This is a genomic window from Flavobacterium panacis (genome assembly GCF_024649945.1).
Classification (GTDB): Bacteria; Bacteroidota; Bacteroidia; order Flavobacteriales; family Flavobacteriaceae; genus Flavobacterium; species Flavobacterium panacis.
On sequence record NZ_JANKMS010000011.1, the window covers coordinates 57,672 to 115,342 of the forward strand.

The 57,671-nt window shown below is 35.9% G+C and carries 56 protein-coding genes and 1 tRNA gene (2 of these 57 cut by a window edge); 19 read left to right on the forward strand and 38 right to left on the reverse strand.

Annotated features, from left to right (window positions below; genetic code table 11):
- The 11 genes from NQQ59_RS20595 to NQQ59_RS20645 form a co-directional block, all read left to right on the forward strand.
- Window positions 1–466: the 3' portion of a TraG family conjugative transposon ATPase gene (locus NQQ59_RS20595; RefSeq protein WP_257698427.1), read on the forward strand. 2,039 nt of this gene lie to the left of the window's left edge; the window shows 466 of its 2,505 coding nt (coding positions 2,040–2,505); its start codon lies beyond the left edge, outside the window; its stop codon occupies window positions 464–466.
- A gap of 28 nt (window positions 467–494) precedes the next feature.
- Entirely contained in the window at window positions 495–1,127 is a 633-nt protein-coding gene (locus NQQ59_RS20600; RefSeq protein ID WP_037438479.1) for a DUF4141 domain-containing protein, read from the forward strand.
- A gap of 2 nt (window positions 1,128–1,129) precedes the next feature.
- Window positions 1,130–2,125: a conjugative transposon protein TraJ gene (gene traJ, locus NQQ59_RS20605; protein ID WP_002978255.1), complete on the forward strand. Its 996-nt coding sequence runs from the start codon at window positions 1,130–1,132 to the stop codon at window positions 2,123–2,125.
- 19 nt (window positions 2,126–2,144) lie between these two features.
- The gene (traK, locus tag NQQ59_RS20610) at window positions 2,145–2,768 is read left to right on the forward strand and encodes a conjugative transposon protein TraK (protein WP_002978256.1); all 624 of its coding nucleotides are present in this window, start codon (window positions 2,145–2,147) and stop codon (window positions 2,766–2,768) included.
- A gap of 11 nt (window positions 2,769–2,779) precedes the next feature.
- The gene (locus tag NQQ59_RS20615) at window positions 2,780–3,208 is read left to right on the forward strand and encodes a hypothetical protein (protein ID WP_156309101.1); all 429 of its coding nucleotides are present in this window, start codon (window positions 2,780–2,782) and stop codon (window positions 3,206–3,208) included.
- 19 nt (window positions 3,209–3,227) lie between these two features.
- Entirely contained in the window at window positions 3,228–3,512 is a 285-nt protein-coding gene (locus NQQ59_RS20620; RefSeq protein WP_156309102.1) for a nitrogen regulatory IIA protein, read from the forward strand.
- Window positions 3,499–4,848: a conjugative transposon protein TraM gene (traM, locus tag NQQ59_RS20625; RefSeq protein ID WP_219071564.1), complete on the forward strand. Its 1,350-nt coding sequence runs from the start codon at window positions 3,499–3,501 to the stop codon at window positions 4,846–4,848. The genes NQQ59_RS20620 and traM overlap by 14 nt, the downstream gene beginning before the upstream one ends.
- 87 nt (window positions 4,849–4,935) lie before the next feature.
- Entirely contained in the window at window positions 4,936–5,829 is an 894-nt protein-coding gene (gene traN / locus NQQ59_RS20630; RefSeq protein WP_219071563.1) for a conjugative transposon protein TraN, read from the forward strand.
- Between the two features lie 20 nt (window positions 5,830–5,849).
- Entirely contained in the window at window positions 5,850–6,410 is a 561-nt protein-coding gene (locus NQQ59_RS20635) for a conjugal transfer protein TraO (RefSeq protein ID WP_219071562.1), read from the forward strand.
- A gap of 11 nt (window positions 6,411–6,421) precedes the next feature.
- Complete coding sequence (locus NQQ59_RS20640) at window positions 6,422–6,871, forward strand: DUF3872 domain-containing protein (RefSeq protein WP_219071561.1); 450 nt, start codon at window positions 6,422–6,424, stop codon at window positions 6,869–6,871.
- 101 nt (window positions 6,872–6,972) lie between these two features.
- Complete coding sequence (locus tag NQQ59_RS20645; RefSeq protein ID WP_219071560.1) at window positions 6,973–7,251, forward strand: molybdenum ABC transporter permease; 279 nt, start codon at window positions 6,973–6,975, stop codon at window positions 7,249–7,251.
- 85 nt (window positions 7,252–7,336) lie between these two features.
- Here the strand turns inward: NQQ59_RS20645 and NQQ59_RS20650 are convergent, their stop codons facing one another.
- Complete coding sequence (locus tag NQQ59_RS20650; protein ID WP_219071559.1) at window positions 7,337–9,373, reverse strand: ATP-binding protein; 2,037 nt, start codon at window positions 9,371–9,373, stop codon at window positions 7,337–7,339.
- A gap of 233 nt (window positions 9,374–9,606) precedes the next feature.
- On the opposite strand from NQQ59_RS20650, the gene NQQ59_RS20655 reads away from it, so the two are divergent.
- From NQQ59_RS20655 to NQQ59_RS20665, 3 genes are all read left to right on the forward strand, one after another.
- Window positions 9,607–9,918: a helix-turn-helix domain-containing protein gene (locus NQQ59_RS20655; RefSeq protein ID WP_135834316.1), complete on the forward strand. Its 312-nt coding sequence runs from the start codon at window positions 9,607–9,609 to the stop codon at window positions 9,916–9,918.
- The gene (locus NQQ59_RS20660) at window positions 9,899–10,198 is read left to right on the forward strand and encodes a helix-turn-helix domain-containing protein (RefSeq protein WP_049038341.1); all 300 of its coding nucleotides are present in this window, start codon (window positions 9,899–9,901) and stop codon (window positions 10,196–10,198) included. The genes NQQ59_RS20655 and NQQ59_RS20660 overlap by 20 nt, the downstream gene beginning before the upstream one ends.
- 272 nt (window positions 10,199–10,470) lie before the next feature.
- A complete protein-coding gene (locus tag NQQ59_RS20665; RefSeq protein ID WP_037438467.1) occupies window positions 10,471–10,860 on the forward strand; it encodes a response regulator transcription factor in 390 nt (129 codons plus the stop codon).
- Between the two features lie 11 nt (window positions 10,861–10,871).
- Here NQQ59_RS20665 and NQQ59_RS20670 read toward each other — a convergent pair whose 3' ends face one another.
- Both NQQ59_RS20670 and NQQ59_RS20675 read right to left on the reverse strand, forming a co-directional pair.
- Window positions 10,872–11,861: a hypothetical protein gene (locus NQQ59_RS20670; protein WP_219071558.1), complete on the reverse strand. Its 990-nt coding sequence runs from the start codon at window positions 11,859–11,861 to the stop codon at window positions 10,872–10,874.
- Window positions 11,862–11,956: 95 nt separating this feature from the next.
- On the reverse strand, window positions 11,957–12,424 hold the full coding sequence (locus NQQ59_RS20675) for a DUF1905 domain-containing protein (RefSeq protein WP_219071557.1): 468 nt from the start codon (window positions 12,422–12,424) through the stop codon (window positions 11,957–11,959).
- 397 nt (window positions 12,425–12,821) lie between these two features.
- Between NQQ59_RS20675 and NQQ59_RS20680 the strand changes: the two genes are divergently transcribed.
- Together NQQ59_RS20680 and nhaA are read left to right on the forward strand one after the other, a co-directional pair.
- On the forward strand, window positions 12,822–13,865 hold the full coding sequence (locus NQQ59_RS20680; protein ID WP_041461711.1) for an IS110 family RNA-guided transposase: 1,044 nt from the start codon (window positions 12,822–12,824) through the stop codon (window positions 13,863–13,865).
- A gap of 221 nt (window positions 13,866–14,086) precedes the next feature.
- Window positions 14,087–15,274, forward strand: coding sequence for a Na+/H+ antiporter NhaA (gene nhaA / locus NQQ59_RS20685; RefSeq protein WP_002978293.1), 1,188 nt, complete (start codon window positions 14,087–14,089; stop codon window positions 15,272–15,274).
- 2 nt (window positions 15,275–15,276) lie between these two features.
- On the opposite strand, the gene arsB is transcribed toward nhaA, so the two are convergent.
- The 21 genes from arsB to NQQ59_RS20790 form a co-directional block, all read right to left on the reverse strand.
- Window positions 15,277–16,317 carry an ACR3 family arsenite efflux transporter gene (gene arsB / locus NQQ59_RS20690; protein WP_002978295.1) on the reverse strand — a complete coding sequence of 347 codons (1,041 nt, stop codon included), beginning with the start codon at window positions 16,315–16,317 and terminating at the stop codon, window positions 15,277–15,279.
- A 2-nt stretch (window positions 16,318–16,319) separates the two neighbouring features.
- On the reverse strand, window positions 16,320–16,697 hold the full coding sequence (gene gcvH / locus NQQ59_RS20695) for a glycine cleavage system protein GcvH (protein ID WP_002978297.1): 378 nt from the start codon (window positions 16,695–16,697) through the stop codon (window positions 16,320–16,322).
- A gap of 16 nt (window positions 16,698–16,713) precedes the next feature.
- A complete protein-coding gene (locus NQQ59_RS20700; protein WP_002978299.1) occupies window positions 16,714–17,487 on the reverse strand; it encodes a metallophosphoesterase family protein in 774 nt (257 codons plus the stop codon).
- A 43-nt stretch (window positions 17,488–17,530) separates the two neighbouring features.
- A complete protein-coding gene (gene chrA, locus NQQ59_RS20705; RefSeq protein WP_002978301.1) occupies window positions 17,531–18,658 on the reverse strand; it encodes a chromate efflux transporter in 1,128 nt (375 codons plus the stop codon).
- A complete protein-coding gene (locus tag NQQ59_RS20710; protein WP_002978304.1) occupies window positions 18,648–19,079 on the reverse strand; it encodes a DoxX family protein in 432 nt (143 codons plus the stop codon). Before NQQ59_RS20710 ends, chrA begins: the two co-directional genes overlap by 11 nt.
- Window positions 19,080–19,091: 12 nt before the next feature.
- Window positions 19,092–19,565, reverse strand: a complete 474-nt coding sequence (locus NQQ59_RS20715) for a DUF6428 family protein (protein ID WP_002978305.1) — start codon at window positions 19,563–19,565, stop codon at window positions 19,092–19,094.
- 66 nt (window positions 19,566–19,631) lie between these two features.
- Entirely contained in the window at window positions 19,632–19,961 is a 330-nt protein-coding gene (locus NQQ59_RS20720) for an ArsR/SmtB family transcription factor (protein ID WP_002978307.1), read from the reverse strand.
- Window positions 19,962–20,072: 111 nt separating this feature from the next.
- On the reverse strand, window positions 20,073–21,608 hold the full coding sequence (locus NQQ59_RS20725; RefSeq protein ID WP_002978310.1) for a SulP family inorganic anion transporter: 1,536 nt from the start codon (window positions 21,606–21,608) through the stop codon (window positions 20,073–20,075).
- 474 nt (window positions 21,609–22,082) lie between these two features.
- Window positions 22,083–22,889 (reverse strand): PRTRC system ThiF family protein, encoded by an 807-nt coding sequence (locus NQQ59_RS20730; RefSeq protein WP_156309112.1) that lies wholly within the window; start codon window positions 22,887–22,889, stop codon window positions 22,083–22,085.
- Complete coding sequence (locus NQQ59_RS20735; RefSeq protein WP_156309113.1) at window positions 22,889–23,611, reverse strand: PRTRC system protein B; 723 nt, start codon at window positions 23,609–23,611, stop codon at window positions 22,889–22,891. The genes NQQ59_RS20730 and NQQ59_RS20735 overlap by 1 nt, the downstream gene beginning before the upstream one ends.
- Entirely contained in the window at window positions 23,608–24,771 is a 1,164-nt protein-coding gene (locus NQQ59_RS20740) for a hypothetical protein (protein ID WP_156309114.1), read from the reverse strand. Before NQQ59_RS20740 ends, NQQ59_RS20735 begins: the two co-directional genes overlap by 4 nt.
- A gap of 15 nt (window positions 24,772–24,786) precedes the next feature.
- Window positions 24,787–25,005 carry a PRTRC system protein C gene (locus tag NQQ59_RS20745; protein ID WP_037438461.1) on the reverse strand — a complete coding sequence of 73 codons (219 nt, stop codon included), beginning with the start codon at window positions 25,003–25,005 and terminating at the stop codon, window positions 24,787–24,789.
- Between the two features lie 18 nt (window positions 25,006–25,023).
- The gene (locus tag NQQ59_RS20750) at window positions 25,024–25,635 is read right to left on the reverse strand and encodes a PRTRC system protein E (RefSeq protein WP_156309115.1); all 612 of its coding nucleotides are present in this window, start codon (window positions 25,633–25,635) and stop codon (window positions 25,024–25,026) included.
- 12 nt (window positions 25,636–25,647) lie between these two features.
- Window positions 25,648–25,830 (reverse strand): 3-isopropylmalate dehydratase, encoded by a 183-nt coding sequence (locus NQQ59_RS20755; protein WP_156309116.1) that lies wholly within the window; start codon window positions 25,828–25,830, stop codon window positions 25,648–25,650.
- 18 nt (window positions 25,831–25,848) lie between these two features.
- Window positions 25,849–26,187, reverse strand: coding sequence for a molybdenum ABC transporter ATP-binding protein (locus NQQ59_RS20760; protein ID WP_156309117.1), 339 nt, complete (start codon window positions 26,185–26,187; stop codon window positions 25,849–25,851).
- 11 nt (window positions 26,188–26,198) lie between these two features.
- Window positions 26,199–26,681: a DUF1281 family ferredoxin-like fold protein gene (locus NQQ59_RS20765; RefSeq protein WP_037438458.1), complete on the reverse strand. Its 483-nt coding sequence runs from the start codon at window positions 26,679–26,681 to the stop codon at window positions 26,199–26,201.
- A gap of 52 nt (window positions 26,682–26,733) precedes the next feature.
- Entirely contained in the window at window positions 26,734–27,807 is a 1,074-nt protein-coding gene (locus NQQ59_RS20770) for a DUF932 domain-containing protein (RefSeq protein WP_156309118.1), read from the reverse strand.
- Between the two features lie 43 nt (window positions 27,808–27,850).
- Window positions 27,851–28,228 (reverse strand): single-stranded DNA-binding protein, encoded by a 378-nt coding sequence (locus NQQ59_RS20775; RefSeq protein WP_135834327.1) that lies wholly within the window; start codon window positions 28,226–28,228, stop codon window positions 27,851–27,853.
- 648 nt (window positions 28,229–28,876) lie between these two features.
- Complete coding sequence (locus NQQ59_RS20780; RefSeq protein WP_037438455.1) at window positions 28,877–30,127, reverse strand: site-specific integrase; 1,251 nt, start codon at window positions 30,125–30,127, stop codon at window positions 28,877–28,879.
- A 357-nt stretch (window positions 30,128–30,484) separates the two neighbouring features.
- On the reverse strand, window positions 30,485–32,749 hold the full coding sequence (locus NQQ59_RS20785) for an aconitate hydratase (protein ID WP_144215149.1): 2,265 nt from the start codon (window positions 32,747–32,749) through the stop codon (window positions 30,485–30,487).
- 118 nt (window positions 32,750–32,867) lie between these two features.
- Window positions 32,868–35,639, reverse strand: a complete 2,772-nt coding sequence (locus NQQ59_RS20790) for a bifunctional aconitate hydratase 2/2-methylisocitrate dehydratase (RefSeq protein ID WP_144215150.1) — start codon at window positions 35,637–35,639, stop codon at window positions 32,868–32,870.
- A gap of 425 nt (window positions 35,640–36,064) precedes the next feature.
- On the opposite strand from NQQ59_RS20790, the gene NQQ59_RS20795 reads away from it, so the two are divergent.
- Entirely contained in the window at window positions 36,065–38,566 is a 2,502-nt protein-coding gene (locus NQQ59_RS20795; protein WP_144215151.1) for an XrtN system VIT domain-containing protein, read from the forward strand.
- Window positions 38,563–39,804, forward strand: a complete 1,242-nt coding sequence (xrtN, locus tag NQQ59_RS20800; RefSeq protein WP_186296582.1) for an exosortase N — start codon at window positions 38,563–38,565, stop codon at window positions 39,802–39,804. The genes NQQ59_RS20795 and xrtN overlap by 4 nt, the downstream gene beginning before the upstream one ends.
- A gap of 49 nt (window positions 39,805–39,853) precedes the next feature.
- On the opposite strand, the gene NQQ59_RS20805 is transcribed toward xrtN, so the two are convergent.
- Window positions 39,854–40,807 (reverse strand): AAA family ATPase, encoded by a 954-nt coding sequence (locus NQQ59_RS20805; protein WP_144215153.1) that lies wholly within the window; start codon window positions 40,805–40,807, stop codon window positions 39,854–39,856.
- Window positions 40,808–40,881: 74 nt separating this feature from the next.
- On the reverse strand, window positions 40,882–42,315 hold the full coding sequence (locus tag NQQ59_RS20810; RefSeq protein ID WP_144219763.1) for a peptidylprolyl isomerase: 1,434 nt from the start codon (window positions 42,313–42,315) through the stop codon (window positions 40,882–40,884).
- Window positions 42,316–42,663: 348 nt separating this feature from the next.
- On the opposite strand from NQQ59_RS20810, the gene NQQ59_RS20815 reads away from it, so the two are divergent.
- Window positions 42,664–44,256 (forward strand): peptide chain release factor 3, encoded by a 1,593-nt coding sequence (locus tag NQQ59_RS20815; RefSeq protein ID WP_144215154.1) that lies wholly within the window; start codon window positions 42,664–42,666, stop codon window positions 44,254–44,256.
- 70 nt (window positions 44,257–44,326) lie between these two features.
- Here the strand turns inward: NQQ59_RS20815 and NQQ59_RS20820 are convergent, their stop codons facing one another.
- From NQQ59_RS20820 to tuf, 12 genes are all read right to left on the reverse strand, one after another.
- Entirely contained in the window at window positions 44,327–45,055 is a 729-nt protein-coding gene (locus NQQ59_RS20820; protein ID WP_144215155.1) for a hypothetical protein, read from the reverse strand.
- A gap of 354 nt (window positions 45,056–45,409) precedes the next feature.
- Window positions 45,410–45,721, reverse strand: coding sequence for a DUF3467 domain-containing protein (locus tag NQQ59_RS20825; protein WP_012024017.1), 312 nt, complete (start codon window positions 45,719–45,721; stop codon window positions 45,410–45,412).
- Between the two features lie 10 nt (window positions 45,722–45,731).
- Window positions 45,732–50,039, reverse strand: coding sequence for a DNA-directed RNA polymerase subunit beta' (gene rpoC / locus NQQ59_RS20830; protein ID WP_144215156.1), 4,308 nt, complete (start codon window positions 50,037–50,039; stop codon window positions 45,732–45,734).
- A 282-nt stretch (window positions 50,040–50,321) separates the two neighbouring features.
- Entirely contained in the window at window positions 50,322–54,134 is a 3,813-nt protein-coding gene (rpoB, locus tag NQQ59_RS20835) for a DNA-directed RNA polymerase subunit beta (RefSeq protein WP_144215157.1), read from the reverse strand.
- A gap of 266 nt (window positions 54,135–54,400) precedes the next feature.
- Window positions 54,401–54,772 carry a 50S ribosomal protein L7/L12 gene (gene rplL, locus NQQ59_RS20840; protein ID WP_144215158.1) on the reverse strand — a complete coding sequence of 124 codons (372 nt, stop codon included), beginning with the start codon at window positions 54,770–54,772 and terminating at the stop codon, window positions 54,401–54,403.
- A gap of 89 nt (window positions 54,773–54,861) precedes the next feature.
- On the reverse strand, window positions 54,862–55,362 hold the full coding sequence (gene rplJ / locus NQQ59_RS20845; protein WP_144215159.1) for a 50S ribosomal protein L10: 501 nt from the start codon (window positions 55,360–55,362) through the stop codon (window positions 54,862–54,864).
- 22 nt (window positions 55,363–55,384) lie between these two features.
- Entirely contained in the window at window positions 55,385–56,074 is a 690-nt protein-coding gene (gene rplA / locus NQQ59_RS20850; protein ID WP_008466920.1) for a 50S ribosomal protein L1, read from the reverse strand.
- A gap of 13 nt (window positions 56,075–56,087) precedes the next feature.
- Window positions 56,088–56,525 carry a 50S ribosomal protein L11 gene (rplK, locus tag NQQ59_RS20855; protein ID WP_008466923.1) on the reverse strand — a complete coding sequence of 146 codons (438 nt, stop codon included), beginning with the start codon at window positions 56,523–56,525 and terminating at the stop codon, window positions 56,088–56,090.
- A gap of 67 nt (window positions 56,526–56,592) precedes the next feature.
- The gene (gene nusG, locus NQQ59_RS20860; protein ID WP_008466925.1) at window positions 56,593–57,144 is read right to left on the reverse strand and encodes a transcription termination/antitermination protein NusG; all 552 of its coding nucleotides are present in this window, start codon (window positions 57,142–57,144) and stop codon (window positions 56,593–56,595) included.
- Window positions 57,145–57,155: 11 nt separating this feature from the next.
- Complete coding sequence (gene secE, locus NQQ59_RS20865; RefSeq protein WP_008466927.1) at window positions 57,156–57,353, reverse strand: preprotein translocase subunit SecE; 198 nt, start codon at window positions 57,351–57,353, stop codon at window positions 57,156–57,158.
- 18 nt (window positions 57,354–57,371) lie between these two features.
- A tRNA-Trp gene (locus NQQ59_RS20870) sits at window positions 57,372–57,442 on the reverse strand.
- A gap of 57 nt (window positions 57,443–57,499) precedes the next feature.
- Window positions 57,500–57,671: the final stretch of an elongation factor Tu gene (gene tuf, locus NQQ59_RS20875; RefSeq protein WP_115889623.1), read on the reverse strand. Its footprint extends 1,016 nt past the window's final position; the window shows 172 of its 1,188 coding nt (coding positions 1,017–1,188); its start codon lies off the right edge, out of view; the stop codon is at window positions 57,500–57,502.

Below are 57,671 nucleotides of genomic sequence, written 5' to 3' on the forward strand. Positions count from 1 at the left end.
AGGAATGGCAGAATACATCAAGTACCTCTTTAAGACTGTTCGCAAATTCTTCGGAGAAGCGATTGTCGTAACGCAAGAGGTCGATGATATTATCCAATCGCCCATCGTCAAAGAAAGTATCATCAATAACTCTGACTGTAAAATCCTCTTAGATCAACGCAAGTATATGAACAAGTTCGATGATATACAGGCGATGTTGGGGCTTACAGATAAGGAAAAAGGGCAGGTACTTTCTATCAATATGAACAACGATGCAAGCCGACTTTACAAAGAGGTTTGGATAGGCTTAGGTGGTACGCACTCGACAGTCTATGCCACCGAAGTTAGTTTGGAGGAATACCTTGCTTACACCACCGAAGAAACCGAAAAAATGGAAGTGATGCAGCTTGCTGCTGAACTGGACGGCAATGTAGAACTCGCCATCAAGCATATCGCAATGCAAAGGCGTGACAAAATAAATCAATAATCAATTAACATTTTAAAATTTAGAAGCAATGAAAAAAATCTTTTTTACAGTGTGTACGGCATTAATGCTCGCCGTAGCACCGTCAGCTAAAGCCCAATTTGTAGTAACTGACCCTGCAAATCTGGCATCAGGAATTATCAACAGTGCGAACGAAATCATACAGACTTCTTCCACCGTGAGCAATGTGGTAAAGAACTTCAACGAAGTGAAGAAAGTGTACGACCAGGGCAAGGAATATTACGATAAGCTGAAAGCTATCAACAACCTTGTGAAAGATGCCCGTAAAGTACAGCAAACCGTATTGTTGGTAGGCGATGTGTCCGAAATATATGTTCAGAACTTTGGAAAAATGATGAACGACCCCAATTTTACACCACAGGAATTGGTTGCAATCGGCAACGGTTATTCGGCACTGCTCAATGAAAGTACCGAACTGCTGAAAGAATTGAAGCAGATTATAACCTCGTCAAGTCTTTCCCTGAACGATAAAGAACGTATGGATGTAATTGACCGTGTGTACAAAGAAGTTAAGGATTACCACAGCCTTGTTCGCTACTACACGAATAAGAACATTTCTGTAAGCTATCTAAGAGCGAAAAAGAAAAACGACGCACAGAGAGTGCTTGAACTCTACGGAACTTCTAACCAAAAATACTGGTAAAAATGGAATGGGATAATCTTCACGAACTCCTTCGTTCACTTTACGATGATATGATGCCACTTGCTGGTGATATGGCGGCTGTGGCTAAAGGATTGGCTGGATTGGGTGCGTTGTTCTATGTAGCATTAAAGGTTTGGCAGGCTTTAAGCCGAGCCGAGCCTATCGATGTGTTTCCGTTACTGCGTCCATTCGCTCTGGGTCTTTGTATAATGTTCTTTCCAACCATCGTGTTGGGAACCATTAATGCAGTATTAAGCCCGGTAGTTACAGGAACTCACGCCATACTCGAAGACCAGGTGCTTGACCTCAACCAACTCCAGCAACAGAAAGACCAATTGGAATACGAAGCAATGGTACGAAATCCCGAAACCGCCTATATGGCATCAGACGAAGAGTTTGATAAAAAACTGGATGAATTAGGATGGTCGCCTTCCGATGTTGGTACAATGGCAGGAATGTATATGGACAGGCAAGCCTACAAGATAGAGAAAGCAATAAAGGATTGGTTTCGCAATTTATTGGAAATACTCTTTCAGGCGGCGGCTTTAGTTATTGATACCATACGAACATTTTTCCTGATAGTCCTTTCGATACTGGGGCCAATAGCTTTTGCTATTTCCGTTTGGGACGGATTTCAGTCAACGCTCACGCAATGGATCACGAGGTATGTAAGTGTTTACCTGTGGCTTCCTGTTTCCGATTTGTTCAGTTCGATGTTGGCAAGAATACAATCCCTCATTTTAGAACGGGATATAGCAATGCTTGCCGATCCAACTTACATACCCGATACGAGCAATACGGTGTACATCATCTTTATGATTATCGGTATCGTTGGCTACTTCACAATTCCAACAGTAACAGGTTGGGTAATCCAAGCCGGAGGTGCAGGAAACTTTACTCGTAATGTAAATCAAACAGCGATGAAGGCAGGAAACCTTGCAGGTGCTGGTGCAGGATCTACAGTAGGAAACATCGGCGGTAAACTGATGAATAAATAACAATAAATCATTAAAAAAAATGGAATTTAAAACGCTAAGAAATATCGAAAACAGCTTTAGGCAGATAAGACTATATGCCATTGTGTTTGCGGTTCTCTGCATTGGCGTGGTAGGATATGCCGTATGGCAGTCCTACCGCTTTGCAGAAGAACAACGCCAAAAAATCTATGTATTGGATAACGGCAAATCTTTGATGCTTGCCTTATCGCAGGATGCGAGCATCAACCGACCTGTGGAAGCAAGAGAACACGTTAGAAGGTTTCACGAACTGTTCTTTACACTTGCTCCCGACAAAAACGCTATAGAAAGCAATATGAGCAGGGCATTCAATCTTGCTGACAAAAGTGCCTTCGACTACTATAAAGACTTGTCGGAAAAAGGCTATTACAGTCGTATTATATCAGGAAATGTACAGCAACGCATCGAAGTAGATAGTGTGGTCTGCAATTTCGATACCCATCCTTATGCGGTACGAACCTATGCAAAACAATTCATCATTCGGTCAAGCAATGTAACCAGACGTAACTTGATTACTTCCTGCTACCTAGTCAACTCCGTTCGCTCTGACAACAACCCACAAGGCTTCAATATCGAAAAATTTGCAGTCGTGGAAAACAGGGATATAGAAGTCATCGAACGCTAAAAAATAATCTTATGGAAGTATTATCAGATTTAAACACGTTCGCAAAAATCCTTACAGAAAAAGGATATAACGGCTATTTCCATACGCAGGGTGCGTATGCCGGAAAGCTGAAAGAAAGCATCAGCGATTACCTTGAAAGTTACCAAAAAGGTACAGACAGTTTACCCAAACAGGATTTATTGTTGACAGGCTATCTGCAATGGTTGGGAGAAGACAAGCCCCGTGTAGAATGCAGTATGTGGGTAAAGTACCTGAACGGCAAATTCTCATTGAGCCGAATGGAAATAGCCAAGAAAGACAGCTTTGGGCAACTGCTTAAAAAATCGGAATTGACAAACCTTTCAATCATATCTGCACCCAAATTAACTGAAGCGATCGCACTGGTCAATGATGAACAGAAACAAAATCTGGGCTCAAGTTCAAAACGGTTCAAGCTCTAACATCAGAAATAATAAGAATATGAAAAAACTAAGAGCAAATATGGACACGTATTTTGACAAGCTTGATGAACGTTGGCAGACGTTACCAGTACGCAAACAGCACCAATATACCCTGTGCTTTTTTGTGGGATATCTACTGCTTACCGCAGGTGTAATTTTCAAAGTCTGGTACGATACAAAGTCTGGAAACGATATGATCATAGAGCATATCGAAAACCCTGTCCTCAAAAAAAATGGAAGTCCTGCAAGATTGCAGGATAGTGTATCAACAATTTTAAAAAATAAAATTTATGAAAGAAAATGAGAACAAAAAGTCAGTTGTTCGGGTAACAGAAGGTAATCCGTCTGCAACTGCTGATGTGTTACAAGACGGCACACAGAATAATAAGGAGAAGCTCAAAAAGCCCTTAATTTTCGGCTTAATGGCGATTGTTTTCGTGGGTTGTATGTACCTCATATTTAAACCATCCGAAGACAAAAAGACAATTGAAAATGTAGGGCTGAACGATGCGGTACCAGAGGCTACTGGAACTGGAATGCCTGCCGACAAAGGCAAGGCGTATGAACAGGAAATGCTCGAACGCAAAGAGCAGGAAAAACGCAATGCATTGGCTACACTTTCAGACTACTGGAATACAGAAGACAAAGAAGAGCCAACCGACGAACCGTTTAATGAAGAAGAGGAAAACAACAGCTTTGGCGGTAGTGGAAGAAATTCGGCAAGAAGCAGTAATCCTGCTTTGAACAGCTATCGAAATAGCCAAAGCGCATTGAGTTCCTTTTATCAAGATGATAACGCTGAAACAATGGAACTGCGTAAGCAGGTGGACGAATTGAAAGAAAAATTATCAGAAAAGGGTGTGCCACCTGTGGCCACAGTTGATGACCAATTGAAGCTAATGGAGAAATCTTATGAAATGGCAGCAAAATATCTTCCGAAGAATGAAAATTCCGAGAACGGTACTCCTGCCAATGGTACTGTTCCGGTTGCTGTTAGTGCTGCTGGTACTAACCAAAAAGAGCATTTTGTATCGTTTACGCCTACAAGAAAAAATGCCGTATCAGCCCTGTACCGTGAACCATCGGACAGTGCTTTTTTAGCAGATTGGAGCGAAACAAAGAACCGTGGGTTTTATACCGCTGGTTCTGTGGAACAAATGGCACAACCCAAACACAGTATCAAAGCCTGTGTACACGATGCCCAAACAGTAGTTGGCGAAACAGGTGTGCGTTTACGATTATTAGAGCCTGCAAAAACACCGAGCCGTACCATTCCAAAAGGAACGATTTTAACGGCTAATGCGAAATTTCAGGGAGGGCGTTTACAACTAAAAGTTACCTCGATAGAACTGGAGGGCAATATCATCCCAGTAGATATAACCATTTACGATTTGGACGGACAGCAAGGCTTGTACGTTCCTTATTCGCCCGAAATGAATGCCCTTACCGAAATGGCAGGCAATATGAGCCAGACAGGAGGAACAAGCGTAATGCTCACGCAAAATGCTGGACAGCAAGTTGCCGCAGACCTTAGTCGTGGTGTGGTACAGGGAATTTCGGGCTATTTTGCTAAAAAGGTAAGAACCCCAAAAGTTACGCTGAAAGCAGGACATCAGGTCTTCCTTGTATCTAAACAATAATGTTGAATTCAAATAAATAAAACAATGAAACCTGTTCCGTGCAGCGGAACACGCTTCATTACCATTAAAAATTAAATATTAAAGACAATGAAAAATCATTTAAAAACCTTTTGGGCAATTGCCCTGATACTCGGCTTTGCCGTACAATCTTTTGCACAAGACAGCATCAGAACTCCGCTTGCATTAGGCAAGATAGAACCGTATAAAATGGAAGTTACCTACGATAAAACTTCGCACTTGATTTTTCCGACCGCTATCCGTTATGTGGATTTGGGAAGCGAATATCTGATTGCAGGAAAAGCAGAAGATGCAGAAAACGTGTTGCGTGTAAAAGCAACGGTAAGGGATTTTGAACCAGAAACCAATTTTTCGGTCATTACCAATGACGGACGTTTTTACAGTTTCAATGTATATTACAGTTCCTATCCCGAGGCATTGAGTTATGACCTGCTCACAATGCAAAAGGCAGTAGACAAAGCCAATGGAAACGATGTGCTTCTTGAAGAGTTGGGCAATAATTCGCCTTCGCTGGCAGGATTGCTTTTGGAAACGATTTACAAAAATGATAAGCGTATTGTAAAGCATATTGGGGCAAAGAGTTTCGGTATTCAGTTTATCCTTAAAGGTATTTACATTCACAATGGCAAATATTATTTCCATACGGAATTGAGAAATAAAACCAATGTGCCTTTCCAGATTGATTTTATCAATTTCAAAGTAGTAGATAAAAAGGTAGCCAAACGTACAGTTGTACAGGAACGCCCGATGATACCATTACGCACTTACAAACCTTTGGACGAGATTGGCGGGAAACTAACCGAACAAAACGTGTTCCTGTTAGACCAATTTACCATTGCCGATGACAAGGTACTGTTGATTGAGATTTTCGAGAAGAACGGTGGCAGACATCAAACTTTGCAGGTAGAAAATTCGGATTTGATAAAAGCTCGTTTGATAAACGATATGCACCTAAAATTTTAATAACCTTTTAATGCAATAATATGAAAAAGTATATCTATACCGTGATGTTCATTTTGATGACCATCACGGTTACACAGGCACAAAGAATGCTCCCAAAACAGAAAGGACTGGAAGTAAGTACAGGTGTAGTATCCAACGATAAAATCGGTAACGATTATTATATCAATCTTGGTATGACCATAAACGGTAAAAACGGTAACTATCAGCTTTGGGCATTGGAATACACGCACCAATACCACGACTATAAAGACCTCCGCATACCGCAGGAAACTTATACTGCCGAAGGCGGTTACAGTTTCTTCCTTTTGGGCGATGCTCGTAAAAACATTACGCTGAACTTCGGAATAACAGGTGTAGTCGGTTACGAAAGCATCAATCGTGGCGAAGCGATGTTGTATGACGGAGCAAAGATTTTGAGCGAGGATAACTTCATCTACGGAGCTGGTGGACGGCTCACTCTTGAAACATATCTATCAGACCGTTTTGTGTTAATCCTACAAGGACGCACAAAGGTATTTTGGGGTACGGACTTAGAGCAATTCAGACCATCCGCAGGTGTGGGACTAAGGTTTAATTTTTAATACATAAAACAATGATAGCAATATTCAATAAATTCAGAATAGGATTAAGCTCAATATATGTACTCTTGGCAATCCTAACAGCTTCGGTTTCTTTGGTATCTTGTAGCACAGATGATGAGCTCGAAATACAGAACGATTTTCCTTTTGAGGTAAATGTGATGCCGGTTCCCAAAGATATAGCCAATGGGCAGACGGTAGAAATACGCATTGCCATACAGCGAACAGGCAATTACAGCAACACACAGTATTTTCTTCGCTATTTCCAATTTGACGGACAAGGCACGTTGCGGTATTACGATGAGCAACCATATTTACCGAACGATTTATACCCATTACCGACAGATCAGTTTCGATTGTACTATACTTCAACATCTGCCGTTTCGCAATCCTTTGATGTTTGGATTTCGGACAGCTTTGGAAATAAAAAACAGATAAGTTTTCAGTTTAATAGTGCTGATTAAAAACAATGAAATCCTGCCACAAAAAGCAGGATTTCTCTTTTTAAGGGATATTAAAACTGTTTTTTTTGTAAATTTAAAAGGTAAATTTTAAGTGTTTTGTTATGGTCGCATCATTAGTTATAGGAATAATATTTTTGGTTGCTGGTTTAGGGCTTAGATACTGGATTAACCGTAGAAAATTTTACAGGCGAAGCCCAATGGGAGCTGAGGGCTTTTCATCTTATGAAAGTTCGGTTTTCATTAAATTGATTGAAAAGTTTGGTAAATGGGTAGCTTATGCACTGATTATTTTTGGACTTTTGTCATTATGGGTTTATTCTCGTGAGAAAAAAGAAAAACAGCAGTCAGAAGTAAGAACTGAGCAACCTGCACAACGCTGATCAAATTTTCTTGTTTTACTTTAAGTACTAGCTTTTTCGTTTGTACTGTATGATAACATTTTCTATTTACTACTTTTTTTATAATTTAAGACATCGCCACTCTTTTTAGAGAGGAGCTCACTTTACTGAACTCAATATCTGCAAAATCTTTTTCTGCTTTTTCCTGAACATCAATATCTTTGGTATTTAAGATAGCAGACATATATTTTAGCTTTCTTTTTACATTTTCCAATAAATCCGACCATTTCATTATCCATATTTCAATATTTTTATTTTCATTCCTAAAATAGAAGTAAGGATTGTCTTCATTTCTTTGATTACCTTTTATTTGAAATTCTGCATCAGAATTAATCTTTGAGCTAATCAATAAAATTTTGTAATGAATATTTGAACTTGAAGCATCAAGTTTTTCGATTTCTCTGGCATACTTCATTACTTGCTCAATTTCTTTTGGGCTAATTTTTACTTTTGGGGCTTTTAATTCAACAACTAAAACTTCTCTTCTTTTAGCGTCTAAAACCCGTTCATTATACATAAATAGGTCAGTAATAGATTTTACCGGTTTTTCATCAATGACATTTATGTTATCTCCATCTTTTGATGGTTTAAATATTAAGCAATCGTCTCTTAATTGAGTTAGATTTTTTTCTAAATTTTTATCTGACAATAGTTTGGTACTTTCGGAATACTCTTCTCCAAAAACCCATAACATCCTTTCTAAAAACTTATGAAGTTCTTTTCGTTCTTTCACATTTTTAGATATTTCGCTATAAACAAGTTTTTCAAGAAATTCAATATCTTCAATTTTCGAAGCAACTTTATCAGAAAATTCAACAATATTATCTAAATCGGTTTTTTCCAATAAATCCGAGAATTTAGAAATCATTTTGTTGTTTAATTTTAGAACGCTTCTTAAAATATTATTCAATTCTCCATTGGAAATTGTTCTATCTATAAGCGGATATATGATTTCTCTTAATTGATTATTATCTTTTAAAATATGGTATTTATCTTCCACTAAATATGCTAACTTATCAAAGAGTATAACTTTTGATTTTGAGCTTGCCCGTTCTTTATATGGATAATAATCGTCATTTTTAAGGTTGTCAGAAAAATTGTCAAACTCAAAGTTTCTGTCCTTGAAGAATGTGTTTAATTTGTCTTTAATAAATTCTCTTACTTTTCTCCAATCTGGGTCTAAATCATCTAAATCTATGTTTCTATAAATATCAGATGAGAGCGTAGATGAAGATACATAAATAAACCATCCTCCTATTTTTGGGCTCAACCAACTGGCATCATACTCCAGACTTCCTGCTATTGTATTTAGACCAGCATTTTGTGCAGTTAAAAAAACTTTTATTTTATCCATTTTCTTAATCTGCATAAAATCAAAAAGAACTTTGTGTTCTTTGCCTTTAGTGTCAGTATAAGTCTTGGCTAGTTTTATAGGTTTGTCAATTACGAAATCATTAGGGTTTAAAGCTTTACCATTAATGTGAAATGTAACTTCTTTGTTGAAAATTTTTAAAGGGTATCTCTCAAAAATAGCATCTGAAATATTATCTTTAAGAAATTTATCAATTATTTTCTTTTTTGGTTCATTTTCTGTTGTCGTATGTGGATACAAATTTGAAATAGTTACTTTGTAGTAAGTATTATGATTATTTCCTTTTAGAATATTTTCTTTTGTCGCTAACTCAATTTCAGAAACATTGATGTTTTTACCAAAACTATTAAATGATAACGGAATGTATGTTTCAGTAAAAGTATTTTCTTCTTGTGAATATCCAATAGTTTCAATTTCGATTTCTTGTCCAATTTGAAAACTGGCAAATCTTCCAATTCCTTTTCCGCCATCTTTATTTGCTGTTCCAATATCCAATAATTTTTTTTCGATATCAGACATATGAACTCCGTTACCATCATCTTTTACTGATATTTTTTTGATTAAAAGAGGATGTATTTCAGTTTCTAAAGTGTAATCTATGTCGATCCAAATGTTTTTACTCTTTGCTTGAATTGAGTTGTTTAATAGTTCGCAAAAAGCAGTGAATGTGCTGATGTAATTAGCAAATAATTCATTGACTAATCTTGAGTTTGTCGTAAGTTTTCTATTCATAGTTTCTTGCTAGGTATTTTTTGGTTATACTTGCTATTAAATTCTCAAACATACAAAATGTAAAATTTGTATGTTTAACGGCAAAATTACTTTCTCCAAATCTACAAAATAAATTGTTTCTAAATTGTTGTTCCAGTGACAAATACTACCTTTCAACGACAATCAATACAACATTTCACAAGCCTTTACAAATAATTGATAAATTCGACTTCCACAGCAAAATTGAGCAGATTATGGAAGTTATCGCAATACAAAAATCCGCATTGGATGGAATGACAAATGAACTGAAAGCACTTTTGGAATTGACCGAAAATGCCACAATGAAATACATTTCAATTTTCAAAGAAGAAAAATGGCTAGATAACCAGGAAGTTTGTTTGATGATGAAGATTACTAAACGGACTTTGCAGACCTACAAGGACAAAGGGCTGTTACCTTATTCCAAACTGAACCGCAAGAATTATTATAAACTCTCGGACGTACGGGCTTTGCTCGAAGCTGGACAGCCGTACAATACCAATGATAATGGATTTACTGACGAATGATAATGAAGAAATCATTTCCCATCAAGAAATGATTTTGATATTGAGAGACCGTATTGAAAATATATTAAAAAACTATCGTCCCGTAATGAATGGAGAAATTTATTTGTCGGGCGAAGATGTATGCAAACTGTTACACATTAGCAAACGCACTTTACAGCAATATCGTGATGATAATATCCTGCCGTATATTCAGATTGGTGGCAAAATTATTTATAAGGAAACAGATTTGATGACAATATTGGAGCAGAATTATATCAATCACAAAACTAATTCAGACTAAGCTTTTTTATTGCATTAATACATCTAATAGCAAGAGTTTAGTATCTTTGCTATGTAAAATATAGAAATACTTAAAGTGTTTTTGCTTTAAGTCCCACATTGAAAACTGGTAATTTTTAGACAACGGGACGATAAGGAAGAACGCTCATGCCATAGGCGTGGGCGCTCGCTTATTCGTTGTCGGGTATACCAGTGCCTCAATGTGCGGTAAGTGTAGTGGCCTGCGCTTTCTTTTTGTGCAGGGCTACATCAACTTTAAAAAAGTATGATGATATGAAAACTGGTACATCCCAACAAAAAATTACACTCGCCTTTATCAATGATAAAAGCCCAATTTTAGATTTCATTTGTAAAGACCTCATTGCTTCAGGAACTGAAGTCTTATTTCGTTCGGAAAGCATTGAAGATGGACTATCACAATTATCTTCATTAAATGAACTCCCAAAAATTTGTATTATCGACCTTGATTTTTACAACAAGAATGTTTTTGTTGAACTTCAAGAATTAAGAACAAAATATCCAACTATAAAACTTATTGCACATAGTGATATTGATGATGAGAAAGTAGGTAAATATCTTTTAGATATTGGTTTTTCAAGTTACTTGCTGATTGGTAATGATGCGGAATATTTTAGAAAAGTAATAGAAGCCGTTATCAATTAGGATAAAATTCACTAATTCTCATACAAAATACTAGCGATTTTTTTATCATTTAGTACAAACCTTATCTGCTCATATTTTTGAGTAGGGTGCATATCCTTTTCTGTAACTGGCGGAAAATATTTTACTCCAATAGTCACGTTTGGTAAACTAAAACTCCAAGATGACCTGATTTTAAAATTCTTACCACACAATTGTTGATTGGATGAGTTCAGATATTCTTTGAATTTTGAAAGCCCTTCGATTTCAAATATTGTTTTCCAGTTTTTACGAACTTCAAAAACGATATTTTCGTCAAGATTTTTCAGGATACTACTTTCATCGGAACTGTTACAGGCGTTTATAAAATCTCTGATGATTTTTCGTGGTTGTTTTTGAATTTCTCTGATTTCTTTCTTTTTGTTTTCAAGATAAGTGCTAAAATCCTTGTCAACCAATTCAGATAACTTATAGTATCCTGAATGAAAAGCTTCTAATGGAGATTTGTATAATCTATCTTTAAAAAAAGTTGCTTCATCTGTTTCATTGGCTTTAAAATGATCCAGAAGCAAAAAACCTTTTTCTTCGGTTGTACTGTTAACACCATCCACAATGTTTACAAAGTAGAACTGCTCTTTATCTTCGAACAAAACTTTAATTTTAGAGTTGAATTTTTCAGACTTATTTGCCGATGCTTTCACAAGATATTTCGTTTCATCCAAAGGATTTTCAATCCGTCTTCCCCAGCCATCAGTAGATAATTCAGATTGGTATCGGGATATTTGTATCCGTATTTCCTTCCGTCCTTTTTCGAGGTCGGTGGTAAATTCATATCCAGGAAAAGAATTGAGAATAGCTGTGTCTAATTCCCATTCCTCATAATCACTTGTGAAATTTATTTGATAGCTAAATTCATATTCCCGAATGTAAACCGGAAATTGGAACTTGTTCCCGACAATTGTTTGCGCTAATAAGGTAATATCGGATTTTCTGTTTACGGTTATTGAGATTTCTGTTTCAATCATTTTGAAATTTATTTTTACTGACAGTTTTTAAAGTAATGCCATTTTTTTTCAAACCATTCTGCTTGAGAGTAGAAAGGAAATCAAGTGAAGACTGCTTAATCATTGTCGTCACCCAATTGGTCAATGTATTTCAAAATTATATTTACTTGTTTGTCCTCGGATTTTGTAGAGGATATTTTTTCAATAATTTTAATCCTATCTTCTTTTGGTAATTTATTGAACGATTTTAAAACCCCCGATTTTCTAAAAGTATCTAAAATTTCTTTTTCTGTAATCGACTCCTTTGAAGTCAATAAGTAAAGTGTAACAGTTACAGTGTCGCCACCACTTTTGCTGATTGCTTTCCTGATTTTGTCATTAATTGAAATTAGCTTGTCTTGTCCCCCAATTGTAAACAAATTAATACTGTCAATTGTGTAGTTGTCAATTGTACCAGATACTTTCAATGAACCCCATTTTCCTACGATATGTTTAGTGTTAGGTACTTGGATGTGATATGTCCAAGCACCTTTACCTGCTTCATATTTCAATTCAAGTTCCTCGTCTTTTACTAAGTATTCCATCTTTATGACCTGTATTATAGCTATACCGCTAACCCCTTAATTTAGAAAATTTGGGTATTTTGTATAGGAATTAGTCTATTTGTTTTAAGGACAAATTTAATGAATTAGATGCTAGGGTTATCGCAAATATTCTATTATAAACCATCATTAATCAGGCGACGTTCTTTTGCTTCTCCTATGTTTGTATAATATAATCTAAGTGAAGAAGGGCGAGAGCAGATTTTGCTTTAAATAGCCTATATGGTATATTCAAGAAAAGAAACTGCCTCCTCTTCTTTAACCTTTTAGAATCTGAACAGAATGTAAGGAATTTGCTCATTATGATGAGTCTTATAGCCAGTATATCCAGTCAGGAGAAAAGATGAAGAAAGGTTATCACTTACCTAAACCAGATAAGATGAAGGTATTATTAAAGCAGACAGTAGGAATTGATGTAGCACAAAATGAATTAGTTGTATCGCTTGGTCGAATGGATGAACAAATCAGCATAGAAGTTTATGCATACAAAGTATTTCCCAATACTCGAAAGGGTTTTTCAAGCCTTGTGTCATGGGTAAATAAGCAGACATCAATTACAACAGAAGTACGGTACGTAATGGAAGCAACAGGCGTTTATCATGAATCCTTAGCCTATTACCTATGCAGTATTAAAAAACAAGTCAGTATCGTTCTGCCAAACAAGATTAGTAATTATGCGAGAACACTTGACATAAAAACCATAACTGACAAGAGCGCTTCACAAGCCATTTCGAGATTCGGTTTGGAAAGGCAATTGGAAGTTTGGCAACCTCCTTTAAAAATATTCAATGATTTGAGACAGCTTTGTCGGGAACGAGAGCAGTTGGTACATGAGCGTACAATGTTAAAAAATCAACTGCATGCAGAACGTACTTCTGAAACATCAAGTGAAAGCTCAGTGAAACGAACAAAAAAAAGAATAGCTCTTATTGATTCGCAGGAAAAAGAGATAAGAGAAGAAATTGCTATACTTATCAAAGGAGACGAAGTTCTACTAGAAAAGATGAATATGGTATCTTCTATTCCTGGAATTGGAAACTTAACCGCTGTAACCATTATAGCCGAAACTAACGGATTCGAGTTAATAAAGAATAAAAGACAATTGGTCAGTTATGCAGGATTAGATGTAAGAGAAAAAACATCTGGAACCTCAGTGAAATCCAAACCCCGAATATCCAAGCGGGGTAATCGGAATTTAAGGAAAGTAATGCACTTTCCGGCACTGGCTGCAATCAGGACTGATGAAAGATTCAGAGATATTTTCTTAAGAATAGTTTCAAGGCATGGGATTAAAATGAAGGCTATAGTTGCCATCCAAAGGAAATTATTGGAATTGACATACATATTATGGAAAAGTAATGCCTATTATGATTCAGAATATGAACGCAAAATAATCTCATCAGAAGTTATAACATTACCATAATTAAGGAAATAGCCCCAACACAGTTCCTTACAATTTTAAAGTGTATTAGCTTACTAGCTATTATGTCAGGATTTTACATGCATAATTTTAATAGATCTTCACTACAAAGTGACACGGATTTATTACCCAAATTAAGCTTATTTCATAGATTTAGAACCCATCTATGAGGCAGAGTAAGTTAATATTGGTAAATTGCGATATTTAACTTTTACATTTAAAACATGAAGGATAAGATCAATCTAAATATTTTCAAAGACTTTGTTCAATCAAGTAATTTTGGAGGTTTCCTCCTTTTTTTATGCGTAGTGATTTCAATGATAGTGGCAAATACATCAATGGCCGTTCCGCTACAAAATTTATTGGACACAAAGCTGGGGTATGAAAATGAAGCCATACACCTCAATTATTCCGTAAGTATGTGGATCAACGACGGATTGATGGCAATCTTTTTTCTGTTGGTAGGTCTGGAAATTAAGAGAGAAATTGTTGAAGGAGAACTCTCTTCTCCTAAAAAAGCAATCTTGCCTATCCTTGCTGCTATCGGTGGAGCAGTTGTCCCCGCATTGATTTATTTATATTTTAATTCAGGAACCCCGACAGCTTCCGGCTGGGGTATTCCCATGGCTACCGATATTGCTTTTGCATTGGCCGTAATTTCGCTGTTAGACAAAAGAGTACCAACCAGTTTAAAAATATTTTTAGCGGCTTTGGCGATAGTGGATGACCTCATAGCTATTTTAGTAATTGCCATTTTCTATTCATCCGGAATTGAGTTAGGCTATCTAGGCTATGCCGGAATTGGAATACTAGTACTGATTTTGATGAACCGATTCAATATTAAGAATCCCTATCTATATCTAATACCAGGAGTGTTTATATGGTATTTTGTGCATCATTCTGGCATTCATGCCACTATAGCAGGTGTACTGGTAGCGATGACCTTGCCAACCAATGATACAGAAGTTGAATCTCCGTTAGAGAAACTAGAACATGCACTTGTAAAACCTGTTAACTTTCTAATTATTCCCATTTTTGCATTCGCCAATACAAATATTACAATTCATCAGGAAATGATAGAAGGACTGACTTCCCCTTTAGGTTTAGGTATTTCACTGGGATTGATTTTTGGTAAGCCCATTGGCATTGTTGTAACCTCTTTGATATGCTCTAAATTAGGGATAGGTCAACTTCCTGCAAACAGTAACTTTATTCACATTATTGGCTTAGGATTATTAGCTGGAATAGGTTTTACAATGTCCATATTTATATCTATGCTTTCATTTGACAATCAGGTTTTCATTGAAGAGGCCAAGCTATCTGTTTTAATAACATCACTCATTGCGGGTATAATAGGATATGTGATTTTGAATTTATCAAGTAGAAGAAAGAGTAAGAAGACTGAAATTTAAATTCAGTCTTTTTTACTATAATATTTCTCCTTTAGCCATAAACTTGCCTTTACCAATAATATCAGTACCGGAACTTCTACCAGTGGGCCGATAACACCCACAAATGCCTGTGGCGAATGAATGCCGAAAATCGATATTGCTACGGCTATTGCTAATTCAAAATTGTTTCCTGTGGCTGTAAATGCGATGGATGCGTTTTTGTCGTAAGGAACTTTAAGAGATTTATTGATAAAGAAGCTCACGAAAAACATCAACACAAAATAGATGATTAGCGGTATGGCTACTTTTACTACATCCATTGGTAATTCCAATATTTTATCGCCTTTCAAGCTGAACATTAATACTATCGTAAACAGTAAAGCGTACAAGGTAATTGGCGATATTGCGGGGACGAATTTTCGGTTATACCATTCTATACCTTTTGATTTTATAAGGAAGTAACGGCTTAAAAAACCTGCTAGGAATGGAATACCTAAATATATCAATACGCTTTCGGTAACATCTTTCATGGATACGCTTACATTGAAATTGGCTAATCCTAATTTTGCAGGTAATACGTTGATGAATAACCAAACTAAAAAGCTGTAAGTAAATATCTGGAAGATGCTGTTTAATGCAACTAACATAGCTGTATATTCTCTGTTTGCTTTAGCTAAGTCACTCCAGACGATGACCATGGCAATACATCTTGCCAAACCGATAAGAATTAAGCCTGTCATATAATCGGGTTCGTTACGTAAAAACAAAACCGCTAATCCAAACATCAATAGCGTGCCGATTACCCAATTGAGCAATAAGGATATGCCAATTACTTTTTTATCTCTAAATGCTTTGGGCAATAAGGAATAATCAACCTTTGCCAAGGGGGGGTACATCATTAATATCAATCCTATTGCCAATGGAATATTGGTAGTGCCAACAGATAAGCTGTTGGTAACATTAGAAATATTGGGAAAGAAATGACCCAAACCCACGCCAATTGCCATTGCAAGGAATATCCATAAAGTAAGGTATCTGTCTAAGAATTTTAATTTTGGTTGCATTGCTAATTTGTAAGTTCTTTATATTGGTTTGATGTCAATAAGTCTTCTAATTCTGTAATGTCTTTTATTTCAATTTTAATCAACCAACCGTCTTTATAAGGATGGTCGTTTATGAGTGTTGGTGCTTTCAAAAGTAGTTCGTTCGTTTCAGTGATTTTACCCGATACAGGCATAAATAAATCACTGACCGTTTTAACTGCTTCAACAGAGCCGAATACTTCGTCCTGCTGAAAACTATATCCAACGTTTGGTAAATCCGCATATACGATTTCGCCCAATTCACTTTGCGCAAATTCTGTAATGCCTATTGTACCTGTGTTGTCCTGTATGCTTATCCAGGTATGTTCTTTTGAATACTTTCTTTCGGTTGGAAATTCCATTTTTATAAATTTTAGATTAGTAACCTCTTCTTAAATTTTCTGCGTATTCGTTTGGTAAAATGCTTTCTTCAACTGCTTTTGCAGCCCTTTCAATATCATAATCAAAGCGTATAAATTCTACACTGATACTATCTTTGTCCAACACAGAACTGTTTTCATTAATCGTAAACATTACATAACCGCCTCTTACATCGCTGTCCTTCGGTTTACCAACCGAACCGATATTAATGGCGTGTCTGAAATGATTTTGACCGTCAATACCCGAATTTAAAACTCTGTGATAAGGTTTGTGTGTGTGTCCGAAGCACATAATGTCTGCATCGGCTTGCTCCATAATGCGAAGCATACTTTTTTCCTCACGGTCTTCAAAAAGATATTCGTTTATTTTTCTCGGACTTCCGTGTACCAAAAGCAAATTCAATTTATCTTCATTCAGTTGAAATTCTACTTTGATATGGGCTGGAAGTGTACGCAAATACGCTCTTTCTTCATCTTTCATCAAAGAATTTGTGAATGAAATAGAAATATTTCCGTTATCTTTTTCACTGTCTGTTTTGTAGGCACAACCGCATTCGTTGCTCATTCTGCCAATGCCAAAATCGTAATTTCCGGCAATGGTTGGTATTCTCCTTTTACGGATTTCGTTTACCACTTCGTTTGGCCAAATATTATAGCCCACCAAATCGCCCAAACAATAAATACTGTCTGGTTTTCTTTTTTCAACATCTTCAAAAAATGCTTCTAATGCAGGTAAATTGGCGTGAATATCACTGAATAATGCTATTTTCATTTTGTCTAATTTTTATTGTTTAAATATTTTGTTTAAGATAACTTTAGATAAGATTAAATAAATACCCTAATAATGCTCCTCCAATAACCACAAAGGCACTATTTATTTTTTTGAATTTGAAAACTACGATCGCACTTATCATTGCAATTAATATCGTCCGCCAATCAGTAATAGTTTCTTTGCCCATTGTAAGACAAATAGCGGCTATGATTGCAACAGATGCCACATTGACCGCATCGAGAAAAATGGACAGTCCTTTAGATTGGCGCATTTTTTTCATTAAGGGATTTAGCAATGCTACTAAAATAAACGACGGCAGAAAAATAGCAATCGTAGAAATAACTGCTCCGGATAGTCCGTTGATTTGATAGCCAATAAACGTAACTGAAGAAAAAACAGGACCTGGGGTAAACTGTCCAACAGCAATAGCATCCATTAATTGCTGCCGGGTGAGTAAGCCCGTTGCAACTAATTCCGTATCTAAAAAGGCGAAAAGAACATAACCGCTTCCGTAGAGGATAGCACCAATTTTCAGGAATATCCAAAATAATTTGGTATTTGTTTCAGACAGTAAGGGGCTTTGTGCGATTTGTAAGAATGCGAGCGGGATAAAACTTTGGAGCGTATTTTTTGTATCCTGAAGGTAATACAAGGCCATTGCCAGCAATCCCGCTCCAAACATCAAATAGATTTCACTAATGCCGAATAATGACAGTACCAAAACAAGAATACCTACAACCGCCAAGAATGTGGACTTTACTGATTTCTTTGCTAATGGAAAAACAGCTCCTATGATAATAGCGATGATTGCAGGTTTGATACCGTAAATAAAGGGCTGTACTTCGGGCAATTGTCCGTATTGCTGATACAACCATGCAAATATCCCGGTAATGAAAACCGCAGGTAAAATAAAGCATAACCCTGCAAAGATTAATCCTTTCCAACCGCCTTTGTCATAGCCGATGTGTATCGCCATTTCTGTACTGTTGGGGCCAGGAATGAGATTAGTAGCTCCCAACAAATCCAAAAAATGCTGTTCGCTCATCCATTTTCTTTTCACTACTACCTCCTGCTGCATCATAGCAATATGAGCCGCGGGACCTCCAAAACCAATAAAACCGAGCTTTAGAAAGAGTTTGGCAATTTCCTTTATTTGAATATCACGCTCCATTTCTCATTACGATTTTATCAATAGACCAATTACCTCCGCCTTTGATTAACAAAAACATACTTCCCAAAAGCATCGCCCAATCCGTACGGCTGCCGTGCAGCAATTCCCAAATACCCTCGCTAGCCAAAATAGATGTTTTGGTCGTGGCAATGGCAACCAGCATAATGATGATGAGCGGAATACTTGCTAACCTTGTAAGCAACCCCAGCAAAATAAACGCTCCGCAAAGGATTTCAAATATGCCTACAAAACTTCCAAAAAATTCAGGCGATGGCAAGCCAATTTTTTCAAACCGTCCCGCTCCACGAATGGCAGGAAACAGCAATTTTTGAATGCCCTCCGATAAAAAAACACCTCCAACAATCAGTCGGATTATGATTGTTGTCTTTGAATTATCTGTATGAATGATTTTTGAAAACATAAAAATTCAATTTTAACAACATCCGCCACCTGGAGTACAAGCATTAGCATTATTTACAGGCAGTTCTGCCAAATTTTTCTTTACTTTTTCGGAAGGAATACCGCAGGCATCTTGAGCCAAACAAGCTGTTGTTTTATTTTTCAGTACAAATGTATCTCCGTTGAAATCCAAATCATACTTACCAATCGTTTCGCTTTGGTATTCCACTTCAATTTCCGCATCTTCTATGCCCAATTTTTCTTCGGATAGCTTGATGATGTTTAATAGCTTAGCTGGCTTTAATTTGTGCTCGAAATCGTCTGCATTCCATAATTGGAAGTTTACAACTTTTTCCGAACGGATTACGCCACCACAGTCTATAAAGTTTTTAGTAATTTGTCCCACTTCGGTAACGTGGAAATGTTCTGGAACTAAGGTTCCGTTTTCTAATTGAAATCCAACATTTACTAATGTTGGCAGGATTTCTTTAATTTTTGATAGCTTCATATTTCTGATATTAACTCAATAAATGTTATATTGCAATGTTACGATGATTTGGTGTTAAAAAAAAGCTTAACAGCATTCTTTACTATTTACATTCTCGACAAAAAAGCTATTGAGTTCCTTCTTAATCTCATTCCAGACTGTTTCATTAATACAGTAACATACACTAGTTCCTTCTATATTTCCTTTAATGATACCAATATTTTTCAGCTCTTTCAAGTGTTGTGAAATTGTCGCTTGTGCCAATCCCAATTCTTCTACAAGATCATTACAGATGCAGGCATTTTGTTTAATGATATGTTGCAGTATAGCTATACGAGCAGGATGAGCCAGTGCCTTTAAAATACTAGCTAAATGGTTCTGCTGTTCTGTAAAAATTTCGGTTTTTGTGACACCCATCAGTTTTATAAAAATAAATATATCGCAATATTACGATAATAAATTTAAACAGCAATAATTTTTTTTAAAATTATTGCTGTAGTTGTAATATTAAACTTGGGTATTCCGATGCTATTTATTAGTCATTACTTTGTAGGTAGGATCTTCAATAATATTCACATCAATAACTGTTTCTGCATTTTTAAGTAATTGCCTGCAATCTTGGCTTAAATGACGTAAATGTAGTTTTTTACCTTCCTTGTGATACTTCTCCGTAATTTTATTTAAAGCTTCAATAGCAGACATATCAACTACTTTACTTTCCTTAAAATCAATTACAACTTCATTCGGGTCATTTAGTACGTCAAATTTTTCAATAAATGCGGCAGTAGAACCAAAGAAGAGCGGCCCAAAAATTTCGTAATGCTTTACACCATCTTCATCTACATATTTTCTTGCACGTATTCTTTTAGCACTCTCCCAGGCAAATACTAGAGCCGAAATGACTACACCAATCAAAACCGCTAAAGCTAAGTTGTGCAATACTATGGTTATAACTGCTACCAACATGCCAATAAAAATATCGTGTCGAGGCATTTTATTAATAATTCGAAAGCTGACCCACTCAAATGTACCTATAGCTACCATCATCATCACCCCGACTAATGCCGCCATTGGAATTTGCTCGATTACAGGACCAGCAACAAGAATGATCAATAAGATTGCTATGGCTGCAACTATTGAAGAAAGTCTGGCTCTTCCTCCAGCTCCTACATTCACTAAAGTCTGGGCAACCATTGCACATCCACCCATTCCTCCGAAGAAACCGTTGGTGATATTGGCTATACCTTGTGCGGCAGCCTCACGGTTAGATTGTCCTTTTGTGCCGGTTATTTCATCAACCATATTAAGCGTTAACAGACTTTCAATCAATCCAACCCCTGCCATTACCAAGGCATAAGGGAAAATAATTTTCAATGTTTCCAGAGTAAAAGGAATAGCAGGGATGTGAAATGAAGGTAAAGAGCCTCCTACAGAGGCGATATCAATAACTTTTTTAGTATCGATGCCGAAAAAATATACAATACCAAAGACAACTATTATTGCTACTAAAGATGCAGGAACCGCTTTTGTAAATTTTGGCAATATAAATACGATGGCTATAGTTAATAATGTCAATCCAGCCATTAGATAAAGCGCCGGCCCCTGCATCCAACCTTCTATCCCGTTTTCTACAACTTTAAATTGAGCTACCTGTGCCATGAAAATGATTACTGCAAGGCCGTTTAAAAAACCATACATTACTGGTTGTGGGATCAGGCGGACAAATTTACCCAGTTTAAAAATTCCTACTGAAAATTGCAGTACACCTGCTAATATAACCGCAGCAAAAAGATATTCCACACCGTGTGATGCTGCCAATGCGATAAGTACTACTACCGTTGCTCCGGCTCCCCCAGAAACCATTCCGGGTCTGCCTCCCAAAATTGCAGTAACAATACCCATTAAAAAAGCTGCATAAAGCCCTGTCAAAGGCGAAAGCCCTGCCAGAATAGCAAAGGATAAAGACTCAGGTATCATGGTCATAGCCACCGCAAGACCCGCAAGAATTTCGTTTTTGTAATTAATTTTCTGTTTGAAATCAAACAGATTAATAACTTTCTGCATAAAAAAGTATGTTTAAATATTAAAAATGTAAATAAAAAAGAGATGCACCAAAAGAAAAAACCTTTGGGTACGATAAAAAAGCCAATAAATTAAAATTGGGAAATATAACAGTTAGCCTAAGATCAAGGCGGAGTAACTTGGGATGATATTTGTACTGTTCTTTTCATTGAGTGGTGCAAAAGTACAATTTATAGTTATTGTACACAATTTAACACCAAAAAAACTAAAAAAAATTGTTTTACAACACAGAATCTTTTCTTTGGTCGCAGTGTGAAAAGAAAAGAAGTCAATACTAAATACAGCAAATGGGATAGCGAATATCCCACATAAAAATCTCGCAACCTGTTTGTTAAAATGTGAAGAAAGGGATTGTGTAGCGGTGCATTTTGAGAAAGGGGTTGCACCAATTTTAAATGCAAAAATGCGTTTCCGACCGTAGGAAGGAATTGCATTTTTGCCCGCCGATTTCGGCTTTTAGGCAACTTTTATCGGGTGGGTGCGGAAATCTTTCAGATTGTGAAAAAATCCCTTGTATTCGGTCATTCCCTTGCGAAACAAGTTCCACAACAAAGAACAACCCATTTGTGTAAGCGATGAATTGATAAACAAATCTTGGTGTTCCAACGCTTCAGCAAGTGAGCAACTTGGCGTATTGTCCTCTTGCTCGGATTGCTTCAGCAATTCGCCAAATTCATCGGTAACAAATGGCAGGCTTGCCACCGTTTCGTACTTTTCAGAATTGGGTTGTTTTATCTCTCCGATAGTGGATAATATCACTTGTCCTGTATCTTGGCTGTTGCCAAAATCCAACCAATATTTTGGCTCATCTTGGTAGTGTTTGCGATAGCTTATTTCATTAAGAATTTCAGCAACGCCAAACCTCGCCTGCACATTGTCCACACACGTAATGGTAATGATTGCCCTTGCTTTTTCGGGAAGTCTGCCAAAATTGTCTTTTTCAAATTTTACCGTTTTGGCTTTCCAATTTGTTCCTGCCCAACGGTTGCAACGATTGATTAAAGCAACGGATTTATATAATCCTGTTTCACTTTCTGCAAATCGTTGTCTGCCCAAATTGGCACTCGTGATAACATCATCGTCCCAAAGGCGGACTTGTAACCCTGCGTGTCCCAACGCAATCAAACTTTCGTTTATTTCCATTAAAGCAGTCAATACTTTTGAGCCTGTGCCACCTGCCCCGATAAGGTTTACCGAAATCGGATTGGTAGGATTGAGCAGGTAATTATCTGTAAAATGTACTGCGGTTTTTGCTGTATTCATTACAATAGATTTTTAAGGGTTTTGTTGTTCTTTTTTAATACTTCTTTCGGAAAAGGTTTATCCGTATTGATAAGGTCTTTCCAAAGGTTTACAATGTTTTTTTTCGTCAGGTTTTCACATAATGAATGACTGAAATAAGAATTGAAAAAATAATGTTCCCACGCCTGTATAAATTCCTCAACCGAAGCCGAATTTTTAATATCAACACTCACCGTACCCATACATACATTGCCCTTTTCGTAGATATTGAAGAAAGGTGCATAATGCAATGGCGTTTTCTCGGTGGGTCTTCTGTCATTTGCCAAAGCAAATACGGTAAGACTGCTTTTGCTCGCTAACCATAGCATTGGCGGTACTTGTGATATTCCGCTGGGTATGCCCAAACTATCCACAAAATACAGTTTCCGTTGTTGTGTTTTAGTGTACCAAAGTACCGTACCTTTTTCCGCATTTGGATTGATATGCAGAATATTGGTAGGCAAAATTCCCTTTGGTTTTAAAAAGGCTTGGTTCTTTTCTTCATCGGTCTGTAAGGACTTTGCTAAAATATTGGCTTCCTTTACGGTTAATGGATGGGCATTGATAGGCATTCCGTTGCTGTCCATATCAAAATGCTCCACGTACATATCGTTTTCTGTTCCTTTGGTTTCATAGAAAACCAAAGCGGATTTTGCATAGTACAATGTTCCAAAATGGTCTTTTATATCTGTTGTTGTATTCATTTTTCTATCGTTTTGTATTCGTATAATATTCCACTCAAATCATTCAATAAACCAAATAAACGGTTCTCAAAATCAAGGTTTGCTGTTGGTATTTCACTTCCGTCAAATCGCTTGGAAATAGTAGGTTCTGCCATTGCTCCGTACTCGTTAAATTCATTGTTGATGGTATCTGAAAGACTTTCGTACAACCAGCCTTTAGTATCTGCAATAAATGAAATGTATTTTTCCATTCCGATTATTTCATTCTCGTCATTATCATAAGGGTCTTTTTCGGGCAATGTTGCGTTGCTAAAAATAGTGGTGTTCGGATATTCTGTGCAAAGGGCAAACGCATTACAAGCCACTTGCCAACATTCCTTGTCGAACATATCAACACTTTTAAATCGGTTCAAACGCTGTTCAAATACCTTTAGATTAGTTCGATTAAATAGCTTTTGTTCTATTCTATCGCCAATGTATTCGGCATTTCTCAATTCACTTTTATAGCTTTCAGTTTCTTCCGTTTCCTCGTCCTGTTCCACCCAATCGTTCATCATTTCGTAAAGCCAATACAAGTAACTTTCTTCCTGCCTGTAATACGGAATTTGAGCGATATGATACAGATAACTACATACCGATAGTAAAAGCTGTGCGGTCTTTTTACGCTTTGGGTCTTTGAGCATTTTAAAGAGTGGCACAACGGGAATGTAATACAAGGTTGTTCCTGTGTTGTATCGTTCCTCGCCTATAAAATAGGTTTTCCTGCTATCCTTTACCAATCTGAAACCATCCCAATTGCTGTTGGTACGCTTTACTTTGTTTTCCATATCCCACATAGCCAATGTTATATTGTAGGGAAACTTAAAACTGTTGGTCTGCATTGGTTCAATCCTGTAATGCTCGGCAAGTTTGGAAAGGGACTTGTAAAAATCCCTCTCCGTTTTCTGACAAGCCTGTACGGATGGTGCCGTTTTTAGTTTGGGCAGAAACGTACACTTTAGAATACCATTGGTAGCATTGCTATTGGTACGGATTTCTGCTTGTCTTTCTGCACTTGGTTTGCGTCCTTTGGTCTTTGTAGCCAATTGGCGAACTCGCCCAACTGTCGGTGCAATTGCCGTTGTCGTTTCTGTTCGGGTATGCTGATAGTTCCCGATATGATGTTGCGTTGCATAATTCATCGCTTTAATATTTGGTTAACCTTTCGTACCCATTACACTCTCAAACTTGTACTCGACTGCATCGTCTTTTATTTGTGGTGCAGATACTTTTGCCGTTGTCAAAATCGGGTACATATTGGCGTAAAAATTCATTACGGCTTCCACGCTCCAACGTGGTTCGGGGTCGGTCAGTCTGATGTCCTGTCCTTTATCTTTGAGTATAAAAACTCTTTCTAATTGCGTTGCTAATAACATAATGTTCTGTTTTAATGATTAATATTCGTTTTCATCTTCGTGTGTTTCATCAATAGGATAATCGGCAGTAACTTCTTCCGCTTGTAGAAGTTTGGGGTTTGTTTCGTCAATTGCTCCGAAAAGGCTCGGTGTTGCGAATTTGTCGGATAATGCTGTTTTGCGTTTGCGTATCTCGTCTGCTTTTTCGGGAAACTCCGTTATATCGGGAACTTTTATCCACGCTTCACGGAACTTACCCTCTTTTTCCAACTCGTCCGCCTTTGCTATAGCATCTTTAAACTTCTTGTCTTTGGTTTCCTTGTCCTTTTTCGCTTTCTCGGTTTTTTCCTTTTCTATTGCCGATTGTGCTTTGGCTTCGTCCAATTGCTTTTGGAATTTTTCCATATCCACCATTAAGCCCGATACCTTTTGTATGGGTGTAGTTATCTGCTCAAAAAATCCCTCGTCAAACTCTTGGGGCGTGGCGTTAAAGGTCAATGGGGGAATTAGATTTTTTGCACTATCTCCGCATTGTTCGTTGTTGAGCAATACTGTTACAATTAGGTTGCTTTCTATCCCTTTTGAAATGTTCAGTTGCAATACTCCTGTAAAGTCCAACTGCTGTATCTGATTGAAAAAATTGGTGTTCATCGTTCTGAAATTTTAATTGTTAATACTTTTTTCTTTTTTAAGTTTCTCGTGCATATCTGCCCAATATTTCTGTCTTTCCTTGTCTGTTTCTGTTGGTGGGTCGTGCAGATATTCTTTATACCAACCAGTTTGCTGGATAGCTTTTATGAGGTCGGTAACTTCAACCCAATTCCCATTTTTATCTATGATTTTCATTGTACTTGGCTTTAAATGTTATTTGCTGATTTCCGCTATTTGGTCAATCCTGCCATATATGATACTTCGAAGACTTGTTTTGTCGGGAGCGTTGTATTCTAACCAACTGCCGTACTGCTTTACGATATAGGATTTTAAAACATCCTCAAAACCAAAACGATAACCCATAAGCGGTACAGCTCTTTTGAAATAGGCGTTTCGGTTTACTGCTTCTGCAAGCCAATTTTTTTCGGCTCGGTTCAATTTTTCGCCTTTGTTCAGTTTTTCCCTTAATAAGTAAACCTTTGCATTTTGCAGGGTTGCCAATTCGGGTACATCTTGGCGTACAAACTTTGTAGCTATTGTTCTTGTTTCCATTGCCTTTGGTTTTAAGTTTCTTGAATTTTAATTTTCCGCTCCAACAAGTTTTCTAATATCTCGTAATCGCTTTCGTAATCATTACCCTCAAAATGGTAGGTTTCGTTTTCTTCATCAAATTCGTATTGCTCAAAATCCACGTCTTCCAAATAAACATCTGTGAGTAGCTTGTCATAAAATGTTGCCCTGCCATATACAAGATTGCCCATTTCTTCATAGTCGTGTGTGAAATTCACTTCGTAATGCTCCGCTATCTTTTGAATGATTTCCATATTGGGCGACCACTTTGTTTCATATTGAAATTGTCCTTCATCGCCTTCATTCCAATAGATATTGAAGAAATAACCACCATTATCTTTAGAAATAAATTCGGGTAATTGTCCTTCTTCGATTTTTTCTTCCTTTTCCTTCATTGATTGAAAAAGTTCCTGTATTGCTGTGATTGTTTCGGGTTTCCCCTCGAATACAACTGTATTACTGCACCAATTTGCCATAACTTTTGTTTTTAGTAGGCTACCACCGATTAAAGCGGTAGCCTGTTGTTATTTAATTAAGGTTTAGGGTTTCTGCACCATCTAAAGCAAAACCATTACACAATTCAAATGCTTTCTGTGATTTGAGTTGAGCAGTGCCACCCAATACAATGCTCTGCAACTTGGCTTCATCATTCTTGTAATTTCTTACGTTCTGATAGTAACCTGTAACCGCATTATAAGCTCCGAACAATGTTCCTTTTGTAGTATCCATTTGTTGGGTGTCGCTTATCATTGCGTATGCAAAAGCATCTTCAACGGTGTTTTTGAACACGGTTGAAATTTCATCTTCCGCACCTTTTTTGATTAAATCAAAGGTTTCCTTATTCGGGCAAAGTGCCAATTGAATTAGCTTTTTAACCTCTCGGTCTGTTACCTTTACTTTTGCCCATTCATTGAAAATTCCCTCTAATTGGTTGCTCAATGTGTTGGCAAGTCCCATAATCTTGTGAGCGTTCTCGATACGTCCTTTTGCTCCCGAAGTGTGTTTGATACGGACAACATTGGTCATATTGCGTAATGAAGCGTTTAAGGTATTTTGGCAAACGATACGGATTGGTGTAAATGCGGCTGTGATACTTCCGCTACCATCGTGCGAAGTGGTTAGGAAAATGTATTTTTCCGTAACATCATCGCCATTGCCTACACGGATATAGTCAGGCAGTTTGGCTGTGATAAAAATACGTTCTCCGTTGCCTAATGCTCCTGCGGTTTCGTACAGAATGCCCTCGCCACCACCTACAATAGCATCAAAGAAATTAAAGGCTTCACGGTTTTGTACGATATGGTAATCCTTGCCGACTACTCCCAATACCTTATTGTTATCGGTGCGAATGTTGGCGAAATAGTTAGGTACTTCTAATTCGCTACTGCCTATCTCTATACCGTTAGCCGTTTCGATAATGCCCGAACCTTTGGTAAAAAGTGGGGATTTTACGACTTCGTAATCTAACCCTGCGTGTTTGATAGCTTCCTCGCTTGTCGGGTATTGCTCCACGATTTGCCCCAAGTTGTGCCATGCTTTTTGTTGTACGCTAAAAAATGAATAACGTCCTGTTCTCTCGTTAAAATTGATATTATGTGCCATAATGTTAGAAATTTTGATGTTAAAAATGATTGAATGTTCTTGATTAAAATGGGAGGTCGTCTTCTGCCTTGCTATTGTTTGTGCTTGTGGTAGCTTGTGCCGTTTCCGATTTTTTGCCACCTCCGTGCAATTTGATTTGAGAGGTATGGAAATTCAGTCCTGCTCTTGGTTCTCCATCATTACCTGTCCACGCTCTTGTGCTTACTCGTCCCGATAGTTCTACCAAAGTACCTTTTGTGAGTAGCTTGGCTACATTCGGGGTTATCCAATAGGAGCAATCGAAATAGGTTGTTTGCTCTATGCGTTCGCCCTGTTTGTTACGGTAGCTGTCGTTGGTCGCTACTGAAAAGTTTACTACTTGTTTGTCCTGTGACGTTGTGCGTACTTCCGCATCCCTTGTCAATCTTCCTGTGATGTTCATATTCTTTAATTTTTAGTTATTGATTTTGATTTTTTTTGATTTATTCGGCAATGAGAGGAGGTGCTGTTTCGTTTCATTACCATTTCCAATGTTTTTAATCTTCATATCTGACATTTTTTTTTATTCGTTTAAAGAGCCGGAGTATGCTATGTTTCGTTTCACGAGCATAAAAGGTTCGTGTTTAGCATCACCAAGGTTTTGGAAAAAAATACTACCCAACGGGTGGAGATTATTTTCCAAACTTGCTTGACATTTGTGATGCGTTAAGAACACGGAAATACCTTTGCTCTTGAAATGGGACAAAAAAGCATACGGGTCTTTGGATAAAATGAATGTGGAAGCCAAGAAGATGGCATTGAGAAATGGTTTACAATGAATTGAAATAACACTTCCAATTCGCTGAATTTTTAAAACACTTTTTTAAAGCGGTGGGGCTATCAAAGCCACACTAATAGAGGATTAAAAAATTGTATTTGTGTGGGAGGCGTAGATGGCAACATTTTTTAATCTTCTGTTCCAGAAGTAGCCGAAAAGCTCTTTTACAGAAAGGGAATAGCAGAGCGAAGTAAATGTGCTTTGGCTATAAAATATGGGTATAAAAAAAGCAGAACCGTTAAGTTCTGCTAGTAATTATCAAATTGTGATTAACTATATAACCTGTAAAAACGCTTCTTCAATCTCCTTAAATTTAGGAGCTACTAAATCCATATCCTTACTAATCTTTTGGCTGGTAATTTTAGCATAAATCTGTGTAGTTGAAATGTTTTTATGTCCCATCATTTTGCTAAGGCTTTCAAGAGGTACGCCTTCGGTCAAAAACATCGTTCCAAATGTGTGTCTTGCGGTGTGAAAAGTTACTTTTTGTTCTGTAATAATTTCAGCTTTTTCAATTAATTTGCCAATGTGAGTATTGCAGGTTACATTAGTTGGAACTGGAAAGATAAACTCATTACGAGTGCTACCGAGGTATTTTTCTATAATACGTTTTGGGATTTCCATTAATCGAACATTAGAAGCAATATCTGATTTTTTTCTTCTGCTGATGATCCATTGATGGCCATCGAAGAAAGACTGAATATTGTTCCTTGTTAGTTTTTTAATATCCGCATAAGCAAGTCCGGTAAAACAACTGAAAATAAAAAGATCTTTCACAAGCTCATACCGTGGGTGGGGCGGTGCACACATCATCAGTTTTTCTACATCTTCTTTAAGAATATAACCCCTGTCGGTTTCTTCCATATTAATTTCATAATCTTGAAACGGATTATCACGTATCAAACCTTTTTTTATAGCCAATTCTACCAGACTTAGTACGGGCATCGTGTAAACCCAAACCGTATTATGTGTAGATTGTAAATCGTACCGAAGATAAAAATCGAATTCCCTAATAAAATCTCCAGTCAATTCCCGAAAGGCCATATCATCACGATGATAGCGTTCTTTGATAAAAGTGGTAAGATGATTATAAACCGTGATGTACTTGTTGTAGGTGCTTTGTGAACGTTCTTCCTTGTCAACCAATTTTTTAAAATCCTCATTTTTATCGTTAAAGACTTTTAGAATTGCATCATCCATTACACCAACACCCAAGAATGAGAGCTTTACTTTTTGGGAAGTAGCAAAGCCCTCGTGTTTCAGCATATCTTCATAAATTTTGTCGATACGCCCACGTATGTTATCCAACTTTTTATTAATATTTAAAGCTGTTGCGCTTTTGCCCTCAACTCTTCCATATTTTAGATCCCAATTGCTAGGGTCAATTTCTAACTTTGTCCCAAAAGTTTTAGGTGTTCCGTCAATGGTAATACGTGCCATAATTGGAGCATTACCATTTTTTTTCAGTTCGTTCTTTTTCAAGTAGAAAAGCAGTTTGAACGTTGATTTTTTTGTCTGCGTCATAACTCAAATGTTTAATGTTTAAAATTAATTTACATTGAGTTACAAGGAAATATAAAAATAAGTGCAAAACACTGAAATATAACCGTTTAAGCTAATAAGGAACCTCTATTAATCGGTAACGAATTAGTAACTTAACTTTGTCATTTCAAGCCCAAAACCTATCAGACACCGAGTTCCAAATAAAGACTACTTCTTTATAAAACATTGTATAGCAACGGATTTAATCGTTTTGCTTAACTTTGCTTTTTACTAATCTTTTTTCTTTAAAAAACAAAAGATATAGCGAAGAGCTGGATTAGCTCCTAATAAAAAAACGCCCTGTTTTCACAGAGCGTCTTTTTAAATTATATAAACGGATTAAGCTTTTCCAGCAGCAATTAAGTTTAAAGCTGAACCGGCAATAAACCAGCCTATTTGCCCTTCATTATAAGTATGATTGGCCAAAATAACATCTTTTGTACCATTTGCGTGAACAAATTCTAATGTTAACGGTTTACCTGGAGCAAATTCTGTTAAATCTAAGAAGTTAATAGTATCATCTTCTTCAATCTTATCGTAATCTGCTTCATTTGCAAATGTCAATCCTAAAAGACCTTGTTTTTTAAGGTTAGTTTCGTGAATACGAGCAAACGATTTAACCAATACTGCTTTGACACCTAAGAAACGAGGTTCCATAGCAGCATGTTCACGAGAAGAACCTTCTCCATAGTTATGATCTCCAACTACGATTGACGGAACTCCAGCAGCTTTGTATGCACGAGCAACAGCAGGAACCGCATCATATTGTCCTGTCAATTGGTTTTTAACCGAATTTGTTTTTTGATTATAAGCATTCACAGCTCCAATCAACATATTGTTAGAAATATTATCTAAATGTCCACGGAAACGTAACCAAGGTCCAGCCATAGAAATATGGTCAGTCGTACATTTTCCAAATGCTTTGATTAACAATTTGGCACCTGTAATATTTTTACCGTCCCAAGCATCAAAAGGAGCTAATAACTGCAAACGTTCAGAAGCTGGATTAACAACAACCGTAACTCCAGAACCATCTTCAGCTGGAGCCTGGAATCCTGGATCTTCAGCATAAAATCCTTTAGCTGGAAGTTCGTCTCCTGTCGGAGCATCCAACATTACTTCTTCTCCATCTTCGTTAATCAACTTGTCTGTTAACGGATTAAAGCCCAAATCACCTGCGATTGCCATTGCAGTTACCAATTCTGGCGAACCAACAAAAGCAAGCGTATTAGGATTACCGTCTGCACGTTTTGAGAAATTACGGTTAAAAGAGTGAACAATTGTATTTCTTTCTTCTTTTTCAGCTCCTTCTCTGTCCCACATACCAATACATGGTCCGCAGGCATTAGCAAAAACGGTTGCTCCAATTTTATGGAACGTATCAATAAATCCATCTCTTTCTATTGTTGAACGAACAACTTCAGAACCTGGAGTAATAGTAAACTCTGCTTTTGTTTTTAAGTTTTTATCTGCTACTTGTTTTGCCAAAGAAGCTGCACGTGAAATATCTTCGTAAGAAGAGTTTGTACAGGAACCAATTAAACCAACCTGAATCTGTAATGGCCAGTTATTTTTAATTGCTTCTTCTTTCATTTTAGAAATTGGCGTAGCCAAGTCTGGAGTAAACGGTCCATTTAAATGTGGCTCTAATTCTGACAAGTTAATTTCGATAACCTGATCAAAATATTGCTCTGGATTAGCATACACTTCTGGATCTCCTGTTAAATAAGGAGCAATCTTATCTGCTGCATCGGCAACATCTGCACGGTTTGTAGAACGAAGGTAACGTCCCATTGAAGCATCGTAACCAAAAGTTGAAGTTGTAGCTCCAATTTCAGCTCCCATATTACAAATTGTTCCTTTACCTGTACAAGACATTGCTGTCGCACCTTCACCAAAATATTCTACAATAGCTCCAGTTCCACCTTTTACAGTCAAAATTCCGGCTACTTTAAGAATAACGTCTTTAGGAGCTGTCCATCCCGATAATTTACCAGTTAATTTCACTCCAATTAATTTAGGAAATTTAAGCTCCCAAGCCATTCCAGACATAACGTCTACGGCATCTGCTCCACCAACACCAATTGCAACCATTCCTAAACCTCCTGCGTTTACAGTGTGCGAATCGGTACCAATCATCATTCCACCGGGGAAAGCATAATTTTCAAGTACCACTTGGTGAATAATTCCTGCTCCTGGTTTCCAGAAACCAATTCCGTATTTATTAGAAACAGACGACAAGAAGTCGAAAACTTCATTACTTTGTGTTTTTGCTCTCGCCAAATCGGTTGCAGCATCTATTTTTGCCTGAATTAAGTGATCACAGTGAACTGTTGTTGGAACAGCTACTTTAGATTTACCAGCGTGCATGAATTGCAATAATGCCATTTGAGCAGTCGCATCCTGACACGCAACACGGTCTGGTGCAAAATCAACATAATCTACTCCTCTTCCAAACGCTTTGGTTGGATTCCCGTCCCAAAGGTGATTGTATAAAATTTTCTCAGTTAAAGTAAGTGGGCGCCCAACAATTTCTCTTGCTTTATCCACACGAGAAGGCATGTTTTCGTACACTTTTTTAATCATTTCGATATCAAAAGCCATATGTTTTTTGTTTTTTATTATTCTTTTTTGAACATCACAAGTTACAAAAAATAGAGCAATTATTACAAAAAAAGCCCGAGTTTTACGACTCGGGCTCTTGATTTATAATTAATCTTGATTACATTACTAACTGTTTGTTTGAAGGTGCAAACTTAGTTAAGTTGATACCATCTACCGCAGTTGTATACTCATCTAAAGTAGGAGTTCTACCTAGAATTGTAGACAATACCACAACTGGTGTTGAAGAAAGCAATGATTCTCCTTTTTTACCCTCTTTGTCTTCTACAACTCTTCCTTGGAAAAGACGAGTCGAAGTTGCCATAACAGTATCTCCTTTTGCAGCTTTTTCTTGGTTACCCATACAAAGGTTGCATCCTGGACGCTCTAAGTACAACATGTTTTCGTACTCTGTACGTGCTGCACCTTTTGGAGCATTATCATCAAACTCGAATCCTGAGTATTTTTGTAAAACTTCCCAGTCACCTTCTGCTTTTAACTCATCTACAATGTTGTATGTTGGAGGAGCTACAACAAGTGGTGCGTTGAATTCAACTTTACCTTTTTGCGCTTCAACATTTTTCAACATTTGAGCAAGAATTTTCATATCTCCTTTATGAACCATACAAGACCCGATAAATCCTAGATCTACTTTTTTCTCTCCTCCGTAGAAAGATAAAGGTCTAATTGTATCATGAGTATATCTCTTAGAAACATCAACGTTATTTACGTCTGGATCTGCAATCATTGGTTCAGCAATCTGATCTAAATCTACTACAACTTCTGCATAATATTTAGCATTTGCATCTGGAGTTAAAGCAGGTTTCTCTGCCGATTTAATTTCAGTAATTCTCTTATCAGCTTTGTTGATTAATCCTTGAAGAACGTGTTTATCGTTATCCATACCTTTATCAATCATAATCTGGATTCTGCCTTTAGCAATTTCCAATGATTCGATTAAAGTATCATCTTCAGAAATACAGATAGAAGCTTTTGCTTTCATTTCTGCAGTCCAGTCTGTAAATGTAAATGCCTGGTCAGCAGTAAGTGTTCCGATGTGAACCTCAATGATTCTTCCTTGGAATACGTTTTCTCCTCCAAACTGATGAAGCATTTGCGCTTGTGTAGCGTGAACCACATCACGGAAATCCATATACCCTTTCATATCTCCTTTGAAAGTCACTTTTACAGACTCTGGAATCGGCATTGAAGCCTCCCCCGTAGCCAATGCAAGAGCAACAGTTCCTGAGTCAGCACCAAAAGCAACACCTTTTGACATTCTTGTATGAGAGTCACCACCGATAATGATAGCCCACTCATCGATTGTAATATCGTTAAGTACTTTATGAATTACGTCTGTCATTGAATGATAAACTCCTTTTGGATCACGAGCAGTGATCAAACCGAAATCATTCATGAATTTCATTAATTTTGGAATATTTGCCTGCGCTTTTTTATCCCAAACCGAAGCAGTGTGACAACCTGATTGGTAAGCACCGTCAACAATTGGAGAAATTACTGTTGCAGCCATAGATTCTAATTCCTGAGCAGTCATAAGACCAGTCGTATCTTGAGAACCTACAATATTCACTTCAACACGAACATCAGAACCTGCGTGTAATACTTTACCCGGAGCGATACCAACTGCATTTTTGTTGAAGATTTTTTCTACAGCTGTAAGACCTTGTCCTTCATGAGAAATTTCTTTTGACGGAGCAAATACAAGAGGTGCTTCAACATCTAAAACTTTAGCAGCTAAAGTTTGAAGTTTTTTACCAAATACAATAGCATATGAACCACCAGCTTTGATAAATTCCATTTTTTGAGGCGTAAACGCCTTAGAAATGTCAATTAATTCCTGATCGCCATTGTACAATTTTTTCTCTTTGATATTGATTGTAAGAACTGTACCAGTAGCAACAGAATAGGTTTGCTCTAAAATTGGCTCGTCGTTTTCGTTACGAATAACATTACCATCAGCATCAACTTTTTTAACCCAGTTTTTAAGATCTAAACCAATACCACCAGTAACATCAACAGTTGTTAGGAAAATTGGAGAAATTCCGTTTGTTCCTCCAACGATTGGAGCAATATTTACGAATGGAATATATGGACTTGCTTGTTTTCCTGTCCAAAGAGCCACGTTGTTTACACCTGACATTCTTGAAGAACCAACACCCATTGTTCCTTTTTCAGCGATTAACATCACACTTTTATCTGGATGTTGTGCTTGTAAAGCTCTAATTTCTTGTTGTGCCTGAGGAGTAATCATGCATTGTCCGTGAAGTTCACGGTCAGAACGTGAGTGCGCCTGATTACCTGGAGAAAGTAAATCTGTAGAGATATCCCCCTCACCAGCTATAAAAGTCACCACTTTAATTTCGTCTGCTACTTCTGGAAGTTTTGTAAAAAACTCAGCTTTTGCGTAGCTTTCAAGAATTTCTTTGGCAATTTCATTATTATTTTTAAATGCCTCTACTAAACGATCTGTATCTGCTTCGTAAAGGAAAACTTGTGTTTTAAGAACTTTTGCTGCTTCTTTTGCAATAGCGGTATCATTACCTAAAGCCAAATCAAGTAAAACCTTAATTGAAGGTCCACCTTTCATGTGAGACAATAATTCAAAAGCAAAAGCAGGAGTGATTTCTTTTACTAAAGATTGACCAAGAATGATCTCTTTTAAGAAGTTCGCTTTTTCACCAGCTGCACTTGTAGTACCTGGTAAAGTGTTATAAATAAAAAACTTAAGAGAATCTTCTCTGTATTCATTACCTAAATCTTTAATTTGAGCAATGATTTCGCTTATTAATTCAGCTCCATCAATTGGTTTTGGATGAAGTCCCTGACCTTTTCTTTCTTCAATTTCTTGAATGTAATCTTTGTAAGTATTCATAATTAAGTAGAAGTATTTTTTTTTGTACGCAAATTTAAAGATTAAAGCTGAGAATTAAAAAAAATATAATAGAACTAGCCTTTTCAAAAATTATTATTGTTAAAAAACGATTTTCAATGCTTGTTTTTGACAAAAAATCAATTTTGAATTAAAAAAATGATTTTTTGATATTTTAAAATCTTTTCTTTAACAAAGTCGAAATTTAATGTTATGAAGTAAGTGAGATTTTACTTCTATTTCTACAAAGAACAGTTCTAAATAAGCAATTATAACGTTATAGTAAGGATTTCAAAAGACTGATTCAGCATTTTTCTCAATACCTTTTTTTAACCTTAATCTTACATTAAAAAAAATTGGCGAAAGTATCTTGAATTCATTTTTTCTTATAACTTTGTAATTCAAAGTTCTTTTAAAAACACAATACTATGAAAAACAAATTAAAGCAATTTAAAGAATACACTCAACAAGAAGGTATCATGGTCAGTTTAGTAATCACGCTGTTTTGCATGGTTTTACTTTGTACCATACTAATTCTGTCGGCTTTTAATTCACGCAGTGCAGAACCATTCTGCCAAATAAATTTGATTTTTGAATTTATCTATGGCATTACTCTTTCCTTTTTTCTTCTAAGACAAAGAGAAAGATATTCTCATCTAATCCCTTTTTTATTTTTAAACTGGCTTATCGGATGCTTTTCGCTAAATGTATTAATTCCAGTTTTTGAAGATCTTCCTATCTGGGTTTACATTATCACTCTAACCTTTTGCATCTCAAATTTCTTTATCTACAACAGACAAAATGAAAGGAATATTCCATTAGCCTTATTATTCATTAATGGATTATCATATTCAATAATCTTATATTACACTTTATACCTTATACCAATTAGTATAATTTCAGTAGTTACAATCTTGTTGTTAGGATTGGGTTTTTATGGATTAGTTCCTGCATTAATATCCCTAATTCACCTGACAACACTCTTAAGATTATTTAATGAAGGTAAACGATACATGACCTCATTTATCGCTGGTACTTTTAGTATTGTATTTGCTTTACTTGTCTTTACATATCGCTTGAATATTGAAAGTAAAAGAATAAATGAAAATGAAATTTCAAAATCATTTGATTATAATGAAGATCTACCTACTTACATTAAGATTTCACAACATTTAGAACCTAATTTTTTTAATGAAATCTTACTTAAAAAAGATATCGTTTACAAAAGCAATGATGATTTCTTTAGTCTTAGAGGTTTTAACTCATTTGGAGGAATTCAGTATCACGAGAGAAAGATTCACAATCCATTCATCAATATTGCCTATCTGTTTTGCAAGGATCTTAATCTGAGTTTTGATGATCGAATTAACATACTAAAATCGAACTTTGACAAAAGACTGGAAACAGAAGAACAATTATGGAGCGGAAAAGATTTGTTTAGCAAAAGCATCAAAGAAGATATCAAAATTTATCCTGCCGCACGACTGGCTTATACTGAAATCACCATGAATATTGCCAGCGAAAAAGAATCTCGACAAGACAAAGAAGCCATTTATTCTTTTCAGCTCCCTGAAGGTTCTGTCGCAACTTCACTTTCTTTATGGGTAAACGGAATCGAACGCAAAGGAGTCCTAACCACCAAAGAAAAAGCTCAAAAAGCCTACAAACAAATTGTTGGAGTAGAAAGCCGCGATCCGTCTTTGATGCAATGGAAAGAAGGAAACAAAATTGTTGTTCGAGTTTTTCCTGTAAATTATGAAACACCACGAATCTTTAAATGCGGTTTTACAACTCCTTTACAAGCAGGTCAAACTGAAATGAAGTATCAAAGCATAGCCATAAAAGGCCCAAACATTTCGAGCGCTTCTACCCTTTCAAGAATTCAGATTACGGACAACACCAAAGTCAGAACCAGCAAAGATTTTGAATTTAAAAACAATTCTTTCATAAATACCTCGAAAGGATTACAGGAATGGGAAGCCGTTATGCCTTTAAGCAAATCTTTTCATTCGAGTTCTTTTGTATGGAAAGACAAACTTTACAAAATAAAAGAAATTCAAAAAGCAACTATTCCGTTTACGCCTTCAGAAATTATTTTAGATCTCAACAATAAATGGACTTTAAACGAAATAGAATCATTTGTCAATTTGAAAGGAAGACTAATTTATGTGTATAATAACAAAGAAAAAAAAGTCATCAATACTGATAATTTCAAAACTATTTATTCCGAATTTAAAGGCTTACATTATTCCTTATTACCCCTTTACAAAATAACCAAAAACAGCTTAATCATAACTAAATCAAGTGTGTTTTCAGCCAATTTTGAAGAGCTAGATAAATCAAGTTACTTAAATAAAATAAGAACAGGCACCAAACAACAAAACTTAAAAGTCATCAATCTTTCTGCAGAAATCAATCCGTTTTGGCAAACTATCAAAGAGCAGAAGTACATTGATTACTACCAGACTTCTCTTCACAATAGTTTAAAAATGATCGAACAGAAACAATTTCCTGTATATAAAACTGAAGAAAACTCAGTAAACATTGAGCCTGCATCAATTTCTATTCAAGAAACTGCAAAAGACGGCACTCTTAAAAGCGATGGTCCAAATCATATTTACAGAATGTATGCTTTTGGAAAAGTTTTAGAAGAACAAGTAAAAATTCAGAACGATTCTTTAACTGCAAACCAATATGTAAATCTAGCTAAAGACGCAAATATTGTAACACCTGTTTCATCATTAATAGTTTTAGAAACGGATGAAGATTACAAAAACAACGGAATTGACAAAAACATAGACACTTTAGGAAATGCCTCAATAAATAATGATGGAGCTGTTCCAGAGCCACACGAATGGGCACTTATTTTTATTGCCCTAACAACTGTACTGATTTACTACAGAAAAAGCAAAAAACAAATCAACGGATGAAATACTTGTCATTACAATACAAAAAACCTCTGGCAATTCTTATTACAATTGTAGTATTGTTATTAAATTACGGTATTATTAAAAAAAATCTTGATAGTAATTTTATAGGAATCTTATTTTCAATTGTATTATTTATTATTGGAGGAAGAAAAACAAACTTAAACCTAAATTATCCTTTGGTAGGACTAATTTTCATATTAGAGTTTATAAGTTTTCGTCTTCATACAAAATCGTTACATTTTTTGGCATTAGCCATATTTGTCTGTTTTATGTACTATAAGATCACTGGAAAATTTTCTTTCATTGCCTTTTTCTGTATTGTATTGTTTTCATCACTCTTTAATACCTTTTTTAATTTTCTAACAACCGAAATAAAACAAACGCTATGCTACACCGTCTTTCTGACTTTAAAGAATGTAATCACCATAGATAAGATCGAGGGAGTAAATTTTTATATAAATAATGCCAAAATCACAGTAGACACAGCATGCATGGGACTTTCTATGTTTAAAACAGGATTGCTCACTGGTGCTTTCTTATTGACTTTAGAAGAACGTAAGCAGCAAAATTACTTTAGCATTAAGCAGATTATTCTATTTTGCTTGATTGTAATAACACTGAACATCGTTTCTAATTATTTCAGAATTGTAATTCTGATTTTATTCAATTGCACAAAAGAAAATATGTTGCATCACAGCATTGGATTGTTTTGTTTTATTGTCTATCAAATTGTTCCAATGCTATTTTTGATTCGTTATTTCAAACCAACACAAAAAGAGCTTTCAAAAGCAAACAAAAAACTGATTTTAGGTCCAGCTATATTAGTAACTTTTATAGTAATACTTTGCACAAGTTTAAAAATCCAAACAGACTCTAATGATGACTTGCTAGAAAATTTAAATCCTCAATACAACATTCAACAAGGAAACTGGGTTAATAAAGAAGTTTTCAAAATCTCAACTTCAGAGAAACTTATTTATATTAAAACTCCTGCGCACAAACCCTTAATATGTTGGACAGGTGACGGATATTCCATTACCGAATCTAAAGAGACAAAAAGGAACAACGAAGAAATCTGGCAGATTAAAATAGAGAAAAACAACAAAAAGTATGTGTCTTATTGGTGGTACGAATGTGATGGAAAGAAATACACTTCACTCATCAAAGTTCTATTGATAAAATTAATTCACAATAAACCCGTTCGTTTAATTAATGAAACTTTCAAAACGCCTTTATAAAACAAAACAGCCTGGTATTTTCCGGGCTGTTTTATTTAATCTATATTTTCTACATTAGTTTTTTAATAATAACTTCTTCTGTTATTCCTTCAGCATCTGCTTTATAATTTTTAATAATTCTATGACGTAAAATTCCAGTTGCTACTGCTTGTACATCTTCAATATCCGGTGAAAATTTGCCATTGAAAGCAGCATGAGCTTTCGCAGCTAAAATTAAATTCTGCGAGGCTCTTGGTCCAGCCCCCCAATCCAAATAATTTTTCACAAAATCATTGGTTAGTGCATTATCAGGACGCGTTTTACTAACCAGAGTAACGGCATACTCAATTACATTGTCTGCCACAGGAATTCTACGGATTAAATGTTGGAAATCTATAATTTCCTGAGCCGTAAACAACGGATTAATATTGGTCTTTGCATCAGAAGTTGTTCGCTTTACAACTTGAACTTCTTCTTCAAAAGTTGGATACTCTAATTTTATGGCGAACATGAAACGGTCTAACTGAGCTTCTGGCAAAGGATATGTTCCCTCCTGTTCAATCGGATTTTGAGTTGCCAGGACAAAATATGGTAAATCTAATTTATGATGTTGCCCTGCAATGGTTACCGATCTTTCCTGCATTGCTTCAAGCAAAGCTGCCTGCGTTTTAGGAGGTGTTCTGTTAATCTCGTCTGCCAAAATAATATTAGAGAAAATCGGTCCTTTTATAAACTTGAAATTTCTATTTTCATCCAAAATTTCACTTCCTAAAATATCAGATGGCATCAAATCTGGTGTAAACTGAATTCTTTTAAAATCTAAACCTAACGCCTGAGACAAAGTGTTAATCATTAATGTTTTTGCTAAACCAGGAACACCAATCAAAAGTGCGTGTCCTCCAGAAAAAATACAAAGCAAAATTTGATCTACAACGGCGTCCTGCCCTACAATGATTTTCGCTATTTCTTTTTTTAATTCATTTCTTTTTTGAACTAAATTGTGAATTGCTGTTACGTCAGACATTTATGAATATATTTTAAATTAAAAAGAGTTAGTTCTACGAATTCATAAAACTAACTCTTTTTATTTAATAAAAATTATTTTTTCAACCAGTTATTTGCAAAATCACATTCTTTGTATTCTCCAATGATTTTGATGTAAGTATCTTTAATCTTAGCATCAAACCATTTTGCAATCGCATTAATTTGTTTTTCTTTTAATGCTAATTCTTTAATTTTTGTATAATCTTTAGCATAATCAGCAGTATGGTCTTCAATACGATTTGTAACTGTAATAAGCTTATAAGTCTTTTTACCTTTATCGTCTGTATTTAAAATTGGTTGAGAAACCTCATTTCCTTTTAAATTAGAAACCTGGCTATACAAAGTCGGATCCATTTTTGTCAATTCAAAACGTGTATCTTGAGTTGTAGGATTCACTAAAGTTCCACCATTTGCTCTTGTTTCTTTTTCATCAGATTCTGTTCTTGCAGCATCTGCAAATGATAGTTCATTACCTACTATTTTATTTCTGATATTAGTGATTCTTTCTTTCGCTTCTTTTAAAGCAGCTTCAGAAACGGTTGGTGCAATCAAAATGTGACGAAGCTCAACTTCCTGCCCTTTAATTTTTTCAACCATAATAATATGGAATCCAAAAGTAGTTTCAAATGGTGCTGAAATTTCACCTGCTTGCAAACTGAACGCCACATCCTTAAACTCTTTTACAAATGGCGTTTTTCTTGTCATTTTATAATACCCTCCATTTGGAGAAGATCCAGGATCCTGAGAATATAGAACCGCTTTTGTAGCAAAACTTGAACCATCTAGCACATCCTGTCTTATAGCGTTTAATCTATCGATAACTTTCTTTTTATCCTCTGGAGAAATTTTAGGCTCAACAACAATTTGTGCTACTTCCATTTCAGCTCCAAAAGTTGGTAATTCATCTTTAGGGATTTTCTTAAAGAAGTTACGAACTTCTTCAGGAGTAATTTCTACATCTTTAGTTATCTTATCTCTCATCTCTGTAGCAAGTTTTTGCTCTTTCAGGATGTCAGCAAAATACGTCTTAAATTCTTCTACAGAATTCTTTTTATAATATTCGACAACTTTACTGATATCACCGCCTACTTGCTGGGTCATATAATTTAGACGCTCTTCCATCATTCCTCTTACTTCTGCATCACTAACAATGATACTATCCTGAATTGCCTGATGTGCATATAATTTATCTTCTAAAAGTTTTCCAAGCATTTGACATCTTGTAATGTCTTTTATAGATCCTCCTTGTGCAGTAATTTCTAAAAATCCTTTATCAATATCCGAATCTAAAACAATATAATCTCCTACAGTAGCAATAATCCCATCTACTTTCAATTTCCCACCAGTAGGAGCTTCAACAGGTTTTTGAGCAACAACATCAGGAATTATTTCTTGTGCCTTAATAATTGGAGTCAAAAAAAGGAAAAAACAAATTGTTAGTACGAATCTGTAATCAATTGTTTTTAGCTGTAATTTTTTTAATAACATTATTTTAAATTTTATTTGAATGTAAGCCTGTTTAGATAATTCTTCACCATTATTTATGCCTTCAAACATAAATAATCAATATAGTTCTTTTATAACTTATAACGAACAAAAATAACAATTCAATTACATAATACAACTATCTGATATACTATTAACAAAAAATTATAGGATATGAAGATCGCTCTCAAGAATGTTGATCAAAAATACTCTGAAAACTATTATCACCTCTTGTATACACTTCTATTTTTTCAAAAAAATCAATAATACTTAAAGACTTCCAAATTTAAGAACTGAATATTTTTATAAAGCCGTATTTAATAGTACTTTTGCAACCTATTTATACGAAATATGAGCTTTTTAAAAGAAATACAACGCAGAAGAACATTTGGAATTATCTCGCACCCCGATGCTGGTAAAACTACATTAACAGAAAAATTGCTGTTATTTGGAGGGGCTATTCAGGAAGCAGGTGCTGTAAAAAATAACAAAATTAAAAAAGGAGCAACGAGTGACTTTATGGAAATCGAACGCCAAAGAGGTATCTCGGTTTCGACTTCTGTACTTGCTTTTAATTATAAAGATAAAAAAATCAACATCCTTGATACTCCTGGACACAAGGATTTTGCTGAAGATACTTTTAGAACTTTAACCGCTGTTGATAGCGTAATCGTTGTGATTGACGTTGCAAAAGGGGTTGAGGAACAAACGGAAAAATTGGTTTCTGTTTGTAGAATGCGTAACATTCCGATGATTGTTTTCATCAACAAGTTAGACCGTGAAGGTAAAGATGCTTTCGATTTGATGGATGAAGTGGAGCAAAAATTAGGTTTGAAAGTGACTCCTTTGAGTTTCCCGATCGGAATGGGTTATGATTTCCAAGGAATTTACAATTTATGGGAAGAAAACATCAACCTTTTTAGCGGAGACAGCCGTAAAAATATTGAAGAAACAATTGCTTTTTCGGATGTACAGAACAATCCAGAATTAGATAAAATTGTGGGCGAAAAAGCAGCGAATAAACTTCGTGAAGAATTAGAATTAATTGATGAAGTATATCCAAAATTTGAGCGTCAAGATTATTTGGACGGAAAAATCCAACCTGTATTCTTTGGTTCTGCTTTGAATAATTTTGGAGTTCGCGAATTGTTAGATTGTTTCATTACAATCGCTCCGTCACCAAGAGCAAAAGATTCTGAAACTCGTACAGTTGAGCCTACAGAAGAAAAAATGTCTGGATTTGTTTTCAAAATCCACGCAAACATGGATCCAAAACATCGCGACCGTTTAGCGTTTATCAAAATCGTTTCGGGAACTTTTGAAAGAAATAAACCGTACTACCACGTTCGCCAGAAGAAAAATTTAAAATTCTCAAGTCCGAACGCCTTTTTCGCTGAGAAAAAAGAAATCGTTGATATTTCTTATCCTGGTGATATTGTTGGACTACACGATACAGGAAACTTTAAAATTGGAGATACTTTAACAGAAGGCGAAATCATGAGCTTTAAAGGAATTCCAAGTTTCTCTCCGGAGCATTTCAGATACATCAACAATGCTGACCCGATGAAAGCTAAACAGCTAGAAAAAGGAGTTGATCAGTTAATGGATGAAGGAGTTGCTCAGTTGTTTACTTTAGAAATGAACAATCGTAAAGTTATCGGAACGGTTGGTGCGCTACAGTATGAGGTAATTCAATATCGTTTGGAGCACGAATACGGCGCAAAATGTACTTATGAAAACTTCCCTGTACATAAAGCATGCTGGGTAAAACCAGACGATGCTAAAAACGAAGAATTCAAAGAATTTAAACGTATTAAACAGAAGTTCTTGGCTCACGATAAATATGGTCAATTGGTATTTTTAGCCGATTCAGATTTTACAATTCAAATGACGCAAAGTAAATATCCAAGTGTAAAATTATTCTTTACATCTGAATTTGATTAAAACTTTCTTTATTGAAAACATATAAAAAGGCTGTCTATACTATTTTAGACAGCCTTTTTCTTTTTCTTCATTATCTGTAATTAATTCCTAATCCACCAGCAATATAAACTCTAGCAAGTTCATCTGCCCCAATAATTATATTTTGAGATAGAACATTATTTTTAACTGATTTCAAGTCAACATTTACTGCTTTTGAAAGATAATAATCATTCGCAGTTATTGTAATCATTAGTGTTTTACTGTTTTTTAGAACTTTTGTTTCTATAACAAATTCACCTGTTTTAGGATTTACTTTTACAGCTTTTTGAGAACCATCAACAGTAAGCGTCAAATTAGAATATTCTTTTCTATCAAATGGCTTATCTGTTTTTGCCTCCAATAATTTCCCTTTGAAAATTATCGAAATTTCCTTCTTTATATTATGATTATACGCTACTTTACCTACTGTATAAACAGGCTCAGAACAACCTATTTCAGTTTTAACAGTCTCTTTTTCTTGTGCTGAAAGATTTGACACTAATAAAACAGATGCCGCAACTGCAGCGTATTTTAAGTTGCTGATTTTAGACACTTCATTATATTGAAATTCTTCCTCAAGTTGCGTCGTTTTCAATCTCGCACAAATATTCTTGTCTTTATTTTCTGCAATGAATCTTGCCACTTCCAAATTGGTCTTTTTGCTTAAATCAATTACATTTTTCATACAGGAATTACAAAATGAACCATTTGAGTTCGGAATCATTTTGTCAAAATTTTCAGAACATGGGCTTGCTATTTCTAAGGTGAATTTCTTTTTCATACTGTACTTCGTTTAAGTTAAAATCTTTCAAGATGATTTATACTTACATAGAGTACTTTTTCTTCGAAAAGGTTGGGAAACAAATTAAAAATTTAAAACAAGAGCTTTAATAGCTTGATTATAAAACGTAAAAAAAGCGCAAATATTTAATTAGCGCTTTCTTTTAATTTGAATTAAATCAACCTTACTAAGTCATTATATTTCAAAAATTAATCTTTCATAGGTTTGCAAATCTAATTTAATACAGGAGTGGAACGAAATTTTGTCGATTAAAGTAAACAAAAATCAGATGAAATGCATTTTCAACTAATCTTTAAAATAAAAAAAGCCCCATTTAAAATGGGGCTTTAGAAATTATGCTTGTCCCGCAGGACCAAAATTAAGCGGAATTGGTGCTTGTTCCGTTTCTTTGATTTCGCCATGAGCTGCTTCAAATCTATGGATATTTTCACCTATAGCTCTTAATAATCTTTTAGCATGTTGTGGTGTCAAGACAATTCTTGACTTTACCTTGGCTTTAGGAATACCCGGCATAATGCTCACAAAATCTAAAACAAACTCTGATGATGAGTGATTAATAATTGCCAGATTAGAATAAATTCCTTCTGCAATAGTTTCGTCTAACTCAATATTAATTTGCTCTTGTTGTTGTTTCGGATTACTCATAGTTTCCTAATTAATAAATATATTCTTCTTTATTTGCCATCATTTCGTTGTAATCGTCTTTAGATCCTACGATAGTGTTATCGTACTCTCTCATACCAGTTCCTGCAGGAATTCTGTGTCCAACAATTACATTTTCTTTTAATCCTTCTAGATCATCTACTTTACCAGCTACCGCAGCTTCGTTAAGTACTTTCGTTGTCTCCTGGAATGAAGCCGCAGAAATGAATGATTTAGTTTGTAACGAAGCTCTTGTAATACCTTGTAAAACTGGCGTTGCAGTTGCAGTGATTACATCTCTTGCTACAACAAGATTTTTATCTGTACGTTTCAATAATGAATTTTCGTCACGTAATTCACGAGGTGTAATGATTTGACCTGCTTTCAATACTGATGAATCTCCAGCATCTTCCACCACTTTCATTCCGTATAATTTATCATTTTGAAGGATAAAGTCTTTAGTATGGATCAATTGATCTTCTAAGAATAGAGTATCTCCTGGATCTTCAACTTTTACTTTACGCATCATTTGACGAATTACAACTTCAAAGTGCTTGTCATTAATTTTTACCCCTTGTAAACGGTAAACCTCTTGAATTTCATTTACCAAGTACTGTTGAACAGCAGCTGGACCTTGAATTCTTAAGATATCATCTGGTGTAATTGCACCATCAGACAATGGAACTCCCGCTCTTACGAAGTCATTTTCCTGTACTAAGATTTGGCTAGAAAGTTTAACTAAATACTTTTTAATCTCACCAAATTTAGACTCGATAACGATCTCACGGTTACCTCTCTTAATTTTTCCAAAAGATACAACACCATCAATTTCAGATACAACAGCTGGGTTTGAAGGGTTACGAGCCTCAAGCAACTCAGTAATTCTAGGAAGACCTCCCGTGATATCGCCCGCTTTAGAAGAACGACGTGGAATCTTAACTAATACTTTACCTGCTTTAATTTTCTCACCATTTTCAACCATTAAGTGTGCACCTACTGGCAAGTTGTAAGAACGAATCAATTCACCTTCTTTACCGTAAACCAATAAAGTTGGGATTAATTTTTTGTTTCTAGCCTCAGAAATTACTTTTTCTTGGAAACCAGTCTGCTCATCGATCTCAACCATGAACGATTGTCCTTGCTCTAAATCTTCGTAAGCAATCTTACCAGTAAACTCAGAAACAATTACACCGTTATATGGATCCCATTTACAGATTACAGTCCCTTTAGCAACAGTATCTCCGTCATTAACAAAAATACTAGAACCGTAAGGAATGTTATGTGTATTTAAAACAATTCCAGTTTTTTCGTCAACTAATTTCAACTCAGTTGAACGAGAAACTACGATATCAACAGAGTTTCCTTCTCCGTCTTCACCTTTAACTGTTTTTAAATCTTCAATTTCAAGTCTACCTGCAAATCTTGTAATAATACTAGACTCTTCAGAGATACCTCCAGCAACCCCTCCAACGTGGAACGTACGAAGTGTTAACTGTGTACCTGGCTCTCCAATAGACTGAGCTGCAATAACTCCAACAGCTTCACCTCTTTGTGTCATCTTACCAGTAGCTAAGTTTCTACCGTAACATTTAGCACAAATACCTTTTAAAGCTTCACAAGTTAATGGAGATCTAACTTCAACTTTCTCAATTGGAGAAGCTTCGATAGTTCTCATAATTGATTCCGTGATTTGCTCTCCAGATTTAACCATTACTTCGTTAGTAAGAGGATTGATAACGTCTTGTAATGCAACACGTCCTAAAATTCTCTCTCCTAAAGATTCAACGATTTCCTCATTTTTCTTCAATGCTGCAACTTCAACACCTCTTAAAGTTCCACAATCTTCGATGTTAACAATAACATCTTGAGAAACGTCATGAAGCCTTCTTGTCAAGTAACCAGCATCGGCTGTTTTAAGAGCCGTATCCGCAAGACCTTTACGAGCACCGTGAGTAGAAATGAAGTACTCAAGGATCGAAAGACCTTCCTTAAAGTTAGAAAGAATCGGGTTTTCAATAATCTCACCACCACCAGCAGTAGATTTTTTAGGCTTAGCCATCAAACCACGCATACCAGTTAACTGACGAATCTGCTCCTTAGAACCCCTCGCCCCAGAGTCAAGCATCATATATACAGAGTTGAAACCTTGTTGGTCTTCTCTAATATTTTTCATTGCTAACTCTGTTAACTGAGCATTTGCTGAAGTCCATACGTCAATAACTTGGTTGTAACGCTCGTTATTTGTGATAAGACCCATGTTATAGTTAGTTGAGATACCTTCAACTTGCTCTCTAGCATCTGCAATTAACTTCGTTTTTTGTTCTGGAATTCTAATATCACCTAAAGAGAATGATAAACCTCCTCTAAATGCGAATTTATAACCCATATCTTTCATATTATCCAAGAAAGCTGCCGTTGTAGGTACATCAGTCACACTTAAAATGTGTCCGATAATATCTCTAAGGTTTTTCTTAGTCAATACGTCGTTGATATATCCAGCCGCTTCAGGCACTACTTCGTTAAATAATACACGTCCTGCAGTTGTTTGAATAATTTGGTACACTAATTCTCCAGCGTCATTAAAATCTTTTGCTCTAATTTTCACACGAGCATTCAATTCTAATCTTCCTTCGTTTAATGCAATGTTTACTTCTTCAGCAGAGTAAAAAGTCAAATCCTGACCAATAATTTTGTGATCTTCTGTAGAAATACGCTCTTTGGTCATATAATATAGACCCAAGACCATGTCCTGAGAAGGTACAGTAATTGGAGCACCATTTGCAGGGTTCAAGATATTGTGAGAAGCCAACATTAATAATTGTGCCTCTAAAATAGCCTCTGGTCCTAATGGTAAGTGAACCGCCATCTGGTCACCATCGAAATCGGCGTTAAATGCCGTACATACTAATGGGTGTAACTGGATCGCTTTTCCTTCAATTAATTTTGGTTGGAATGCCTGAATACCAAGTCTGTGCAAAGTAGGAGCACGGTTAAGTAATACTGGGTGTCCTTTAATTACGTTTTCAAGGATATCCCAAACTACAGGCTCTTTTTTGTCAATGATTTTCTTAGCAGATTTTACTGTTTTTACAATACCTCTTTCGATCAACTTACGAATAACGAATGGTTTGTATAACTCAGATGCCATATCTTTTGGCAATCCACACTCATATAATTTCAACTCCGGACCAACGACAATTACCGAACGAGCAGAATAATCCACACGTTTTCCTAAAAGGTTTTGACGGAAACGTCCTTGTTTACCTTTTAAAGAGTCTGATAATGATTTTAATGGTCTGTTAGATTCTGTTTTAACAGCAGAAGCTTTACGTGTGTTATCGAATAATGAATCTACAGATTCTTGTAACATACGTTTCTCGTTTCTTAAGATAACTTCTGGAGCTTTAATCTCCATTAATCTTTTCAAACGGTTGTTACGGATGATTACACGACGATATAAATCGTTCAAATCTGAAGTTGCAAAACGACCTCCATCAAGTGGTACAAGCGGACGTAATTCTGGTGGAATAACTGGAACCACTTTCATAATCATCCACTCAGGACGGTTTTCGCGGTTTTCGTTAGACTCACGGAATGACTCAACAACTTGTAATCTTTTTAAAGCCTCAGTTTTTCTTTGTTTAGAAGTCTCGTTGTTAGCGCTGTGTCTTAATTCATAAGATAAAGCATCTAGGTCAATACGAGCTAATAAATCCATAATACACTCTGCTCCCATTTTGGCAACAAATTTATTAGGATCTAAATCATCTAAATATTGGTTTTCTTGTGGAAGAGTATCTAAAATGTTTAAGTACTCCTCTTCAGTTAAGAAATCTAATCTTTGTAATGATTCTCCATCTGCATTTTTAGCAATACCAGCTTGGATTACTACGTATCTTTCGTAGTAAATGATCATATCTAATTTCTTAGATGGAAGACCAAGGATATAACCAATTTTGTTTGGAAGAGAACGGAAGTACCAGATGTGAGCGATTGGCACAACAAGGTTGATGTGTCCTACTCTATCACGACGTACTTTTTTCTCAGTAACTTCAACACCACAACGGTCACAGATGATACCTTTGTAACGAATTCTTTTATACTTACCACAAGCACATTCGAAATCTTTTACTGGTCCGAAGATTCTTTCGCAGAAAAGTCCGTCACGCTCTGGTTTGTGAGTTCTATAGTTAATTGTTTCTGGCTTTAAAACCTCTCCTCTTGATTCTTTCAAGATAGATTCTGGTGAAGCCAATCCAATAGAAATTTTGTTAAATCTTTTTACTGGATTTTTATCTTTATTGTTTCTGTTATTCATCATAGTTTTTACTATTGATTTATTTGCAATTAAAAAATTGAATTTAGATTTATAATCTACTCCTTAATAAATTTAAAGAGTTAATCATTCAGCTACTACCTCGGGTTACTTCTCTAAACTTCAAACTCTTGTTTGAAGCGCTAGTTATAAAATGCCTTGCATTATTATAAAAAATCGGAACGGGTTACGGGTATAAATCTTTAAAAACTTGTAACATTTAGTAACAGTCTCAGTCCCAGCTTTCAGTTATAAACTGAATACTGAGACTGTAACTGAAAACTTTTATTATTCTTCCAAACGAAGATCTAATCCTAGACCTTTCAATTCGTGCATTAATACATTGAATGATTCTGGTAAACCTGGTTCTGGCATAGTTTCACCCTTAACGATAGCTTCGTAAGTTTTAGCTCTACCAATAACGTCATCAGACTTAACAGTTAAGATTTCACGTAGTGTACTAGAAGCTCCATAAGCCTCAAGTGCCCAAACCTCCATCTCTCCAAAACGCTGACCTCCAAATTGAGCTTTACCTCCAAGTGGTTGTTGCGTAATCAGTGAGTATGGTCCGATAGAACGTGCGTGCATCTTATCATCAACCATGTGTCCTAATTTAAGCATGTAAATTACACCCACAGTCGCTTTTTGTGCAAAACGCTCTCCAGTTCCACCATCAAATAGGTAAGTATGTCCAAAACGTGGTACGTTAGCCTCATCAGTCAAAGCGTTGATCTCGTCTAGAGAAGCACCGTCAAAAATTGGAGTAGCAAATTTTCTACCCAAGTTCATACCAGCCCAACCTAATACAGTCTCATAAATCTGACCGATGTTCATACGTGAAGGTACCCCAAGTGGGTTCAACACGATATCAACTGGCGTTCCGTCTTCAAGGAAAGGCATATCTTCATGACGAACAATTCTAGCAACAATACCTTTGTTACCGTGACGTCCTGCCATTTTATCCCCTACTTTCAACTTACGTTTCTTAGCAATATAAATCTTAGCTAATTTCAAGATTCCAGATGGTAATTCATCTCCAACTGTAATAGTGAATTTCTCTCTTCTTAAAGATCCTTGTAAGTCGTTTAGCTTAATTTTATAGTTATGAATCAAATCATTAACCATTTTATTAGTAGCATCATCAGCAACCCATTGACCTTTGCTTAAGTGAGCGAAATCTTCTACTGCGTAAAGCATTTTTTGAGTATATTTTTTACCTTTTGGTAAAACTTCTTCACCCAAATCATTCATTACACCTTGAGATGTTTTTCCGTTAACGATCAAGAATAATTTTTCAACCAATCTGTCTTTTAATTCAACAAATTTAGTTTCAAACTCCATTTCTAAAGCACCTAAAGCGTCTTTATCTTGAGTACGTTTACGTTTATCTTTTACGGCTCTTGCAAATAATTTTTTGTCAAGAACTACACCATGTAAAGATGGAGAAGCTTTTAATGAAGCATCTTTTACATCACCAGCTTTATCCCCGAAGATTGCACGAAGCAATTTCTCCTCTGGAGTTGGATCTGATTCTCCTTTTGGTGTAATTTTTCCGATCAAAATGTCGCCAGGTTTAACCTCTGCTCCAATTCTAATCATACCGTTTTCATCTAAATCTTTAGTAGCTTCTTCAGAAACGTTAGGAATATCGTTTGTTAACTCTTCATTTCCTAACTTAGTATCTCTAACCTCTAATGAATAATCATCAACGTGGATAGAAGTAAAAATATCATCACGAACTACTTTCTCAGAAATTACAATCGCATCCTCGAAGTTGTACCCTTTCCATGGCATGAACGCAACTTTTAAGTTTCTACCTAAAGCTAATTCTCCATTTTGAGTAGCATATCCTTCAGACAATACTTGACCAGGAACAACTCTATCACCTCTTCTTACGATTGGTTTCAAGTTGATACTTGTACCTTGATTGGTTTTTCTAAATTTAATTAAGTTGTACGTTTTCTCATCAGCATCAAAACTTACCATTCTCTCGTCTTCTGTACGATCGTATTTGATAGTAATGATGTTAGCATCTACGTATTCTACAGTTCCATGCCCTTCAGCATTGATTAATACTCTAGAATCCGAAGCTACCTGACGCTCTAAACCTGTACCAACAATAGGTGCTTCAGGACGGATCAAAGGAACTGCCTGACGCATCATGTTTGATCCCATCAACGCACGGTTCGCATCATCATGCTCCAAGAAAGGAATCAAAGATGCAGAAATCGAAGCGATCTGGTTAGGAGCAACGTCTGTATAATGAACTACATTTGGTTCAACAACTGGGAAGTCACCCTCCTCACGAGCAATAACATTGCTAGCTGTAATTTTACCAGTTTCATCCATTTCAATGTTTGCCTGAGCAATCATTTTACCTTCTTCTTCTTCAGCACTTAAGTAAATTGGCGTACTTTCTAAATCAACTACACCATTAGTTACTTTACGGTATGGAGTTTCGATGAATCCCATTCCGTTTACTTTTGCATAAACACCAAGAGATGAAATCAAACCAATGTTTGGTCCCTCAGGAGTTTCAATCGGACATAAACGACCATAGTGAGTATAGTGAACGTCACGAACCTCGAAACCAGCTCTTTCTCTCGAAAGTCCACCTGGCCCAAGTGCAGAAAGTCTTCTTTTGTGTGTAATCTCAGCTAATGGATTCGTTTGATCCATAAATTGAGATAACTGGTTAGTACCAAAGAAAGAGTTGATAACTGATGATAATGTTTTAGCATTGATCAAATCAATCGGTGTAAACACCTCGTTATCTCTAACGTTCATTCTCTCACGAATAGTTCTAGCCATACGTGCTAAACCAACACCGAATTGTTGAGACAATTGTTCACCAACTGTTCTAACACGACGGTTTGATAAGTGATCGATATCATCAATCTCTGCTTTAGAGTTGATCAATTCGATCAAATATTTAACGATTGTAATGATATCCTCTTTAGTAAGCACTTGCTTATCCATAGGGATATCTAAATCTAACTTTTTGTTCATTCTGTAACGACCTACTTCACCTAAGTTATAACGTTGGTCAGAGAAGAACAATTTATCTATAATACCACGAGCAGTTTCCTCATCAGGCGGTTCAGCGTTACGCAACTGACGGTAAATGTGCTCTACAGCTTCTTTTTCAGAGTTAGTTGGATCTTTTTGTAACGTGTTGTGGATAATAGCATAATCTGCTTGGTTATTATCCTCTTTGTGTAACAAAATAGATTTTACGTTAGAATCGATGATTTCTTCAACATTATCTTTGTCGATAATAGTATCACGATCAAGGATGATTTCGTTACGTTCGATAGAAACTACCTCTCCAGTATCCTCATCTACGAAATCCTCGTGCCATGTGTTCAAAACACGTGCAGCAAGTCTTCTTCCAATATATTTCTTAATACCAGTTTTAGAAACTTTAATTTCTTCCGCTAAGTCGAAAATCTCTAAGATATCTTTATCTCTTTCGAATCCGATAGCACGGAATAAAGTTGTTACAGGTAATTTTTTCTTTCTATCGATATACGCGTACATTACGCTGTTAATATCTGTAGAAAATTCTATCCAAGAACCTTTGAAAGGAATTACTCTGGCAGAATAAAGTTTAGTTCCATTTGCGTGGAATGATTGTCCAAAGAAAACCCCTGGAGAACGGTGTAATTGAGATACTACAACACGCTCGGCACCATTGATTACAAAAGTACCACTAGGAGTCATGTAAGGAATTGTTCCAAGATACACATCTTGTACAATAGTTTCAAAATCTTCGTGTTCCGGATCTGTACAGTATAGTTTTAACCTAGCTTTTAAAGGCACACTATAAGTAAGACCTCTCTCTATACATTCTTGAATTGTATAACGTGGTGGATCAACAAAATAATCAAGGAATTCCAATACGAAGTTGTTTCTCGTATCTGTAATTGGGAAGTTTTCCATGAAGGTGTTGTATAACCCTTCGTTGCCTCTTTCGTCAGATTTCGTTTCTAATTGGAAGAAATCTTTAAAAGATTTAACCTGAACATCCAAGAAATCCGGATAGTCAGGAATGTTTTTTGTAGAGGCAAAATTCAATCTTTCAGTCTGATTTGTTATCATCAATGGACAAAATTTTGATTAAAAAAAAGTAATTTATTTTGTGTAAAAACACACTGCGTAGTCTATACTTTCTTTTTAAAATCAATACATCTTTAAAAATAAAACGATAAAATCAATTCTATTTTTTTTCTTCGTATTGATCAAAAACTCTTTCGTATATTAAACTATTTGATAATAAAATTTAATGTATTTTATTATACGAAAAATGGTTTAGGCCTTTGAGTGTTAACTCTGGGCCTAAACCTAGTTCTTAAAACCTAGTTGAATTATTTTAATTCAACTACAGCTCCAGCTTCTTCTAATGCTTTCTTAAGACCTTCAGCCTCTTCTTTAGAAACACCTTCTTTAACGTTACTTGGAGCACCGTCAACTACATCTTTAGCTTCTTTAAGACCTAAACCTGTAAGTTCTTTAACTAATTTTACAACAGCTAATTTAGAAGCACCAGCTTCTTTTAATACAACTGTAAATTCAGTTTGTGCTTCTTCAGCAGCACCATCTCCTCCACCAGCAGCAACTACTACAGCAGCAGCAGCAGGCTCGATTCCGTACTCGTCTTTTAATATTGTTGCTAATTCGTTAACTTCTTTAACTGTTAAGTTAACTAATTGTTCTGCGAATTGTTTCAAATCTGCCATTTTTTCTATCGTTTAAAATGATTTGTAAAAATATAATTTATTTATTGTGCGCTAATTAAGCAGCAAGGAAGCAAGCTCCCTCGCATGTATTACTCTGCTCCTTCTTCGCTTCCAGCGAATTTGTTTTGTAAAGCAGAAATAATTCTTTGAGCTGGAGATTGTAATAATCCAATGATTTCTCCAATAAGCTCTTCTTTAGATTTAATCGTAGCTAATGCATCTAATTGGTTATCTCCAATATATACTTCAGAATTGATGTAAGCTCCTTTTAAAACTGGTTTATCAGATTTCTTACGGAAATCTTTAATAATTTTTCCAGGTGCGTTAGCAACATCAGAAATAAATATAGCACTGTTACCTGATAAAACTGTAGGTAAGTCACCATAATCATTAGAAGAAGCTTCCATTGCTTTTGCAAGCAAAGTGTTTTTTACAACCTCTAATTTGATACCTGCTTTGAAACAAGCTCTACGTAAGCTTGAAGTTGTCTCTGCGTTTAAACCAGAAATATCAGAAATGTAAATGATATTTGTACCAGCTAACTGCGCAGTTAAATTTTCAATCGCGATTGATTTTTCTTCTCTAGTCATACTAAAAATTTTTAACTACCAATTATACTGCTTTTGGGTCTAATGCGATAGCAGGACTCATTGTGCTTGTAAGGTGAATACCTTTAATGTATGTACCTTTAGCAGCAGTTGGTTTAAGTTTTATTAATGTTTGAATAATTTCGTGTGCGTTCTCAACGATTTGCTCAGCTCCAAAAGAAACTTTACCAATACCAGCGTGAACGATACCAGTTTTATCAACTTTAAAGTCAATTTTACCAGCTTTAACTTCTTGAACAGCTTTAGCAACATCCATAGTTACTGTACCTGTTTTAGGGTTTGGCATTAAACCTCTAGGTCCTAAAATACGACCTAATGGACCTAATTTACCCATAACAGCAGGCATAGTAATGATCACATCAACATCTGTCCAACCGTCTTTAATCTTTTGTAAGTAATCGTCAAGACCAACGTGATCTGCTCCAGCCTCTCTTGCTTCAGCTTCTTTATCTGGAGTAACCAATGCTAATACTTTAACGTCTTTTCCTGTTCCGTGAGGTAAAGTAACTACACCTCTAACCATTTGATTCGCTTTTCTTGGATCAACACCCAAACGAACTGCGATATCAACAGACTCATCAAATTTTGCAGAAGCAACAACTTTAATTAATGCAGCAGCATCTTTTAAAGAGTATAATTTGTTCTTTTCAATTTTTGAAGCAGCCTCTTTTTGCTTTTTTGTTAATTTTGCCATTTCTTTTTCTTAATTAAAAAGGAGCATCTCCTGATACAGTTATACCCATAGATCTAGCTGTTCCAGCAACCATACTCATAGCTTTCTCAATTGTGAAAGCGTTTAAGTCTGGCATTTTGTCTTCAGCAATAGTTCTAATTTGTTCCCAAGTAACGCTAGCTACTTTTTTACGATTAGGCTCACCAGAACCAGATTTTAGCTTTGCAGCTTCCATTAACTGAACTGCTGCTGGAGGAGTCTTAACAACAAAATCAAATGATTTGTCTTTGTACACAGTGATTTGCACTGGACAAATTTTGCCAGGTTTATCCTGAGTTCTAGCATTAAATTGCTTACAGAACTCCATGATGTTAACCCCAGCAGCTCCTAAAGCAGGTCCAACCGGTGGCGACGGGTTCGCAGCACCTCCCTTAACTTGTAGTTTAACTACCTTACTAATTTCTTTAGCCATTTTTAAAAAATTTAACACTGTAATCAATGGAAGCGATTACAATGGTTTATTATAGTGTAACAAAAAATTATACTTTTTCTACTTGCATAAAGCTTAATTCTAATGGAGTCTTTCTTCCGAAAATCTTAACCATTACCTCAAGCTTACGCTTCTCTTCATTGATTTTTTCAACAGACCCATTAAATCCATTGAAAGGACCATCAATAACCTTAACCGTTTCACCAACACTAAAAGGAATAGAACGAGTATCTGTATTTACAGCTAATTCATCTACCTTACCTAACATACGGTTTACTTCAGAAAGTCTTAAAGGAACAGGTTCTCCGCCTTTAGTTTCTCCTAAAAATCCAATAACACTAGTAATTGACTTAATAATATGAGGAATCTCACCAACTAAGTTAGCTTCGATCATAACATATCCAGGAAAATAAACTTTATCCTTAGATGATTTTTTCCCATCTTTTACAGTAACTACTTTTTCAGTAGGAACTAAAACTTGAGAAACATAATCCTCCATACCTAATCTAGCAATCTCAGTCTCGATATAAGCTTTCACTTTATTCTCTTGACCACTTACTGCTCTAACTACGTACCATTTTTTCACATTATTATCTGCCATCACAAAAAAAATTATCCTTTTAACCAGTTAAAAAATCCAGCCAAAGCTTTTGCAAAAAATTCGTCTACTCCCCAAGTTGCCAAAGCGAATAAGATCGAAAATACAGCCACAACAATTGTTAATTTTTGTACTTCAGCCCAAGCTGGCCAAGTAACATTTGACTTTAACTCTTCGAAAGCCTCTGATAAATAATTAGTAACTTTTGTCATTTGATATATTTTTTATTGCACGGGCGGAGGGATTCGAACCCCCATCAACGGTTTTGGAGACCGCTATTCTACCCTTGAACTACGCCCGTAATTAAAGCCAGTGATTAAAAAATAACCACTGGCTTTTTATATTTATTTTAATAGAATTACTCTACGATTTCAGTAACCTGACCAGCACCAACTGTTCTACCACCCTCACGGATAGCGAAACGTAAACCTACGTTCATAGCGATTGGGCTTAATAAAGCAACCTCGATAGTTAAGTTATCACCTGGCATTACCATCTCTACACCTGCTGGTAAAGTAATAACTCCAGTT

What these genes read in the sequence shown, in the direction of transcription:
- NQQ59_RS20600 (WP_037438479.1), top strand. Translation starts at nt 495, where the DNA reads ATGAAAAAAATCTTTTTTACAGTGTGTACGGCATTAATGCTCGCCGTA.
- traJ (WP_002978255.1), top strand. Translation starts at nt 1,130, where the DNA reads ATGGAATGGGATAATCTTCACGAACTCCTTCGTTCACTTTACGATGAT.
- traK (WP_002978256.1), top strand. Translation starts at nt 2,145, where the DNA reads ATGGAATTTAAAACGCTAAGAAATATCGAAAACAGCTTTAGGCAGATA.
- NQQ59_RS20615 (WP_156309101.1), top strand. Translation starts at nt 2,780, where the DNA reads ATGGAAGTATTATCAGATTTAAACACGTTCGCAAAAATCCTTACAGAA.
- NQQ59_RS20620 (WP_156309102.1), top strand. Translation starts at nt 3,228, where the DNA reads ATGAAAAAACTAAGAGCAAATATGGACACGTATTTTGACAAGCTTGAT.
- traM (WP_219071564.1), top strand. Translation starts at nt 3,499, where the DNA reads ATGAAAGAAAATGAGAACAAAAAGTCAGTTGTTCGGGTAACAGAAGGT.
- traN (WP_219071563.1), top strand. Translation starts at nt 4,936, where the DNA reads ATGAAAAATCATTTAAAAACCTTTTGGGCAATTGCCCTGATACTCGGC.
- NQQ59_RS20635 (WP_219071562.1), top strand. Translation starts at nt 5,850, where the DNA reads ATGAAAAAGTATATCTATACCGTGATGTTCATTTTGATGACCATCACG.
- NQQ59_RS20640 (WP_219071561.1), top strand. Translation starts at nt 6,422, where the DNA reads ATGATAGCAATATTCAATAAATTCAGAATAGGATTAAGCTCAATATAT.
- NQQ59_RS20645 (WP_219071560.1), top strand. Translation starts at nt 6,973, where the DNA reads ATGGTCGCATCATTAGTTATAGGAATAATATTTTTGGTTGCTGGTTTA.
- NQQ59_RS20650 (WP_219071559.1), bottom strand. Translation starts at nt 9,373, where the DNA reads ATGAATAGAAAACTTACGACAAACTCAAGATTAGTCAATGAATTATTT.
- NQQ59_RS20655 (WP_135834316.1), top strand. Translation starts at nt 9,607, where the DNA reads ATGGAAGTTATCGCAATACAAAAATCCGCATTGGATGGAATGACAAAT.
- NQQ59_RS20660 (WP_049038341.1), top strand. Translation starts at nt 9,899, where the DNA reads ATGGATTTACTGACGAATGATAATGAAGAAATCATTTCCCATCAAGAA.
- NQQ59_RS20665 (WP_037438467.1), top strand. Translation starts at nt 10,471, where the DNA reads ATGAAAACTGGTACATCCCAACAAAAAATTACACTCGCCTTTATCAAT.
- NQQ59_RS20670 (WP_219071558.1), bottom strand. Translation starts at nt 11,861, where the DNA reads ATGATTGAAACAGAAATCTCAATAACCGTAAACAGAAAATCCGATATT.
- NQQ59_RS20675 (WP_219071557.1), bottom strand. Translation starts at nt 12,424, where the DNA reads ATGGAATACTTAGTAAAAGACGAGGAACTTGAATTGAAATATGAAGCA.
- NQQ59_RS20680 (WP_041461711.1), top strand. Translation starts at nt 12,822, where the DNA reads ATGAAGGTATTATTAAAGCAGACAGTAGGAATTGATGTAGCACAAAAT.
- nhaA (WP_002978293.1), top strand. Translation starts at nt 14,087, where the DNA reads ATGAAGGATAAGATCAATCTAAATATTTTCAAAGACTTTGTTCAATCA.
- arsB (WP_002978295.1), bottom strand. Translation starts at nt 16,317, where the DNA reads ATGCAACCAAAATTAAAATTCTTAGACAGATACCTTACTTTATGGATA.
- gcvH (WP_002978297.1), bottom strand. Translation starts at nt 16,697, where the DNA reads ATGGAATTTCCAACCGAAAGAAAGTATTCAAAAGAACATACCTGGATA.
- NQQ59_RS20700 (WP_002978299.1), bottom strand. Translation starts at nt 17,487, where the DNA reads ATGAAAATAGCATTATTCAGTGATATTCACGCCAATTTACCTGCATTA.
- chrA (WP_002978301.1), bottom strand. Translation starts at nt 18,658, where the DNA reads ATGGAGCGTGATATTCAAATAAAGGAAATTGCCAAACTCTTTCTAAAG.
- NQQ59_RS20710 (WP_002978304.1), bottom strand. Translation starts at nt 19,079, where the DNA reads ATGTTTTCAAAAATCATTCATACAGATAATTCAAAGACAACAATCATA.
- NQQ59_RS20715 (WP_002978305.1), bottom strand. Translation starts at nt 19,565, where the DNA reads ATGAAGCTATCAAAAATTAAAGAAATCCTGCCAACATTAGTAAATGTT.
- NQQ59_RS20720 (WP_002978307.1), bottom strand. Translation starts at nt 19,961, where the DNA reads ATGGGTGTCACAAAAACCGAAATTTTTACAGAACAGCAGAACCATTTA.
- NQQ59_RS20725 (WP_002978310.1), bottom strand. Translation starts at nt 21,608, where the DNA reads ATGCAGAAAGTTATTAATCTGTTTGATTTCAAACAGAAAATTAATTAC.
- NQQ59_RS20730 (WP_156309112.1), bottom strand. Translation starts at nt 22,889, where the DNA reads ATGAATACAGCAAAAACCGCAGTACATTTTACAGATAATTACCTGCTC.
- NQQ59_RS20735 (WP_156309113.1), bottom strand. Translation starts at nt 23,611, where the DNA reads ATGAATACAACAACAGATATAAAAGACCATTTTGGAACATTGTACTAT.
- NQQ59_RS20740 (WP_156309114.1), bottom strand. Translation starts at nt 24,771, where the DNA reads ATGAATTATGCAACGCAACATCATATCGGGAACTATCAGCATACCCGA.
- NQQ59_RS20745 (WP_037438461.1), bottom strand. Translation starts at nt 25,005, where the DNA reads ATGTTATTAGCAACGCAATTAGAAAGAGTTTTTATACTCAAAGATAAA.
- NQQ59_RS20750 (WP_156309115.1), bottom strand. Translation starts at nt 25,635, where the DNA reads ATGAACACCAATTTTTTCAATCAGATACAGCAGTTGGACTTTACAGGA.
- NQQ59_RS20755 (WP_156309116.1), bottom strand. Translation starts at nt 25,830, where the DNA reads ATGAAAATCATAGATAAAAATGGGAATTGGGTTGAAGTTACCGACCTC.
- NQQ59_RS20760 (WP_156309117.1), bottom strand. Translation starts at nt 26,187, where the DNA reads ATGGAAACAAGAACAATAGCTACAAAGTTTGTACGCCAAGATGTACCC.
- NQQ59_RS20765 (WP_037438458.1), bottom strand. Translation starts at nt 26,681, where the DNA reads ATGGCAAATTGGTGCAGTAATACAGTTGTATTCGAGGGGAAACCCGAA.
- NQQ59_RS20770 (WP_156309118.1), bottom strand. Translation starts at nt 27,807, where the DNA reads ATGGCACATAATATCAATTTTAACGAGAGAACAGGACGTTATTCATTT.
- NQQ59_RS20775 (WP_135834327.1), bottom strand. Translation starts at nt 28,228, where the DNA reads ATGAACATCACAGGAAGATTGACAAGGGATGCGGAAGTACGCACAACG.
- NQQ59_RS20780 (WP_037438455.1), bottom strand. Translation starts at nt 30,127, where the DNA reads ATGACGCAGACAAAAAAATCAACGTTCAAACTGCTTTTCTACTTGAAA.
- NQQ59_RS20785 (WP_144215149.1), bottom strand. Translation starts at nt 32,749, where the DNA reads ATGGCTTTTGATATCGAAATGATTAAAAAAGTGTACGAAAACATGCCT.
- NQQ59_RS20790 (WP_144215150.1), bottom strand. Translation starts at nt 35,639, where the DNA reads ATGAATACTTACAAAGATTACATTCAAGAAATTGAAGAAAGAAAAGGT.
- NQQ59_RS20795 (WP_144215151.1), top strand. Translation starts at nt 36,065, where the DNA reads ATGAAAAACAAATTAAAGCAATTTAAAGAATACACTCAACAAGAAGGT.
- xrtN (WP_186296582.1), top strand. Translation starts at nt 38,563, where the DNA reads ATGAAATACTTGTCATTACAATACAAAAAACCTCTGGCAATTCTTATT.
- NQQ59_RS20805 (WP_144215153.1), bottom strand. Translation starts at nt 40,807, where the DNA reads ATGTCTGACGTAACAGCAATTCACAATTTAGTTCAAAAAAGAAATGAA.
- NQQ59_RS20810 (WP_144219763.1), bottom strand. Translation starts at nt 42,315, where the DNA reads ATGTTATTAAAAAAATTACAGCTAAAAACAATTGATTACAGATTCGTA.
- NQQ59_RS20815 (WP_144215154.1), top strand. Translation starts at nt 42,664, where the DNA reads ATGAGCTTTTTAAAAGAAATACAACGCAGAAGAACATTTGGAATTATC.
- NQQ59_RS20820 (WP_144215155.1), bottom strand. Translation starts at nt 45,055, where the DNA reads ATGAAAAAGAAATTCACCTTAGAAATAGCAAGCCCATGTTCTGAAAAT.
- NQQ59_RS20825 (WP_012024017.1), bottom strand. Translation starts at nt 45,721, where the DNA reads ATGAGTAATCCGAAACAACAACAAGAGCAAATTAATATTGAGTTAGAC.
- rpoC (WP_144215156.1), bottom strand. Translation starts at nt 50,039, where the DNA reads ATGATGAATAACAGAAACAATAAAGATAAAAATCCAGTAAAAAGATTT.
- rpoB (WP_144215157.1), bottom strand. Translation starts at nt 54,134, where the DNA reads ATGATAACAAATCAGACTGAAAGATTGAATTTTGCCTCTACAAAAAAC.
- rplL (WP_144215158.1), bottom strand. Translation starts at nt 54,772, where the DNA reads ATGGCAGATTTGAAACAATTCGCAGAACAATTAGTTAACTTAACAGTT.
- rplJ (WP_144215159.1), bottom strand. Translation starts at nt 55,362, where the DNA reads ATGACTAGAGAAGAAAAATCAATCGCGATTGAAAATTTAACTGCGCAG.
- rplA (WP_008466920.1), bottom strand. Translation starts at nt 56,074, where the DNA reads ATGGCAAAATTAACAAAAAAGCAAAAAGAGGCTGCTTCAAAAATTGAA.
- rplK (WP_008466923.1), bottom strand. Translation starts at nt 56,525, where the DNA reads ATGGCTAAAGAAATTAGTAAGGTAGTTAAACTACAAGTTAAGGGAGGT.
- nusG (WP_008466925.1), bottom strand. Translation starts at nt 57,144, where the DNA reads ATGGCAGATAATAATGTGAAAAAATGGTACGTAGTTAGAGCAGTAAGT.
- secE (WP_008466927.1), bottom strand. Translation starts at nt 57,353, where the DNA reads ATGACAAAAGTTACTAATTATTTATCAGAGGCTTTCGAAGAGTTAAAG.